A 57,671-nucleotide genomic window follows, 5' to 3' on the forward strand; every position below is an offset into this window, starting at 1 on the left:
CGTAGACATGGCAATTGCCCGTGCCCGTCTCAATGACGGGGACGCGTGCCTCTTCCACCACGGTGCGAATCAGTCCGGCACCACCACGCGGGATCAGTACATCAATTCCTCCGCGCGCATGCATCAAGGCGCGTGCACCGGCTCTGCCCCACTGGTCAACGCTCTGGACCGTATCTGGCGGCAGATCCACCGACGTCAACGCATCACGCATGACCTCGATAATGACCTTGTTCGACGCCTCAGCCGCGCTGCCACCGCGCAGCACAATCGCGTTGCCTGATTTGAGCGCCAGGCTGGCGGCGTCAATCGTGACATTTGGGCGAGCTTCATAGATCATGCCGACCACGCCCATCGGGACTCGTACCTGGCGGATCCGCAACCCTGTCTCCGTCATTGCGCCGCGCACAATCGTTCCCACCGGGTCAGCCAGTGATGCCACCTCGCGCACCGCGTCCGCAATGCCGGCCAGACGCTGCGCATTCAATGCAAGACGGTCGACCAACCCCTCATCCATGCCTTCGGCCTGAGCTCTGGCGACGTCCTCAGCGTTAGCCTGGAGGATCTCATCACTGCGATCCTCGATTGCTGCAGCCACCGCTCCCAGGGCGCGATTCTTCTGCTGCGTCGTCACGGTGGACAAGATGCGCGAGGCGCTCCTGGCTGCTTCCAGTACCTGCGAAATGTCAGCTAAACGTTCAGTCATACTCTTATCGTGACATACTTGCCGCTGATGCAAGCGACAGGATCGCCAAATCGTCGCGGTGAATCACTGGGCGAGGGTTATCCCACCCCTGACGACGCAGGTCATCCGCATTCTCGCCACTCATCTGCGCAATTGTGTCAGCATCGTAGGCTGCGATGCCGCGCGCAATCAGCCCGGTCGGTCCCGCCACATCGACAACGTCGCCGCTGCGGAAATTGCCCATCACCGCTGTGATACCTGCAGCCAGCAGCGACTTCTTGCGGTCAGTCAGTGCGCGGACGGCACCCTCGTCAATGACGAGTTCTCCGCACGAGGGGGCGGCGTGCGCAATCCACAGGCGCCTCGAGGCGGGGCGTGACGTCGTCGGCTCGAACCATGTGCCGACCTTACGCCCGGCGAACACCTGATCGAGCTTATCCGCGTTTGTCAGCAACACACCGATACCGGATGCAGCAGCCATCGTTGCGGCCTGCACTTTGGTGACCATGCCGCCCGTGCCCACCGACGATCCCGAACCGCCCACCAGCACCGCCCGCAAATCATCCGTGCGCGTCACGGTCTCCACCAGTTCGGCAGCAGGGTCCGAGGGCGGCGCTGTGTACAGGCCATCCACATCCGTCAGGAGGACCAGCGCATCAGCGGCCACGATCTGGGCCACGTAGGAGGCCAGCCGGTCATTGTCACCGAAACGCACCTCGCGTGTGGCGACGGTGTCATTCTCGTTGATGATCGGGACAACTCCCAGGGACAGGAGGCGCTCCATCGCATCGCGCGCATTCGTGTAGTGCTCACGGTGCATGACATCGTCGGTCGTGAGCAGGATCTGTGCGACGTGACGATGGTGGGACTGAAAAGCGGCCGACCACTGTGCAACCAGGAGACCCTGCCCCATTGCCGCGCACGCCTGGACAGTGGCTAAGTCATGGAGACGCCCGGTAATCCCCAGCGGCGTGCGCCCTGCGGCCACGGCACCGGAGGAAACGATGAGGATTTCATGGTTGTCCCGGCACCACTGCGCGGCCATACCCGCAACCTGGTCAATCCGGTTCAGGTCAAGCCCCCCATCGGGGCGCGTCAACGATGAGGAACCGATCTTCACGACGATGCGTCGCGCACGCGTAACTCCGTTCACGCCCGATCGTCCTCGGTGCTCGGATCCGTCCACACACCCGATTCGCGTTCGGTCCACAGCTCGTCACGGGCCGCAGCTTTCGCGTCCATCGCGGCGCGATACTCCTCACGGCGTTCCCGGTTCGTGCGCCGCTTCAACGCATCGACACGGTTGTCCGTGCCGCGCGATCCAAGCAGTTCTGGCCCAGTCGTCAAGGAGGGCTCCCAGTCGAAAATCACGCCGCCTTCAAGGGGGCCGATCACAACCGTGTCACCGGCGTTGGCACCGGCCTGTGCGAGCTGATCTTCCACACCGATGGTGGCAAGGCGGTCGGCCAGGTAGCCGATCGCTTCATCGTTGGTGAAGTCGGTTTGCTTGACCCAGCGTTCTGGCTTGTCGCCGCGCACCTGGTAAACGGTGCGTCCTTCAAACTGACACGGCTCAACACTCACCTGGTTTACCTCACCCACAGGGCGTGGACGAATGACCGGTCGGGGTGCCTCGTCGGCTGCGTCCCGAGCTGCCCGGCGCTGTTCTTCAACCAGGGGTGCCAGTGCGAAAGCAAGTTCGCGCAGACCGCGGTGGGTCACGGCAGACACTTCCAGCACCGGCCAGCCAAACTCATCAAGGTCAGGGCGGGCAAATTCGGCCAGGTCCTGCCCATCGGGAATGTCAACCTTGTTGAGCACGATGACGCGCGGGCGTTCCATCAGCGGCACGTACCCGTGAGGCGTCCCCAGGTCGCTCTGGTATTGCGCCAGTTCATTTTCGATCGTCTTGAGGTCGCTGACAGGGTCGCGGTCGTATTCGACTGCGGCTGTGTCGAGGACGTGGACAATCACTGCACAGCGCTCAATGTGGCGCAAGAACTCCAGGCCCAGGCCCTTGCCCTGCGAAGCGCCGGGGATCAGGCCTGGAACGTCCGCCATTGTGAAACGCATACCGCCGGCTTCGACCACTCCCAGATTCGGGATCAGCGTGGTGAACGGGTAGTCAGCGATCTTCGGACGTGCCGCCGACATGGCGGCAATGATCGAGGATTTACCGGCCGACGGGTAGCCCACCAGGGCGACATCGGCAACGGATTTGAGTTCAAGGATGATGTCGCGCGTCTCGCCGGGCTCCCCCAGTAAGGCGAATCCGGGCGCTTTACGGGCTTTCGATGCCAGTGCGGCATTGCCCAGGCCGCCGCGGCCTCCCTCGGCAGCGATGAACTGAGAGCCTTCGCCTGTCAGGTCAGCCAGCAGTTCGCCGTCCGCGCTCTTAACGGTCGTGCCGTCTGGGACAGGCAGGATGATGTCGGCTCCGTTTTTCCCCTGCCGGAAGTCTCCCATGCCGGGTGTGCCGTTTTCGGCGCACTGGTGTGGGCTGCGGTGGTAGGCCAGCAGCGTGGTGGTTTGCGGGTCGACCTGCAGAATCACCGAGCCGCCGTTGCCTCCGTCTCCCCCGTCGGGACCTCCCAGCGGCTTGAATTTTTCGCGTTTGACTGACGCGACGCCGTTGCCTCCGTTGCCTCCGGCACAATGAATCAGAACGTGGTCAACAAAATCCGCCATGGTGGTCCTTTAGGTGTAACTGACTGACACAAACAATGATACGCAACAGGAAAAGGGCGTCCGGCTCACGGCCGAACGCCCTTGACGCTGAATGAATCAGGCAGACACGGACTCCACGACGTCGACGACGCGGCGGTCGCGACGCTTTCCGAAGGAAACCGAACCGGGCTTGAGGGCGAAGATGGTGTCATCTTTGCCAATGCCGGTGTTACGTCCGGGATGGAAGTGTGTGCCGCGCTGACGGACAATGATCTCGCCAGCATTGACGAATTCGCCACCGAAACGCTTCACGCCCAGGCGCTGAGCGTTCGAATCGCGACCGTTGCGGGAAGAACCGAGGCCCTTTTTATGTGCCATGTTAGTGGTGCTTTCTCTCTTCGAACGACTAGAAACTCAATCGATCAGTGGGATCGTTCAGGCGATCTCGGTGATCTTGATGACCGACTGCTTCTGCCGGTGACCTTGACGCTTACGGTAGCCAGTCTTGTTCTTGAATTTGACGATGGAGATCTTCGGACCTTTGGTCGCGTCGATGACCTCAGCCTTAACGGAGACCTTTGATAGTCCATCTTTATCAGTGGTGACGGCGTCGCCGTCGACCAGCATCAGTGGCTGGAGTTCAATGCTGGATCCGATTTCATCGGCCAGCTTATCGACGACTACGACGTCTCCGACGGACACCTTTTCTTGTCGGCCGCCGGCCTTGACGATCGCGTAGACCACGTTGGAGCTCATCTCTTTACTCGTACGGAACGAATCAATTGCCTGTGATACTGAGGCGTATCGTCTGGCAATCACTCGCTGGCGCCTTGGTGCGCCGAGGATCAAATTTACCCGAAAACAGGACCCGTGGGCAAGCCGTCAGAGCCGAAATCCAGCTCTCACGGCTGTGCAATTCCACACGGTTAGGACGCTGAAGGCTCAATGACGCCACGCGATGCCACCCGGCGGCGACGTCGTGTAGGTGTGGAGCGTTTCGCGGCATCTGGCAACTGAATATCATCCAGCGAAGTCACCGCGTGATGACGTTCGGGCTGCTCATCGGCCGGTTCGGGCTCCAAAATAGGCTCCGGTGTCGGCTCCGGGGTGGGAGTCACCGGTTCCGGCTCGACCGTCTTTCCGGTCGACACACGCCGACGTCTCCTCGGCTGAGCGGGCTTGTCCTGTTCACTGGCAGCCTTGGTCTGTTCGGTTTCGGCGGACGCCGCAGGCTGATCGTTTGGACCGCCCTGACCATCCTGACCGCCCTGACCGCCCTGACTGCCCTGGCTGTCCTGGCTGTCCTGGCTATCTTCCTGATCTTTTTCGTGTGCGTGGCTCGCTGCCGCCGCGATGGCATTCAGCGCTTCACGCGCACGCTTGGAGCCGGGGCCATCCTCGTTATTCTTCGTCTCTCGCCTGGAGCGGCCCTTCTGCTTGTTGTTGCTGTGCGAGGCAGGATCCGCGCCAGGCGTTTCCACGGGGTGAGTGTGCACGATGAAGCCCTTGCCTTCGCAGGCCTCACACGGTGTGGAGAATGCTTCAACAAGGCCCTCCCCCACGCGCTTTCGCGTCATCTGCACCAGACCCAGCGAGGTGATCTCAGTGACCTGGTGGCGAGTGCGGTCACGTCCCAGGCACTCAACCAGGCGGCGCAGGACGAGGTCACGGTTGGATTCAAGCACCATATCGACAAAGTCGATGATGATGATGCCGCCGATGTCACGCAGACGCAGCTGACGCACGATCTCTTCAGCGGCCTCCAGGTTGTTGCGCGTGACGGTTTCTTCCAGCGTGCCGCCGGCACCAATGTACTTGCCGGTGTTGACGTCGATCACCGTCATCGCTTCGGTGCGGTCAATAATCAGCGTGCCGCCGCTGGGCAGCCACACCTTGCGGTCCATGCCCTTGGCCAGCTGTTCATCGACGCGGAACTCAGCGAAGACGTCATTCGTGCCGACCCACTGTTCGACGCGGTCAGACAGTTCAGGCGACAGCTCTTCGACGTATGTGCTGACTGTGTGATACGTGTCCTTGCCCTGAATAATCAGCTGAGCGAAATCTTCGTTGAAGATGTCACGCACGACGCGGACAGCCAGTTCGGGCTCGCCGCGCACCAGCGTCGGGGCCGACTTCGTGTTCTTCTCACGCTTGGTGATGTCGTCCCACTGCTTCGACAGGCGCTCAACATCGGCAACGAGCTGTTCTTCGGACGCACCTTCGGCCGCGGTGCGAACAATAACACCGGCTCCGGCCGGCATGACCTTCTTGAGGACTTTCTTCAGGCGTCCTCGTTCAGATTCTGGCAGCTTGCGGGAAATACCCATCATGGAGCCGTGCGGAATGAAGACGAGGTAGCGTCCGGCCAGCGTGATCTGGCTGGTCAGGCGGGCACCCTTGTGGCCGATCGGGTCTTTGGTGACCTGCACCAGCACCGCGTCACCGGACTTGAGTGCCGATTCAATTCGACGAGGGCGACCTTCCAGGCCCACGGCATCCCAGTTGACCTCACCGGCATACAGTACGGCATTTCGGCCTCGGCCAATATCAATGAACGCAGCTTCCATCGACGGCAAGACGTTCTGGACGCGACCCAGGTAGATGTTGCCGACCATTGTCTGGTGGGTGCGTCGAGCCACGTAATGCTCGACCAGCAGGTCATCTTCGATCACTGCGATCTGATCAAGGCCGTTATGCTGGCGAATGATCATCTTGCGGGTGACTGACTCGCGCCGCGCCAGGAACTCCGATTCGGTGATCGTGTGACGTCGGCGACCATCGCGGCGACCCTCACGGCGACGCTGTTTCTTCGCCTCCAGGCGAGTTGATCCCTTCAGCGCGGTGACCTGATCGTTGCTGTCAGAGGAATCACCGGACTGCGAGCGTGAACGCCGGCGGCGACGACGGCGTGAAGATCCCTCGGACGATTCTGACTCGGAGGGAGCAGAATCACCGTCCTGCGCGGACGAATCCTGAGAATCTGCGGAATCTGACGTCAAATCTGGCTCTGCCGACTTGCGGGAAGACTTCCTTGAGCGCTGTGATTTCCCGGAGTCCTGCTTGCGGTCCTTCTTACCGGAGTTGCTCTCACCCGAATTGTCGGCATTGTCGTCGGAGCTGCCCTGCGTGCCAGACTTTCCAGACGATGACTTGGAAGAGGAGGACTTGCCTTTTCTGTTCTTACCTTTGCCGTCGTCCTGGGACTGCGAGGAGTCCTTGTCCTTGCCCTTATTCTTTTGACGCGAGCGTGAGCGTCGGGGTGATTCCTCGGACGAGTCCTGCGATGATGTCGAATCGTCCGAGCGGGATGGTGCGGGAGCCGGCTCGGTAAAAGTCGGCGCTTGAAATAGCAGGGAGGCGGCAGGCACGTGTGCTGCCGATCCCTCGTGTTCGGTCGTTGTCACTTTTCTCCAATTTTGGAGGGGATCCACACGCACCATGGATCCACCCGTCGTCGCCCACGTGGGCGGAAGCGTTCAGGCTCGCGCAAAGCACGATAGCGTACACAGCGGAGCAACCGACTTAAGCAGTCGCGGTCGACGCAGTACGCCCGTTACGAGGGTGCTCTCGCAACGGCCTTGGTTACCCCTATTGTGACACAGGCGAAGTGCCAACGGAATAAGAAGCGCTGAGGCGGGTGGCACATCTACCGGTTCAATGCCTGAGCGACGCGGCACATGTGAGTGCCGACTCCACGTCACACGAAATAGGCAACACTCTTGTTTCCTATTCCGTTGCCACCTGGAAGTTTCACCACACCTTGAAAGTGAAGATGAAACAGCGAATCAGCGCAATTTCGGCGATTCTGCCATTAACCACCTGGTCAATGAGTTATCTTCTTGACATGGCGTCATGTCAATCGCGTGGCGCCGTATATCCGTATTTCTATCGACAACAACGATTCCGTCACCGGAAAGGCGAGCATCATGACCCTGCTTCCGGCAGCGTTTGACACGCTGACGCTGGGACGATGGCAGTTCGGTATCACCACGGTGTACCACTTCCTTCAGGTCCCTCTCACAATCGGGCTGTCGCTCCTCGTCGCAATCATGCAGACGAAGTGGCACAGGTCCGGAAACGAAACATGGCTCAAAGCCACACGTTTCTTTGGCAAACTCTTCCTAATCAACTTCGCGCTCGGTGTCGCGACAGGTATCGTCCAGGAATTCCAATTCGGAATGAACTGGTCAGAATATTCCCGCTACGTGGGCGACATCTTCGGTGCACCTCTGGCAGTTGAAGCACTTCTCGCATTCTTCATGGAGTCCACCTTCCTGGGCCTATGGATCTTCGGTTGGGGTCGACTGTCCAAGGGCATGCACCTGGCCAGCATCTGGCTCGTCGCAGCAGGCACCACGATTTCAGCACTGTGGATTCTGGGTGCGAACTCGTGGATGCAGCACCCCACCGGCGCAGTGTTCAACCCTGAAGTGGGCCGCGCTGAACTCGATGGTGCAGGCGGCTTCCTCAAGGTTGTGACCAACCCGGTCCTCCTGTGGGAATTCACCCACGTCCTCACCTCCTCCTGGCTGATTGCCGGCACCCTCGTTGCAGGACTTGGCCTATGGTGGATGACACGCGCAGCCCGCGAAGGCGGTGCTGAAGGCGAAAAGCAGGCTCGCGATATCTGGCGTCCGATTGCACGCTTTGGTCTGGTCGTCGTCATCGTCGGCGGTCTGGGCACCGTCGTGACCGGTCACTTCCAGGGCCAGGAAATGGTCAAGCTGCAGCCCATGAAGATGGCAGTTGCCGAAGGCGTCTGTGTTGACACAGAATCTGCCGCTTTCACCGTGGCGCAGTTCGGTTCCTGCCCTCTCAACGGCGAATCACAGCCCACCAAATTTATCCAGGTCCCCGGTGTCACATCCTTCATGTCGCACAACTCCTTCAGCGCTGAGGTTGAAGGTGTGGCCGACATCCAGGCTCGCCTGGTGGAAACCCTCAATGCCAACGAGCACTTCGTTGCACAGTACGGTGACGCCTCACAGTACGATTTCCGTCCGCCTCAGATGGTGACCTTCTGGACCTTCAGGCTGATGATTGGCTTCGGTATCTTCGCCGCAATCATGGCCGTATGGGGCCTGTGGGCAACGCGCAAGGATCAAATCTCCACCAGCGCCGCGCTGGGCAAGTTCGCCTTGTGGACCATCCCGACGCCGTTCATTGCGGCGTCCCTGGGCTGGATCTTCACTGAAATGGGCCGCCAACCGTGGATCGTGCATCCGAACCTACCAGGCCTGGCCAACGCCGATCCGGTCGGCAACGTCATGCAAATGACATCAGTTGCCGTTTCCACAACGATCCCCCCGATCCAGGTGTTCCTCACCATGGTGATCTTCACGCTGCTGTACGGGGTTCTCGGCGTGGTGTGGTTCCTTCTGCTCAAGCGCTACGCACTTGAAGGCATCTCATCGGCTTCTGAAAAGACAGCTCACGATGACGATGCTGACAACGAAGCAGTCGGCGCACTGTCGTTCGGATACTGAGGAGGTAGACACTGATGCTAAGTATTCTCTGGTTCATCCTCATCGCCGTTCTATGGATCGGCTACTTGGTTCTCGAGGGATTCGACCTCGGTGTTGCAATGCTCCTTCCGTTCGTCTCCAAGAACGACAAGGAACGCACCACAGCACTGAAGACCATCGGACCCCACTGGGATGGCAACGAAGTGTGGCTGCTCACCGCTGGTGGCGCCATGTTCGCCGCATTCCCCGAGTGGTACGCCACAATGTTCTCCGGCATGTACCTCGCACTGTTCGTTGTGCTCGTCCTGCTGATCCTGCGTATCGCCGCTCTTGAGTGGCGCTCGAAGATCGCAACCGAAAAGTGGCGTGCAATGTGGGATCGCTTCCACGTTGTCGCCGGCTACGGTGTTCCGATCCTCATGGGCTGCGCATTCGCCAACCTGGTGCACGGCATGAAGATCGAGGTCGTCACCCGCGCCGGCGAAGTTGTGCCCCCCGAGCAGGTCACGCCTGAAGTTCTGGCGAACGCATCGCACCAGCTGACCGGCGGCTTCTTCTCACTGCTCATGCCGTTCAACCTACTGGGCGGCATCGCAGTGGCAGCAATCTGCTTCTCGCACGCAGCACAGTTCCTGTCCCTCAAGACAGACGGCATCCTGCGTGAGCGTGCCAACGCAATCTCAGGACCCGCCTCCATTGCCGCGACGGCTCTGGCAGCTGTGTGGGTCCTGTGGGGTCAGTTCGCCTACGCAACATCGGCAACATCCGTGTTCGCGTGGATTCCGCTGGTCATCGCCGCCCTGGCGTTGATAGCGGCCGCAGCCTTCTCACAAAAGCAACTGCGTCGCGAAGGCTGGGCATTCATTTGCTCCACCGTCGCCATTGCCGCCGCTGTGGCGTGGATCTTCACGATCATGGCTCCGAACGTCATGAAGTCCTCGATTGCACCGGAATACTCCCTGACAATCGAGCAGGCATCATCGACGACCGGCACACTGACGGTGATGACAATCGTCGCGGTTTGCCTGGTTCCCGTTGTCCTGGCCTACACGGCATGGAGCTACTACACGTTCCGTCGTCGTATCTCGACAAAGGACGTTCACGAAAATGCGGGACTGCTGCCTCAGAAGATTCGCCTGGGCGAAAACTTCCTGGCTGGATAGTTTCGCGCTCGAACGCTGACAAGGGTCACGGTCCCCGGCTCCAACGGAGCCGGGGACCTTCCCTATTGCGCGCCCTTTTGGGACTTCGTACCCACAACTGGCACAATAGAACGTGTGAAACCTCTTGATCCGCGACTACTGAAATACGCACGTTCAGCACGGGTCCACATCGTCTTCACCGCATTTCTGGGTCTGCTCACAGCAGCTCTCGTCATCGTGCAGGCCCTCCTGATCTCCCGGACCGCCTCCCCCGTCATCGAGGGAACAGCGGATTTGCGTGACGTCATGCCGACGATTGGCCTGTTGATCGGTGTGCTGGCTGTGCGGGCGGCGACGATCGGCCTGCGTGAAACGCTGAGTCAGCGCGCCGCAGAAAAAGCAGTGCGAGAGATGCGCGGCGCAGTCCTCGACCATGTTGAAAAACTTGGACCACGTTGGCGTGCTCGTCACGGAGCGGACGTAGCCACCCTGGCCACACGCGGTCTGGCGGATCTGGAGCCCTACTTCATCAAATACCTCCCTCAGCTCATCCTCGCAATGACGGTCACCCCCCTCGCGCTGCTGACGATGCTCCTGCTTGATTTCTGGTCAGCCCTGATCGCAGCGATCGTCATCCCGCTGATTCCGGTTTTCATGATCCTCATCGGTCGATTCACGCAGGAATCATCACGGCGCAAACTTGCCTCCATGGAACGGCTCGGCTCACAATTGCTTGACCTGATGGCGGGCCTGCCCACGCTCCGAGGCCTGGGGCGCGAAAAAGGCCCGATGGCGCATATGAAGCGCCTGGGGGCAGAAAATACGCGCACCACGATGGCGACGCTGTCGGTCGCCTTCCTGTCTGGAGGCGTCCTCGAATTTCTCACTACTCTGTCCGTGGCGCTGGTTGCGGTTGAGGTAGGCATGCGACTGGTGGGCGGAACCGTATCACTCACCGTCGGCCTGACCGTCATCATGCTGGCCCCTGAAGTATTCGAACCGCTGCGCCAAGTCGGCGCACAGTTCCACGCATCAGCAAACGGAATTGCCGCCGCGGAAGCCGCCTTCGACATTCTGGAAACGCCCGTAACCGAACAAGGCGCGCACCAGTCACCCGACATGAGTTCGCGCGACATCATCATCGAGGACCTGTCTGTTGCCGCCCGGCAAGTGTGGGCACCTCATAGTCTGAACGCCACGATCCAATCGGGCACGATCAACACCCTCGTCGGCCCATCCGGAGTCGGAAAAACAACGACGGTTATGGCTCTTCTGGCACTGGAACCACCTACCCGAGGGCGGATCCTCATCGCACAGCCGGATACCGGCACAGATGAACCTGTAGACCTGGCCGACATCGATCCACACTCATGGTGGACCCAGGTCACGTGGGTTCCACAATCCCCCACGTTCGTTCCCGGCACCATCCGAGACGTCATAACGCACGATGTCACTGATCAGCAGCGTGATGCCGCCAGCAAGGCAACCGGGTTCGACGCGGTGCTCGACAAACTACCCGACGGATGGGACACGCAGATCGGATACCGCGGTGTCGGCCTGTCAGTGGGTCAGCGTCAACGCCTTGCCCTCACGAATGCGCTGCTCGATCCGGCCCCTATCGTCATCCTTGATGAGCCGACGGCGCACCTGGATGCAGTCAGTGAACACGTCGTGGTACGCACCCTAGAGCAGATGAAAGCGCAGGGGCGAACAGTCATCGTCATTGCGCACCGCCAGGCCGTCGTTGCGGCAGCAGACCACGTCATCACCGTCTCGGCGCAGGCAGCAACTGCTCAGGATGCCGAGGAGTACCCCATCCTCACGCAGATTGAGCAACTGGAAGACCTGAGCGTGACGCTGCCCGGATTCCTCGACGAATCGGAGGCGGTGAAATGATCCTGTTTCTGACGCAAAAAGAACGGCGCGCTGTGCGCCGCGTCATCGACCTTCTGGATGTCGATAAGAAGAACTTTATCCTGTCGGTCCTGTTAGGCGTACTCGGCTTAGGCGCTGCAATCGCCCTGTCCGCCACCTCTGCCTGGCTGATCGCGCGCGCCTCCCAACACCCGCCGGTCCTGTACTTGACGGTCGCGGCCGTCGCGGTGCGCCTGTTCGGCATTTCTCGCGCGCTGATGCGGTATCTGCAGCGCCTGGCCAGCCATCAAGTCGCCTTAACGGGAATGGACGCGCTACGGCAGAACGTCTACCGCATCCTGTCCACTACCCGCGTCGACACCGTTGCCAAGCTTCAGCGCGGCGACCTGCTGGCACGCACCGGTTCGGACGTAGATGAAGTAGGCAACCTGGTCGTCAAGTCACTGCTCCCCTCCATTGTCACCACCATCGTGGGAGTCGGGACCGTCATTGGAATCAGCCTGCTGAGCCCTGCCGCCGGGCTGATCCTGCTCCTGTGCCTGCTGGTCTCCGGCGTTATCGCGCCCGCATTGAACATGTATGCAGCCAGAGAAGCCGAGATGTCGTCGCGTCACGCGCGCACGCAGCTGTCTGAATCTGTTGTCACCGTCATGGATGGTGCCAGTGAACTGCAGATCCAGGGCCGCCTGGCTCATGTGCGCGAACGGATCGAACGCATTGAGGATTCCCTCGTCGCATCCACACGACAGGCAGCGTGGCCGGCCGGTTGGGCTGCTGCGCTGGATCGACTGGCCATGGGTGCTGCCGTCGTGGGAGCACTGCTGGTCGGCATCCCGCAGACACGCTCGGGCGCGCTTGCCGCGGTGGCACTGGCGGTGATCGTACTTACACCACTGGCCGCATTTGAAGGCACCGCGGAACTTCCAAGCGCAGCCGTTCAACTTCTGCGTTCTGCCGACGCTGCAACGCGCATTGTGGATCTGCTGGGCGAGGGGGACGCGCCTCAAACTCATCCCATTGCGCACACCGGCGCCACTCCTCGAGTGGTTGCGGAAAACCTTGCGATTGGGTGGCCTGACGGACCGACCATTGCGCGTGGAATCTCGCTGGACATCACCGTGGGGTCCCATATCGCCATTGTGGGACCGTCCGGCATCGGCAAGTCGACGCTCCTGTTTACGCTCGCCGGTATGCTTCCGCCCAAGGAAGGGCGTGTCACGATTGACGGCGTGGACGCGTGGCAGGCTGATCGCGACGACGTGACCCGCCGCATCACGATGACCGCCGAAGATGCACACATTTTTGCCACGACCGTCTATGAGAACATCCGTGTTGCCAGGTCGGACGTGACCCGTGAAGAAGCCCGGCAGCTGCTGGATACGGCTGGATTGGGACAGTGGTGTGATGCCTTGCCGGCAGGGTTGGACACGCTGATCGGCTCTGGAGGCACCACAGTTTCCGGTGGTGAGCGCCGCCGACTTCTGCTGGCCCGCGCGCTGGCTGCTCCTGCCCCGCTTGTTCTGCTGGACGAGCCTGCCGAGCATCTGGACGCGACAACCGCTGACGCCTTGATGGATACACTGCTCAGCCCGACTGACCAGGGACGCGGCATCGTGGTCGTCACGCACCGCCTGTCGGGCCTTGCCAAGGCTGACCAGGTGATCGTTCTGGAACAGGATAAGGACGGCATCGCGCATGTCGTGGAATCGGGCACTCACGACCAGCTCATCGCTCACGCTGGAAACTATCGGTGGGCACTGCAGCAGGAGGAACAGTGACACCACCAACGCACACGAATGACACCTATGCGGACCCGTCGATCCTGCAGGCTGTACTGGACCTGACGGCTTCACTGGAACTGGATCCGATTCTGACAACTTTCGTCGATCAGTCGTGCCTGCTCACTGGCGCCAGGTGGGGCGGCGTGGCCGTGCTGGACACGTGGGGACGCACCGCGCGGCTGGTCGGTCACGGAGCCAGAGCCCAGGAACTTCACACGCAGCCCCTGATCGAAACGCTCACGGCGCATATCCCGCCCCATGAGCCGTTGGTCATACCTGACCTGCTCAACCCGAACGTCGATTTCGAACTTCCCGCCCAACCAGCCGACGCTGGGTCCTCCTCACCGATTGACAACTTCCTGGGAATCTCCCTCAACGTGCACGAACAGGTGTTCGGGCGCCTGTTCCTGACAGGGCGCGTCGGCGGTTTTACCGACGAGGACGTCGCAACGGTGAGCGCGCTGGCACGCGCAGCCGGACTGGCAATCGAAAACGCTGAACGATTCGAACACTCACGTAACCGCGAACGCTGGATCTCAGCCTCACAACGCCTGACAACAGCAATGCTGGAAGGAACCGACGAGGAAGAAGCCCTCGAACTCATTGCGCACACCGTGCGCGACGTGTCCCACGCGGATACCGCGATCATTGTGCTGCCCTCCGTGGGCGACACGTATGCGGCGGAGATCACCGACGGCTACGACGCGGATCGATTGCTGGGACTGACCTTCCCGAAAGAAGGCCGCACCATGTCCGTGCTGAGGGAAGGCACCGGCATGATGGTTGATTCAATGGAGCACGCACAGATCATGCGCGTCCCGGAATTCACGAAATTCGGCCCCGCGCTGTACGCGCCCCTGAAGGCTCGTGGCGAAACGTCTGGTGTCTTGATCCTGCTGCGCAAACCCGGACGCCAGGAATTCGCCCAGTCAGACCTGCCACTGGCTGAATCTCTCGCATCCCAGGCCACCCTGGCATTGGAGCTGGCATCGGCGCGCCACATTCAAGACGTGGAAACCCTGCTCGATGAACGCTCACGTATCAGCCGGGACCTGCACGATTTCGCGATCCAGCAGCTGTTCGCGGCGGGGATGAGCCTGGACGCGGCCCGCTCAAAAGTCAGGGAAGAAGAGGCATCGACCGACGAGGTGTCGTCGATTCTGGATCAAGCACTGGCCTCGGTGGATGACGCCGTACGCCAGATCCGTGCCATCGTCCACGGCCTGCGCGAGCCCGACCAGAATGTCGGTCTGGTCGAGCGCGTCCGTCAGGAATCTTCCCTGTCACGCTCGTTCCTCGGATTCGCGCCCTCCCTCGTCATTTCACTGGACGGCACGGCGATTAACGAGGACGAAGAAGCAGAAGACGCGATGGTGAGCGCCATCGAAAACATGCTGTCCGATGATGTGGGTGATGATGTGGTGGCTGTCGTGCGTGAAGGACTGTCCAATATTGCGCGGCATGCGCACGCAACGGCGGGGCGCGTCATTTTGGAAGTGACGTCCCCATCCGATGACACTGCTGGAGAAGTGTGCGTGCGTGTGGCTGACGACGGACGCGGAATCGACCCGCACCGCACACGCAATTCCGGCCTGTCCAATATGCGTGAGCGCGCCCGACGTCACGCCGGCAGTTTCGTGTTCGGCGCAGGTATCGACGGCGCAGGTGCAGAAATTATCTGGCGCGCGGAAATCGACCCGGAATAGGTCAGTTACGCCAGGCCGCCGCTCGCTGGCCCGCCACCCAGGCTGCCACCTGCGTGCGACGCTGCAGACCCATCTTCGACAGCAACGACGTAATGTGGTTCTTCACCGTCTTTTCAGCCACACCGAGCTTCTCCCCGATCTCACGGTTCGACAGGCCATCGCCGATCAGCTCGAGCACATTGCGCTCAGAAGGTGTCAGGTCAGCTGTAGGGTCATCGTGATCAGCGCGGCGACGCGTCACAGTGCGCTCATCGAGCAGGACACGCCCTTCTGAAACGGCGCGGATCACGTCAGTGATTTCAGCTCCACGCACTGTCTTCAACACGTAGGCGCGAGCCCCTTTTTCAAGGGACTCAGCCAGTGCCTCGTCATCATCGAACGAGGTCAGCACGATCGGGCGGATTTCAGGATGGTCAGTGCCCAGACGGTCCATAATGTCGATGCCGGTGCCATCCGGCAGCTGCAAGTCCACCAGGATAACATCCGGGCGAACCAGATCGGCGCGGCGCAACGCGTCGGCCACGGTGCCCGCTTCTGCAACCACTTCCAGGCCATCGGCCCGGTCGACGATTTCAGCAATTCCTCGACGCACAATCTCATGATCATCGACGATCATGACGCGAACATCTGGACGTTCAGGATTTTCGTTACTCATCACATGTCCCATCATAGTGTGCCTGGCGGCGCGATCATTCCATGGGGTAATCCGGGTCAAGCCGCGCGATCGCAGCTCGAGCCGCCGCATTTTCAGCGTGCTTCTTCGACGTGCCTTCCGCTGTTGCCAGCGCCGATTTCTCATAGCCCACCTCACCGAAAGCAACGGTGGCGGTGAAGCTGCGCTCATGATCCGGGCCGGTGCTGGTGACCTGGTAGACGGGCAGCTCGTGACCGTGGTCGCGCGCATATTCGCTCAGCGTTGTCTTCCAGTCCTGCATCTGTCCGCGCACAACAGCGCGATCCAGCAGGTCAGCAAGCTGATGGAGCACGATCTGACGAGTCTTCTCAAACCCGTGTGTCAGAAACGTTGCCCCGATCAGCGCTTCGAGCGCGTCGGAGAGGATAGAGTCCTTGTCACGTCCACCGTGAATATCTTCGCCCCTGCCCAGGTACAGGAAATCACCCAGGTGGATGCGCCGCGCGACGTATGCCAGAGGCTCCTGCGATACGGTGGCCGCACGCATGCGCGACAGGTCTGCTTCGCTGTGGTCAGGGTGATCCTCGAACAGGCGGGCTGCCACCACGATGGACAGGACAGAATCGCCCAGAAATTCCAGGCGTTCATTATGCGCAATCCCGCCGGCCTCATAGGCGAAAGATCGGTGAATCAGCGCGCGATGCAGCAGCGAGGGGTCAACCTCAATCCCCCAGTTGCGTTCCAGCTCAGCCGTATCCACATTGACAGGTTCAGGAAGTTTCGAATGCTTAGCCACGATCCTGCCCGTCCTGTACGTTCAGATCATCCAGCAGCTGCGCAAGGGAAGCCATCCGAGGGTCAATAACCTCATGGTGATGATCCTCAGGCAGATCATCCAGACGCTCACCGCAATGCGGGCACAGCCCCTGACAGTCCGGACCGCACAGTGGCTGCGGATCAATCAGCGGCACGATTGCGTCACGCAGCATCGGTTCCAGATCCAGCATGTCGTGCGCACTGATGACAAGGGCGTCCTCGTCACCTTCCGGCTGCTGATCGTAATAGACGACGCTTTCGTCCACGTCCGCTTCCTGCACAATGTCATCCAGGCAGCGCACGCATTGACCCTCCAGGTCGCACTGGCAGCGTGCGCGCACCAGGACTCCCTCGTCGATCGACGTGATGTCCACGGTGACGGGGACGAGCGCGCCTTCTCGAATCGCCATCATCGGGGTGCCGATGCCTGCGGGCACGTGCCACTGCAGCTCATAACTGCGAGTCGTTCCAACGCGGCGCGGCACGTCGCGCAGTGACACGGTCAGTGAGGATGCCGCTACCGGTTCGCGTTTACTCATCGTCAAGGGAGATATCCGTCTTTTCCTGGCTGGCGCGCTCCAGAATGGTGCGCTGACCGGCCTGCGCACGTCGATGCAGATCCGACAGCACGTCGGACAGCTCGCCCAGGGACTTCACAACGTAGCGGTCGGCACCTTCGCGCAGTTTGCGCGCATCGTTCTTCGCTTCACCGACCAGTTGGCGTGCACGATCTTCCGCCATCTGGGAGATTCGGTCACTCGCGATGAGGCGTTCAGCCTGAGCGTTCGCATCACTGAGCGTGTTTTCAGCGTCGGAGCGGGCCTGATTGGCAACATGTTCAGCCTGTTCCTGCGCGTGGGCCACGGTGCGTTGTGCCTTGTCCTGCGCCTCAGCGATCATGTGCTCGGCCTGCTCACGCGCCTCGTCAGTGAGGGTTCGTGCCTGAGTGCGGGCCTCCGTCAGCGTCATTTCAGCGGCCGAGTCAGCCCGGCCCAGCACGGCGTCGGCGTCAGCGACGAGGGCGTCTGCTGCAACCAGGTCTTCAGGCAGCGCGGCTCGGGCCTGTTCAATCAGATCAAGGATCTCAGCGCGATTGACCATCACGGATGCTGAAAGTGGAACCGAACGAGCCTCTTCAACCAGTGCTTCGATCTGTTCGAGCGCCGCGATCACCGTCGATGGGCCATACACTTCCGAGCTGTCACTCGGCTCGTCAGAAGGGACGTTCTCGTCGTAAGCCATTGTGTCCTCCGCCTGTTGCCTCATGAGTGTCTATGAGTCTTATTGTCCGTCAACATCGGCACAATTGCCGGTGGAACATACCGAGAAGCGTCCATTTGCCACGCCAACAGTTCGCGTACGATGCTGGATGAAACGAGTGCCAGCTCCGGCGCGGTGGGGAGGAACAATGTTTCCACCTCACCGTGAGTGCGATTCACCCACGCCTGGACCTCTTCCCACTGCATGTCGGCAGCGTTTCGGATTCCCTTGACGATCACGCGTGCCTGGTGGGAGCGGCAAAAATCAATCGCCGTGCCGTCCATTTTCTCCACACTGATGCGGCCGGCGATGGCGGGGTCCAGATCGGCACACGCTGCCTGCGCCATGCGGATACGCGCCGCAGAATCGAACATCGTGGTTTTCGCTAAGTTGATCCCCACCGCTACGATGATGCGGTCCGCGAAACGTGCAGCGCGTTCGATGATGTCGACATGGCCGCAGGTGATGGGGTCGAAGGATCCCGGGATCACTGCGATGAGTGGCTGGCGTTGCGTCATGACTCCACCCTATCGGCACGGCCAATGAACCACGCGGCAGTCTCACCCCAGTGACGGTGATCTTCGCACACCAGGCCATCCGGCAGGTCTGGCGCCTGTGAGCGGGTTGATCGCTCCACAATGACGAGGGCGTCTGGCGACAGGTGCGCCGCGAGTCCGGCCAGCACGGCCGCGAGCGCATTTTGTGCCAAATCATAGGGAGGGTCCACGAACACCAGGTCAACCGGGCTGCTCACGCGGCCTGACTGCACAAACGCCAGCGCGTCGAGGGTGTGGATGCGCGTGCGATCTTCGTAGCCCATCATCGCTGCGTTCGTACTCATGGCGCGGGCAGCCTGACGTGAACTGTCCACCATGTCAGCCCGGGCTGCTCCGCGTGAGAGGGCCTCGAAGGCCAGCGCTCCCGACCCTGCGTACAGGTCCAGTACCGCTACCCCATCGCACATATTCATGGCATCCAGGCGTGAGAACAGTGCTTCGCGCACGCGTTCCGATGTGGGCCGCGTTCCGCGTGCAGGCACCTTCAGTACGCGCCCTTTTGCCTCTCCGGCCACAATCCGTGTCATGGGACCTACTCTACTGGTTCGCAGCGTGGACATACATCGCGGCCACTGGCCCTCGTGCCACCATAATTTCGGTGAGCATCGGACACGACGTGGCATATGCGGGGCGCCTGTGCGTGGCGGCCGCGATTGTTGTGCCCGGATCAATGCTGGTCATCGCCATGTCGGCCTATGTGCTGGTTCTGGTTGTCATGTTCGCCGCGAAGGAGAGGCGATGAATACGATGTATCTGATTGCGATCCTTGCGGTAGCCGGTATTGTCACCGTGTTGCTGCGCGCCGTGCCGTTCGCGTTGCTCGCCCCGATCCGCGAATCTCGCCTCATCAAATGGCTGGGCAGGCGCATGGCTGTGGGCATCATGGCCATCTTGAGCGTCTACACGATGATGGATGTTGCGTGGAGCGACCTGCAGGCAACAGTGCCGACACTGGTCGCCCTCGTCGTGACGGTCGGACTGCACCTGTGGAAACACAACCTCATGATTTCGATTCTCAGCGGAACAGTCGTGTGTATCGCACTGTCAGCAGTGGTCGGCTAGGAACGCTCCATCCACGCGACCTGTGAGGACAGTCGCGCTCTGATGACTCGTTCAAGTTCGCTGTGATCGGCCAGTGTGGGGTCTGCGCTGATGGTGCGTCGCGCAGCGTCACGCGCCTGCTCGATAATGTCGCCATCTCGTGAGACCGACAGGAAACGCAGTCCCGAGGTGCGCCCTGACTGTTGGGCGCCGACCACGTCGCCTTCTCGACGTAGCGTCAGATCCACGCGAGCCAGTTCGAATCCGTCTGTCGTGCGCGCGAAGGCCTCGAGCCGTTCGCGGGCTGGTGCCGACAGGTCGTGGCGGTGTACCGCCATGCACACGCTGTCTGAATCCGAGCGTCCGACGCGGCCGCGCAACTGGTGCAGCTGTGAGAGGCCAAATTGCTGGGCGTCAATGATGACCATCATGGTCGCTTCGGGCACATCCACTCCCACTTCGATCACTGTGGTGGACACGAGGACAGGGGCGCGACCCGCAATGAAGTCATCCATGATGCGGGTCTTGTCAGCACTGCCGATTCGTCCGTGCAGTTCCTCGATCCCGATACCCTGCAACGCTGTCTGGGTGCGCAGTGCGGCCGCCACCGCGTGGACGGATGCGAGCGGTGGACGGTGGTCAGCTGCATCGGTGTCTTCGACGTCGTCTCCCTCATCAATACGTGGACAGACGACGAAAATGCGGCCGCCCTGGTCGATCTCTTCGCGGGCGCGTTCCCATAGACGCTGCATCCACGCCGCGTTGGCCACATCGACTAAGAATGTGCTGACGGGGCGACGCCCCGGTGGAAGCTCATTGATGCACGTCTGGTCCAGGTCACCGAACACGGTCATCGCGACAGTTCGCGGAATGGGCGTGGCGGTCATGACCAGTTGGTGCGGGATCGTCAGCGTGGCAGCGGTGGCCGCGCCGCGCAGGTGGTCACGCTGGGCAACACCGAAACGATGCTGCTCGTCGATGACAACCAGGCCCAGGTGCGCGAATGTGACGCTATCTTGCAGCAAAGTGTGTGTACCGACCACGATCATGGGCTGGCCGTCAGCAAGGTCGCGTTCCAGAGTGCGGCGCTCGGCGCGCGGAGTGGAAGCTGTGAGCAGTTCGATGCGTGGCGCGTGGGTGGTCATCCGCGCGATCAGGGCATGCAGGGACTGGTAGTGCTGCTCAGCGAGGACCTCGGTGGGTACCAGCATCGCCGCCTGGAATCCTGAATCCATAACCTGGCACATGGCCAGTGCCGATACCACCGTCTTACCGGATCCCACGTCGCCTTGCAGGAGGCGCTGCATGGGGCGTTCGCGCATGAGGTCACGTGAAATGGCCTCCACCGCTGTTTCCTGGGAGCCCGTCAAGACGAAAGGCAGGGAGTCGCGTAAAGCCTGGACGGCACCGTCATCGCCTCGCGGACACACCGGCGCCTTTTCCATGTCACTACCGCGTCTGACGCAGGCCAGCCCAGCCTGCAGTGTGAATGCTTCACGCCACGCCATGTGCGCGCGGGCAGTTTTCCAGTCCTCGCGGCTGTCCGGCTCGTGCAGTGCGCGCAACGTGGTGACCAGATCAGGCAGACCAGCTTCACGGCGAATCGTTTCCGGGACGGGGTCAGCCAGGTCGCCCTCGTGCATGGACTGAAGCAGAAAAGACACAGCGCGCTCAATGGTCCACGAATTGAGCGAGGCAGTGGCCGGGTAAATGGGGATGAGTCGCTGACTGCGTTCAACGATCTCCGGAATCGTGGCATCCTGCGCGCCTTCAAACTGCGGATTTGTCAGCTGAACCTTCCCCTTGTAGGAACCGACCTTGCCGGCAAACAGCATGCGCGCACCAGGTTCGAGCAGTCGTTCGTGGGGCGCGAGGCGATAGCGCGTGGAAGCGAAGAACGTGGCGGTGATCGTCTCGGACCCATCGGTCAGTTCAACCACGAAGCGTACCCCTTTGCGCGTGCGGTTGGGCATCATCTGGGCACTGAGCACTTCAGCGAGGATCGTCACCGTGTCCCCTTCGCGCAGCGAACTGATCGGTGTAAGCGAGCCCCACTGGTCGAGCCTGCGTGGCCCGTACGTGAGCAGGTCAGCCACCGAGATCAGATCGTGTGCGGCAAGTTTTCGCGCCGTCGAGGCGGGCAGACGCAGCGCAAGGGGGACGTCGAGGGAGGTGGAAAACCCGTTCATACGGTCAGTCCCTGAATAATGCTGGGGCCTGCCTGTCCGCCGTCAATTACTTCGAGCTCATTGATGTCAGGTGCCAGCATCTGACGAACCGTTGCCGTCAGATTCGGACCGTCGGCAGCTCCGATCAGCAGACGCACGCGTCTGGGGGCGCGCGCCTTGACTTCCCGCACGGCAAGAGGAAGTTGCTCATCCGCATCATAGGTTATGGCCAGGGCGAAGCTGGCTGCAGCTGCGCGCGCTGCTGACTGAGTCAGCATGGTCTGCATGACAGGTGCGACGGTGGGTCCGCCTGGCTGTGGGACGAAGGCGCTGGCGCACGCTCGGGTGCATTCCAGCGCTGTCAGGTCGTCCTCGCACGGGGCGACAATGACTGTGTGGGGCGATACATCACGAATACGTTCGGCACGTGCGCGGCTGGCACTGTCGCAGGCGGCAATGAGCGACACTCCTGTTGACGAATGCGCGAGGGCGCAAGTGATGGCCTCAATGTCCTGGTCATTCGGGTCGAGCAGTGTCAGTGCTCCTGCCTGTGCGAGGTCTTCGACAAGGCCGGGTGCATGAGTCATCGCTATAACTGTGGCGCGTTCGATGCGCTGGTGGGTGCGGCGTTCGAGGAGCTGAGCGCCGCGATGCGTCACACCGTCACTGAGCGTGTCCACGCCGATGAGTTCGTCGGGTCGGCCGTCACGGACCATAAACCGGGTGACGGTACCGTGGGGTGGTCGAACTGCCAATGGCGCCGATGTGTCGATGCGGAAACGCCAGGTGCCATAGGCAAACAAATCGGTGGCTCCCACTGCCGCCCACCGAGCTTCCAGTGCATCAAGATAGTCGCCTGCATTCGTGGCATCGTCAGTACTGCCTGCCACAATCATGTCCACATTGAAGGCGTCGCGCGGGCGGGCAGCGGTCGAAACCAGGCGCGAATGTGAATGAGCCAGGTCGCTCATCATACGTGCCAGTGAGTCCAGGATGGCTGGATCGTCACGCATGGTGCAGTCCAGTGATGCGGCGATGACGATCAGGGCTGCTGCACCTGCGTCGATATAGTCATCAGTCGCGTTGATCAGCCCATACTGCAATTGGCTGGAATACAGGGAGACAAGGTCGCTCTGATCAGGAACCGTTGCTCCCAGAACCTCGAGTTCGCTGGTTGCCTCATCAAACATTGCAGCAAGGGCAGGTGCGACATTCACGTGGGCGTCGGGCGCATCCCAGGGGGCGGATGTGAGCATCCGTCGCACGATGATCGGATTGAGATCTGCGCCGGACTCTTGTCGCAGGGCGTGTGCCCAGGCACTCCATAGAGCGGTAATGAGCAATCCGACGTGTCCGTGCCCTGTGCGGATCCCCTCGCTGACCAACGTGTCGAGGTAATCAGCCAGAGGCATGTCCGGGTCAGTTGGGGCGAGGCGGCTCATGGATTCCACTGTCAGAAGCGCGTTGGTGCCCGTGTCGCAGTCGTGGGAGTTCCATCCATCGAGGTCATCCAGGAAGGGACGCAATTTGGCCAGCTCCGTGGCGGCTGTTGTCAGCGTGATTGCCAGCGTGTGTGCTGAGAGTTCACCGGTCACGGATAGGCCTTTCGCTATGAGTAGTCACGGGTGATCCTATCGTCTCACTTTTGGTCGCTCGCGCGCAGATGTGGTGGAACTGACACAGGCAATGTGGTTCAAAGAGTTGGAGAATAGGCCTGCCATCAGCTACCATTTTGTGGTTGCTCGTGGTGGATTCGCACCACATCGACTGTCTCATTTGGGACGATAACTGACTACTTAGAGGAGATCATCGTGGCTTCCGTATGCGACGTTTGCGGCAAGGGACCGGGCTTCGGTAAGAGTGTCTCGCACTCCCACAAGCGCACGAATCGCCGCTGGAACCCGAATATCCAGCGCGTTCGTACCTTGGTTGACGGCACACCCAAGCGACTGAATGTGTGCACGAAGTGCCTGAAGTCTGAACGGGTGGCGCGTCACACCCGCTGATACGCTGCTTTCTGATTCGCCGTCTACAGTGTAGGCGGCGAATTTTTTGCGCCTGCGGCAGGAACCGGGCGCATCTGAAAAGTGGAGATGGTCTCCGATCTGACCGAAGTCAGTTCGGAGACCATCTTCATTTCAGTGATCGATTCAGCGACTCACTTTCACTGTTGAGGTGAGGAGTCTTGCGGCGGATACGGCGGTTCTGCCTGGTTATCAGCTGATCCTGACGGGTCCTGAGCCGGAGGCTGGTACCCCTGATTCGGGTACTGCGAACCGAATTCCTGCTGGTAAGCTGCGGCTGCCCCTTGCGGGTACTGGTTGTACTGCGCCGAGTTTTGGGGGCCTTGAGGAGCGTTCATGCCCTGTTGAATCCCATTTCCGTACCCGTACTGCTGCTGAGGAGCAGCTTGAACCGGAGCTGGCTGCTGACGCCAGGCTTGCGCCGTCTTCTTTCCAGCGAGCAACGGCAGCAGTGGCGTGTCGACCAATGCTTCGGGAAGAATCTCGGCCAGCAGTGAGGCGAAGAAGAGTCCGAGGATGGCGACCGTGAACGGCGTCCACCATGACATGCCGAGAGAAGCACTCTCACCGAACATATGCATCGACACGTTGGAAAGCCACAGGCCAACAATGAGCCACGCCAGAAGACCGATGACTGGCATCTGCCAGATCCTGGCCCACTGAATCGAGCCGGTGCGCGTGCGTCGAGCCCCGATGTGGATCGCCATTGCGATGATGGCGACGATGGCGAGGATGAAACCGATGACGGCGGCGATGGGGTGGAAATTCCAGATCATGGCAGTGCCACTGCCACCGTAGGATCCACCCGAACCGAACATGTCCATCATTGAGCCACCCACCGAGAATCCACCGAAGAAGCACATGCCTGTAATCCAGATGATGATGTTGGCCAACAGCGGCAGAACCAGCGTGACGGACACGCCATCTGTCTTGGCAAAAAACACGATCCCAAGAATCAGAGCGAAGGGAGCGAAGATGGCGAAGAGCACCGCATGTGCCTGAACGAATTCGCGAGCACCAGTAAGCAGCTCCGCAACAAACTTGTTGTCTTTCCAGCTGGCAGGAAGAGATTTACGAGTAAAGAAAAGCGTGATCCCAACGAAGAACGTCACGTTCAGGAAGATGTGGAAGAAACCGGGTCCCATTGACAGGCTGCCGAGGTTGTCAAAGGACAGGTCACCGCCGTCGAGCGGTGCGACAAGCCGCAGCCTCCAAAAACCGAACAGGATCGAGGTAACGAGGCCAATAGCCAGAGCCTCCAGCACTGTGCGGACTAGGTGGGCAACCAGGTTGGTGTTATCGCGCTGGACTTTGAAGAATCGTTTGAGCACGACCCAGATCAGCGTGCAGATGACAGCCCAGGCGAGGATGAACAGCACTGAGAGTGTTCCTCCGGCTATTGTGAAGCCCATAGCCTGAGCACCTGCAAAGATGTAGCCTCCCAGCACAACACCGGCGAATACGAGGGGCGAGGGGCCCGACAGTATGGAGTCATCTGAGCCGGCCGCGCCGCCCATCGCCGATCCCAGAGGCATGAGGAACAGGCCAAAGATGAATGAGACGACGACGAGCACCCCCAGCACGGCGCCGAGGGCAGCGAGGCCGCGCCCATTGGCAAATCCGGCCTTGAGCTCGCCCATAAATGCTGGCGGGAGCACTGGTTTTGCTGGTTGCGCAGGCTGCTGCACGTAGGGCTGGCCCGGCTGCTGGTACTGCGGCTGTTGCATGGGCTGTGGAGCATAGGGCTGGCCCGGCTGCGCGTAAGGCTGTTGAGGAGCGGGCTGAGCATAAGGCTGCTGGTACTGCGGTTGCTGCGGCGGAACCGGTTGCTGGTACTGCGGCTGTTGCATGGGCTGTTGAGCATATTGCTGGCCCTGCTGCACCTGCGACTGGTCAGCAACTGGTTGCTGAAACTGCGGCTGCTGCGCAGGTTGCTCCGGCTGACTGAGTGGCTGTTCTTCGGCGGCTTCCGGCTCGGTCACAGGCTCACTTGGTTGTGATCCCTGGACTGGAGCGTCCTGGTTGCTATCATGAACGTTTTCGTTGCTCATGAAGTCCCCTCACTAGCGTATTGACAGGTTACACGTAGTCCTAGTGTATCGGTTTAACTATTGTCTTGACGGAAATGGTCGAAGCCACCACTCAGTCGCTGCCCATCAAGACGAATCCCAGGTTGATCTCCCGGGCTCACTGCTCCGATCACGCCAATTGCCCTGAACGGTGAGGGCAACACAACCTGAGGCGGGAACGTAGCCAACATCGGATGATCCTCACCGCCGAAAAGGACCCACTCCATAGCGTGATGTCCGCATGCCTGTGCAGCAGCATCCAGCGCCTCGACGTCATCGGCCAGCAGAGACGAATCAATTTCGAGCATCACCTCCGACGCGCGTGCCATCCTGCCTCCGTCACGCACCAGCCCGTCGGACACATCCATCATGGCGTGGGCATTGTGGCGAGCGGCAATCGGACCGGCTTCCAGCGGAGGCTCGGGCGCACGGTAGATCCTCACCGCTTCAGCGAAATCTCCCAGCAGGATATCGTCATGAACTGAGGGGTCAACGATGCGGCGTGACAGCAATTCCAGGCCTGCGCCGGAACGCCCCAATGTTCCGGCTATCGCTACGATGTCACCGGGTCGTGCACCTGAACGCAGGACGGGAGGCCCATCGACCCACCCGTGTGCGGTGACTGAAATGATCAGTTCCTCTCCCCCGGTCAGGTCGCCGCCGACCACGCCTGCGCCCGCTTCACGGGCACGCTGACCGAAGGCCTGCACCATGTCCACAAGCCAGTCAACGTCGTAGTCACCGCGCAGAACAAGGGAGACAACAAGCGCGCTCGTGCGCCCACCCATCGCAGCGATGTCTGCCAGATTCTGGGCCGCAGCCCGCGCACCTATTTCAGCGCCGGTGGACCAGGCTTTCAGAAAGTGACTCTCTCCGACCAATGTATCGGTGGTCACCAGGAATGAGGGTTCAGGGCAGGAGATCAGCGCGCAGTCATCACCTGAACCGACGATGGTGCGCTCACCTTGGGGAAGAACATTGACAAAACGGGCGATCAGGTCGCCTTCATCACAGTCTCGGACCTTCATGCTGTCAGTGTACGTGAGCGTGCTGACGCATACAGACACATTGCTGCCGCCGAGGCCACATTCAAAGATTCAGCTTTCCCTGCCATCGGGATGCACACCAGATGGTCGCACTGACGCATTTCATCGGGTGACAGGCCTCGCGCTTCATTGCCGAAAACCCATGCGTGTGTGCGGGAAAGGAGCGGCGAGTCGCCCTCGTCAATGTCGAGAAGGCTGACAGATCCGTGCCCTCCGGACGTCCCAAGGACGAGTGCACCCCAGGTGCGAGCGCGCTCGATCGCCGCATCGAAAGTCAGGCCTGACATGATCGGCAGGTGGAACACTGATCCCGCTGTTGAGCGGATCACTTTCGGGCTGCGAACGTCAGCGGTGCCCACCGTGGTCAGGACGCACTGCGCACCCATCGCATCGGCCGTGCGTATCAGCGTACCGACGTTGCCGGGGTCTTGGATGCGCGCAAGGATCACTGCCAGTCCGTCAACGCTCGGCATCTGCGTAACAATCGCGTCGTGTCGAGCGACCGCGATGATGCCCTGACAGTCAGGGGACATCGCGTGAGCAACCTCGTCGGTGACGCGGTGAACCCACCGTGTGGCCTGGCGGGCCTGCTCCACGATTTCTGGCTGGGATTCCTCGACTCGTTCGGTGACGTAGACGTCGGTGACGCACTCGGGGCGCCATGTCACCAGTTCGAGGACTGCTCCTGGGCCTTCAACCAGGAGGAGTCCGGTGCGTGATTGTGCTGAGCGCCCGCCGAGTGAACGGACTGTTCGCACGCGGTCGGCACGCGGGTTGTCCATCACAGGCGGGCGCTCAGGATGAAAATTGTGAGTCAATCAGGATGCCTTGGGAGCGTTGACGTCTTCGGGCAGCGCTTCACGGGCAGTCTTCACAATTGCTGCGAAGGCGTTTGCGTCGTTGACTGCCAGGTCGGCCAGCATGCGGCGATCGATTTCGATGCCGGCAAGGTTCAGACCCTGAATGAGGCGGTTGTACGTCATGCCGTTTGCGCGTGCGGCAGCGTTGATGCGCTGGATCCACAGGCGACGGAAGTCACCCTTGCGGCGCTTACGGTCACGGTAGCTGTATACGAAAGAGTGAGTGACCTGCTCTTTTGCCTTACGGTACAGGCGTGAGCGCTGCCCACGGTATCCGGATGCGCGATCAAGTGTGGTGCGACGCTTCTTGCGGGCGTTGACAGACCTTTTCACACGTGCCATGTTGTTATCTCCTTACCTACAAGTCTTCGCTATCACTTACCCAGCAGGGTACGAACTCGCTTCGCATCTGCAGGTGCCAGCACCTGGTCACGGGAGAGGCGGCGAGTACGGCGTGAAGACTTGTGCTCGAGCAGGTGACGCTTACCAGCACGTTCACGCATGATTTTGCCGGAACCGGTCACGCGGAAGCGCTTCTTGGTTCCTGAGTGCGTCTTGTTCTTTCCTTTTGACATAGTGTCGTTTCCTAACCTTCAACACCTCTTGGCACTGGTGCCAAGAAAGTAGCTACTGTTCCGCGCTTTCAGCGTTCCTGGCGCTGCGAGCTTGCTCCTTGCTGGAACGTTCTGCCTGCTTGTCACGGCGGGCTTCGCGCTCAGCCTTGCGGCGGCGGCGTTGTTCGCTCATTGCTTCTGACTTGCGTCGCGTTGGGGCGAGCACCATCGTCATGTTGCGGCCATCCTGACGTGGGACGGATTCGACCGTCGCCATGTCACCGACCTCTTCTGCCAGACGCTCCAGCAAACGAACTCCCGCTTCGGGGCGAGACTGCTCGCGTCCGCGGAACATGATCATGACCTTGACTTTGTCTCCCTGGTTCAGGAAACGCTCCACGTGGTTCTTCTTCACGTTGAAGTCGTGGTCATCAATCTTCAGGCGGAAACGGATCTCTTTGAGCTGGGTGTTTGCCTGGTTGCGTCGCGCGTCGCGCGCTTTCTGTGCGGCTTCGTACTTGTACTTGCCGTAGTCCATCAATTTGGCTACTGGAGGTTTCGCGTTGGGTGCCACTTCAACGAGGTCGAGGCCTGCTTCGTCTGCCAGACGCAATGCGTCTTCGACGCGCACGACTCCGACTTGTTCTCCCGATGGGCCGACAAGACGTACTTCGTTTACTTTGATGCGCTCATTGATCCGAGGCTCGCTGATGGGTGGCTCCTTCCATGGTGGTGCATCACGAAAAAATCTCCGTGCGCAACGCAACGGAGACTGACACCACGTGGCCACAGCGATGCTGCACGCAGCATCGGCTCAAGCCAGGAACCCGATCCCCTGAGGCGGGAATCAAGGTGGGAGTATCTCCGCTTACGTCCCGGGTACGGTACCCGGACAATCGACAGCTACTGTATCACTGCCGTCGAAGGCAAATCCAGCGAGATTAGGCAGGATCGTCATGGGGTGCCTCACACTGCCAGATGTGGAAGGCCCCGCGTGCAACATCTGGTCACACACAGGGCCTTCGTCACTGAGATGCGGCGGTATGCGAATCACTCGCGGTTTACCACCATGATCCTGACGACCTCAGTTCAGTGATTTCAGGTTCAGTGCTTCCCTCGGGGAATGTCACCTGGCCTGACACACGGAATTCAACGTTGTCCGGTGAGGGGTTCTTGTTGAATTCGGTCGGATTTGTCTGGGTCTTGATCGTGGCCTTATCCGTGACGAACTCAAATGCGGTGAAGTCTTCAAGGGTGGTGGGCAGTTTGGTCACTTCCAGAACAGCGAGTTTGGTGCTCTGCACGCCGCTGGGGCATGCTTCATTCAGATTTCCACCGTCGATGGAGGCACAGCTTTCCACGAATTCCTTGGCCCGATCAAGCATCAGTGTCTGCAGTTTTTCGGTCGGTTCGGGTGCGTCCCACCAGAGCGTCGAGGATGACTCCGGGCCCCCCACGATCAGGCTCTTGTCGGGATAGTTCACATACTCATTGGATCCGTAGGATGCCTGCGCTGGGTAGATTCCGGGGTACAGGTAGAACGTCTGATACTCCTGGGAGTTCTGATCATCGTTCGTGATCGGAACGCTTTGAGAGCCGATGGTGACCGAGTCAAAAGTGCCTGGCTGGAGGGTGATCTCTGTGGCCAGTGTGTCGTCAATCTTCCAGTTCTTGAGAACGAGGAAGGTGGGCTGGGCAGGGGTGACCTGAAGTGTCGTATCGACGACTTGCCCATCAAGGTAGTATTCGACATCCAGCATTACTCCACGCGGCTTGTCGGAGCTGAGTGAATAGTCATCACTGCCGGAATCAGTTCGCGTCACCGAGAAATTTTCGATTCGCGCGGTCGCGCCGGCCATTGCTTCGTTTGTCAGAAACGCTCGTTGATTATTGGGTTTGCCGGGGTCCACCATCTGCGATGCAGCATTCGCGTCACCCGCTGCAAGATATCCCAGGTATTCTTCAGCAGCTTTTTCAGGGGTCCGCGTGCTGTTGAGGATGTAGAAAGCGATTGTCCCGATCAACGCGAGTGCCATCAGTACGCCGATGACCACCAACACGATGCGGACAGTCTTGCCGGACGAGGACTTAGTCGTGGTCGCTGCGTAGGAAGACCCGGCGCCAGAAGCCATCGCAGCAAACTGCGGCTGTGGTTGCGGCGAGTACTGTTGCGGGTTGGGCTGCTGATAGTACTGCTGCTGGGCATATTGCTGCGGTTGCTGCGTCGCTTGCGCGTATTGCTGTGCCTGCCCCTGCTGCGGTTCTGGCGAATCGGTGGGTGGTGGCGGAGGAGGCATGTACGAGTCAGCACTCCCCTGAGTCTCCGAGTGTGAGCTCAGGTCGTTACCATTCGCATTTTCGGACATAGTGCCATACCCCCGGTAAATAGATTTAACGCATGAAAGCGCTTCAATCCTAGTCTACTTTCACCGTGAAGTGGCCGATCGCGCCCGCTTTCAGAACTGGAAGGGGAAGTCGAACGAGCATGCAGGGGCTCCACTGTCATCAAAAGTAACGGCTCCGACCATCTCGAGCTCATCCTCGTGAGGGGAATCAGCCCCATCGCTATGGAAGAGCATAACCAGCGGGTCGAATGCGACGTCGAGCTTCGCTTGATACGGGTTAAAGGCGTAGTCCTGTACGGAAATTCCTTCTTTCAGCTCTGCCAACTTCGCCCCAAAATGTTGTGCGGCGACAGACATATACCCGCATTGATCAGCCTTCACATCGGCTGCGCACTGGTCGACGAACTTCTGTGCTTCGTCAACAATGCTCTGGCGGAACGTGTCCGTTACTTTGGACTCGAACACTGCAGAGTTGAAGCTCTGAGCTGTGTGAGCATCCTTTTCTCTATCGGCCCGCGATCTTGATTGATGCTACAAACTCTATTATTCCAAACTATCGCTTAACGCAGCATTTTGACAACATTATCCCGCTTCAATCCTCAGGAGTCACGATCTTCATATGGAAAACAGGATCTGATCTCTTCGACAATTCGACCGTGCCCTGGACGGCGAGTTTCTGCTCCTTGTCCGGTATATTGAGCCCGTCATCCCTGAAATGGAGCGTCGCCCTCGTCACATCTGTTCGCATGTCCGGAATCCCCGTGGAGTGCACCATCGACACAAGCTGGTTGCCAGCGGGGCCGGCAGTGGTCAGTTCTCCATTGAGGGTGGCTGATTCTGATTGCTCATCTGTGTAGAAAGCGTAAATGAATCCGCACTGTTCATCAGGATCGTCGCGGTTTTCCCGGCATTCATGCAGGAAAGGGTTCGCGCAGTCAACAAATGCCGCAGTGAATGTGTCTGTCAGTTCCGGCTCCCATTCAACAACCGACTCCGGAGAGTATTGATCACTGTCGTCAGGTGCCACAGTCAGATCCTGATCGGCGAATCCGGAAGGAAATACGACAGTCGTAGCCAGCGGTCTGGTGATCTGCCAGGTATCTTCACCAACGGGCCGGCTCACCTCGATTTCCACTTCATATTCCTGTCCGCCCAGCAGGTAAGTGACGCCGAACAGACACCTCAGGGCTGTCGGATTGTGACGGGCGGGCCATCATCACCATCACGATGGCAGCCACGGCCACCACAGCGGCCACTGCACATACGATGCCAATAATCAGACCGGTTTTTCCTGGGTAGCGTGGACTGCACATTGGTCGGCCGGGATGGAGTGGGTTGCGGAGCAGGTTGCGTCATCGGCTGGTCTCCTTACCTGCGTCGTGACAAGTTATGATCATCGTAAGAGACCACGTTCAGGATTAACAGCTATACCGCATGAACCCACGTTGGCGCGATCATGATCTGGTCAGCCGCAGCTTTGAGACGATCACTGCCATAAATGCAGTTGATTGCGCGGGACAATTCGCGTCGGACCGCTCGCTCATCACCACCGGCGGCCGCGCACAGCTCGACGATGACGCGACTGCCGCCTCCATGATGGATACGCACATCGACCACGCATCGGACACCCTCGTCCATGATGATGCGCAGCAGACCGGCGGCAAGTTCGCGATCTTTCCACGCGGGCAGCCACCTGTCCCCCACTGACAGCGAATTGCACGCGGGGCGCGGGATCACGATATTCGCACCGCGCGGATCGGCCACTATCAGCCCTCGGGTTTCGACGAGGGCGCTCAACGCGGCAAGGCGCGTTGAGACAGGCAATGGGCGTGCCTGTGGGTCAAACGCTGCAAGCTCATCCGTTGACGTGAACACGGCCAATGCCGGGCCTTCAGGTATTTCCGCCCTGGTGAACTCCACGTGGTTGTCAGAGTTTCCGCCATTGAGGACAACTGGAATAATGACGCGCTCACTGCTCAGTGCGTGAACAAGCTGTTCGAGGCGCTCGCCCTGCTCGCTGCGGGTACCGGCTGGCAGTCCGAGTGCGTGACGCGTCAACGGCAACGTCTGGCCACAATCCGATGAGTCGGTGTGCAGTGTCAGGCGCTGCGCAATCTTGTCGCGTTGCTCATCGCTCAGTTCCATCATGACTGCTGAGGGCCGGCCGCTTCCAGCGCCTCTTCCAACGTGAACGCCCCGGCGTACAGGGCTTTACCAATGATTGCGCCTTCCAGGCCGATCGACGTCAGTTCACGCAGGGCTCGAATATCGTCAATGCTGGACACGCCGCCCGAGGCGACAACCGGCGCATCGGTACGTTCACATACGGCGCGGAGCAGATCAATATTCGGCCCCTGCATCATGCCGTCACGCGCCACATCGGTGACCACGTATCGGGCACAGCCAGCCTCGTTCAGACGCTCCAGGACCTTCCAGACATTTCCACCTGGTTTCGTCCAGCCTCGTGCTGCCAGAGTCTCACCGCGCACATCCAAGCCCACGGCAACCTGATCGCCGTAACGCTGGATAATCGATTCGGTCCATTCGGGGTCTTCCAGCGCTGCCGTGCCGATATTGATGCGGCGTGCACCGGTGGCCAGGGCGCGCTGAAGTGAGGCGTCATCACGGATGCCGCCCGACAGTTCAACGTGCAGCGGGATCTGGCGTACGACATCAGCCAGCAGGTCGATATTGGATCCGCGTCCAAAAGCGGCATCCAGGTCAACCAGGTGCAGCCACGCGGCGCCTGCGTGGGTGAACGCCTGTGCAGCTTCCAGGGGTGCGCCGTACTGTGTTTCCGTTCCTGCCTCACCCTGGCGCAAGCGCACTGCCTGCCCCTCAACCACGTCAACGGCAGGCAGAAGAATCAACGGAGTATCCATCAGTCACCTTTTCTAGTCAGATAGAGCGGTTTTAGTCAGACACGGTGGTCGCCAACCAATTCTGCAGCAGCTTCAAGCCGGCGGCACCAGATTTTTCGGGGTGGAACTGTGTGGCGCTCAGCGCTCCGTCTTCCACGGCTGCGACAAAGCGCTGACCGTAGGTTGCCCAGCTCGTCTGCGGAGCAGCTGCCGTGCGAGGGCGAGATGTCCGAGCCGGATCATCCATCACGGCGTAGGAATGCACGAAGTAGAAGTACTCCTCATCCAGTCCGTCGAACAGTGTCGTATCGGATGCGGCTTCAACCTGTGTCCACCCCATGTGCGGAATGATGGGCGCGTCCAGACGGTCCACGGTTCCGTCCCACTGCCCCAGGCCCTCGGTCGTGCCCTTTTCAGTGGAGCGGTCGAACATGATCTGCAGCCCGACGCAGATTCCCAGCACGGGCCTTGCACCTGCGATCCGGCGTTCAATCATCCTCAGGCCTTGCACTGCGCGCAGCTGGTCCATCACCGTGATGAATGCTCCCACACCTGGCACCACCAGGCCGTCAGCTTCGCTGACTTCCTGCGGATCGGCGCTCAGTGAGACGTCGGCACCGGCTCGTTCCAGCGCACTGCACGCTGAGCGCACGTTGCCTGACCCGAATTTCAAGACGACGATTCGAGAGCGTCGCTGCATCATGCTCATGGTTTTCTGAACCACCCTAATGGGCCGCGTGGCCGCTTCAGGCATGTGCCATCAGGTGCGACCGACCCGTTGTAGTCATCCGGGGTGGTTCTGCCCAGCAGCAGGTCTTCAAGGGCCACCGGCATTGATCCGATCAGCACGCCAGCTGGAATATCGTCTTCCGGCTCGCCCGACACGTATCGGCGTGCACTGATCTGTCCGGATACACCCGGCTCCACATCTTCCTCGTCACCTTCAACCAGCCACGACATGATTGCCACGGAGCCCAGCTTGGACAGGCGTGAGGTCAGTCGTGCCACCTGATCCACTTCGGGTGGCATGGAGCGGCACTTGCCCATCAGTGAGGCCAGCTCGTCTTCCTCGGTCATCGGCTGATTGGAATCAACTTTCAGCCAAATCGCGGTCCACGGCTTAATCGGGACGACGTGGACGGAAAGCCCGGCCAGCTGCAGGAGTTTGTGCAGCGCCTCGGCTGACGGAATCGGTGTGAGCACCAATGCGACCGACAGGGATCCACCTTCCAGGTGCAAGGATTCATCAACCGGAGTGTCCAGGTCATGCCGTTCGGCAGGTGCGCTTGAGCGCTCGAAGTCCGCAACGATTCCCGCGAACTTAGCGTCAATGTCCTCATCGTCAGGACGCTGAGGAACATCCTGGACCATTACAGTGCTCCTTTGGTAGACGGAATGCCACTCACCCGTGGATCCGGTTCAACAGCGCCGCGCATCGCGCGGGCAAGTGCCTTGAACTGCGCTTCCACAATGTGGTGCGGGTCGCGACCGGCAAGCAGACGCACATGCAGACAGATTCCGGCGTTATAGGCCAGCGACTCAAACACGTGTCGTGTCATGGAGCCGGTGAAGTGCCCGCCAATGAGGTGGTATTCCTGGCCGGCCGGCTCGCCCTCGTGCACGAGGTACGGCCGCCCTGAAATGTCCACAACAGCATGAGCGAGGGCTTCATCCAGGGGCACCGTAGCATCTGCGAAACGGCGGATTCCTGCCTTGTCACCAAGCGCCAACTTGATGGCCTGGCCCAGGCAGATCGCGGTGTCTTCGACAGTGTGGTGCACGTCCACGTCCACATCCCCGCGCGCCTGAACAGTCAGGTCAATCAGGGAGTGACGCCCAAATGCGGTGAGCATATGGTCGTAGAACGGCACACCAGTCGAAATGTTGGTCACGCCGCTGCCGTCAAGATTCACTTCCAGATGAATTGTTGACTCTGATGTTTCGCGGTCAATTGTCGCAGTTCGCGCGTTCATGAGAGAACCTCCTCCAGTGCCGTCATGAATTGCTGGTTTTCCTCAGGTGTCCCTACGCTGACCCGCAGCCAGCCGTCAGGGCCGACGACGCGGATCAACACGCCCCGCTCCAGGAGCTTGTCAAAGATGTCCTGCCGGTTATCGAAACGTCCAAAGAAAATGAAGTTCGCGTCAGATTGAGCCACCTGCAGCCCTCGTGATTCCAGCCAGTGCGCGAGGGCGTCCCGACTGTCACGCAGGTCGGCCACCTGCTGCATGAGGCATTCACGGTGACGCAGCGCCGCCAGTGCCGCTGCCTGCGTGATGGCTGACAGATGGTAGGGCAAGCGCACCAGCATGATCGCGTCAATGACGTCCTGGCAGGCCACCATGTATCCCAGACGCAACCCCGCCATTCCAAATGCTTTCGACATAGTGCGGGAGACGACCACGTGCGGATTCTGCTCAACGAGTTCGAGTGCCGAGGATGTCCCCGCACGCCTGAATTCCGCGTACGCTTCATCGATGACCAGCAGGCTCGCTGTGGGCTGTCCGTCCGGCCCGACAGGCCCGCTGAATCGCGTGTCGTCAGCCAGGGAGCGGATGTCGTCAAGTGACAGTGCTGTTCCGGTGGGATTGTTCGGACTGGCCAGCAGAACGACTGCCGGGTGCTCAGTTTCGAGCAGGTCGCGCAGGGCATCCAGGTCGATGGAAAAATCCTCGTGCCGATCACACGTGACCCACCGTGAGCACGTGTCGCGCGCGTACTCGTGATACATCGAGTATGTCGGGGCACATGAAACGACGGTCCGTGACGTGCCGGCGAATGCCTGCAGAATCTGGGTCATGACTTCGTTGGAACCGTTGGCTGCCCATACATGTTCGGGCGGAACACTTACACCGCTTTCGTCAGCCAGATATCGTGCCAGTTCCCCACGCAGTTCCAGAAAATCGCGATCCGGGTAGCGGTTCAGCCCGCTGGCGGCGCGAGCCACTGAGCGCGCGATATCGTCAACCAGCTCGTCAGAAGGCGCCCACGGATTCTCATTGACGTTCAGGCGTACGGGCACATCCAATTGGGGCGCGCCATACGGGCTCAGCCCCGCAAGTTCAGGGCGCAGCGGCAAACGTAAATCAGTCATTGCGTCCGCCTTCCTCGCGCCGGATCAGCGCGGCTGCTCCGTGTGCCGGCAGGTCTTCGGCACATGCCAGCGTGTTGAGGTCATCGGTGAGCGCTTCGAGCGCATCGTGTGAATACTCAACGACCTGCTGGCTGCGCAGATACTGTCCCACGTTCAGTCCGGCAGCGTAGCGGGCGGTGCCTCCTGTGGGCAGGACGTGGTTGGAGCCTGCAACGTAGTCGCCCAGCGGTACCGGCGTGTACGGGCCGACAAAAATGGCACCTGCGTTGCGCACGCGCAGCGCTACTTCGGCAGCATTCTCTGTCTGTACTTCGAGGTGTTCGGGAGCATACGCATCCACAACGCGCAGCCCAGCATCCAGATCATCGACGAGGACGATGCCCGACTGCGGTCCGCTCAGCGCCGTCATAATGCGTTCGGTGTGCGCGGTCAGCGGTGCCAGCCGCTGAATCTCAGCTTCCACTGCATCCGCAAGCGGCTCACTGTCCGTGATCAGAACAGATGCGGCAGCAGGATCATGCTCCGCCTGGCTGATCAAGTCAGCGGCAACGAAAGCGGGGTGAGCATCACCATCGGCAAGGATCGCTATTTCAGTGGTTCCCGCTTCCGCATCGATCCCCACGTGAGCAGACACCACCCGCTTAGCTGCGGCCACATAAATGTTGCCCGGTCCTGCTACGACATCAACCGGTTCACACACGTCACCCTCGTCGTCAAATCCGTAGGCAAGGCCGGCGATTGCCTGCGCACCACCCATTGCCCACACGTCGTCCACGCCCAACAGTGCGCACGCTGCAAGGATTGTCGGGTGCGGCAGTCCGCCGAACTCGCGTTGCGGCGGTGAAGCCAGGGCGATTGAGCTGACGCCGGCGACCTGCGCGCACACCACGTTCATCACAACTGAGGAGGGGTAGACAGCCAGGCCACCTGGGACGTAGACACCGGCGCGCTGCACCGGTACCCACCGCTGGGTAATCGTGCCGCCGGGAATGATGGTGGCGTGTTGCGTGGTGGGCAGCTGGACAGTGTGGCCGGCGCGGTTATGCTCGATCGACACTTCCAGCGCGCCGCGCACCGCAGGGTCAAGTCCGTCGAGGGCGGCACGGATCTGGTCGGCCGGTACCTTCAGGCGATCAGGACGCACATGGTCGAAACGCTCGGCACAGTCCTTGATGGCGCTCGCACCCTCGTGGATGACGCTGTCGATAATCGGCGTGACAGCCTCGACGGCTGCGGTGATGTCGAATGCAGCTCGTGGCAGTTGACGGCGGATTGCATCTGTGGTGGCACTGGTGCCGCGAAGATCCATGCGTTTCATAACTCTTAGCCTAACTCAGGAGGTCATCACTCCGTCTGCTCCGACCACGGCCTTGACCTGGCTGAAAAATGCGCTGGATTTTTCGACGCGGTACTTCGGGTCAACTTCGACGATTGTGACGCGCCCGCCTTGGCGCAAGTGGATGCGCACAGGTGATTCGCCTGGGAAAGCTTCCAGCACGTCTTTGAGTTCGGTCAGCATTGAGCGAGTGCATCGGCCAGGAGTCATCTGCAGGTCCAGCGGGGAGTCCTGATCGTCACGCAGATCCAGCAACGTCATGGCCTGGCCGATCAGTTCGACGTTCTCATCGCGCTGGGTGACGCGCCCCTCGACCTGGACGATCGTGTCGGTAGCCAGGTAGGACTGAATTGTTTCGAACGAGCGAGGGAAGAAAAGCACTTCGATGGAAGCGCTGAGGTCTTCCACCGTTGCGATCGCCCACTGGTTGCCCTGCTTGGTGACCTTCATCTGAACCGACGACACCAGTCCTGCGACGCGCACCTTGCGGTCCGCCATGGCTTCTTCGGAGGAGACGATCGCGGCGATGTCGATGTCCTGGTATCGGCGCAGCGCCGCTTCCACACCGCGCAGTGGATGGTCGGAGACATACAGGCCAAGCATTTCGCGTTCATCGGCCAGTTTGTGCCGCTTGTCGAATTCGGGCAGGTCAGGGATTTCGACCGTGAGGGAGGACTGTTCAGGTGCTGCTGCTCCACCCATGGCGGCAAACAGGTCGAACTGGCCGATGGCCTCATTGCGTTTCAGGTCGGTGACCGCGTCGACGGCCTCGTCGCAGCGGGACAGCAGGGAGCGCCGGTTCTTCCCCAGAGAGTCGAAGGCGCCGGCCTTAATGAGTGACTGGATGGTGCGCTTATTGCACACGGTGGCAGGTACCTTGTCCAGGAGGTCCTGGAAGGAGATATACGCGCCTTTTTCCGAGCGCGCCTGCACGATACCGTCCACCACGTTCGCGCCGACGTTCTGGATCGCAGACAGGCCAAAACGGATGTTCGACCCATCTGGCGCGAACGTGCCCATCGAAGCGTTGACGTCGGGGGGCAAAACGGTGATATCCATGTGACGACATTCAGCCAGGTACAAGGCTCGCCGATCCTTGTTGTCTTTGGTCGAGGTCAGCAATGCGGCCATGTATTCAGTGGGAAAATTCGCCTTGAGGTAGGCAGTCCAGTACGACACCAATCCGTACGCCGCCGAGTGCGCCTTGTTGAACGCGTAGTTCGAGAACGGAACCAGAATGTCCCACAGTGTTTTCACCGCGTCATCGGAATAGCCATGTTCGCGCATCCCCTGCGAGAACGGTCCGAACTCCTGGTCCAGAATCTTTTTCTTCTTCTTACCCATCGCTCGTCGGAGCATATCTGCCTGACCCAGTGAGTATCCGGCCAGTTTCTGCGCGATCTGCATGACCTGTTCCTGGTAGACGATCAGACCGTACGTAGTGCCCAGAATGTCTTTGAGCGGCTCAGCAAGTTCAGGGTGAATGGGAGTGATTTCCTGACGCCCGTTCTTACGCAGAGCGTAGTTCGTGTGCGAGTCTGCGCCCATCGGGCCGGGCCGGTACAACGCGCCCACAGCTGAAATATCTTCAAAGTTGTCGGGGCGCATCAGTTTGAGAAGTTCTCGCATCCCGGAACCATCCAGCTGGAACACGCCGAGCGTGTCGCCGCGTGCCAACAGGTCGTAGGTTGCCGGGTCGTTGAGCGGCAACTGATCAAGGTCCGGGACATCCTTGTTGTTCAGCCTGATATTTTCGAGGGCGTCTGACAGGACCGTGAGGTTTCGCAGCCCCAGGAAGTCCATCTTCAGCAACCCCAGCGCTTCACACGTGGGATAGTCGAACTGCGTAATGATCGCGCCGTCAGCGAGGCGCTTCATGATCGGAATAATGTCGGTCAGCGTATGCGAGGACATGATCACCGCGCATGCGTGGACACCCCATTGTCGTGTCAGTCCTTCCAGTCCCATCGCCAGGTTGACGATGTCGTGAGTCTGCGGGTTTTCCTCGTAGTATTTACGGAACTCCGCTGCCTCGCCGTAGCGCTTGTCTTCCTTGTCGAAAATGCCGTGCACTGAAATGTTCTTGCCCATCACTGCCGGGGGCAGTGCCTTGGTGAGCTGCTCGCCTGTCTTGAAGTCGTAGCCGAGCAGTCGTGCTGAATCCTTCAGTGCCTGTTTCGTCATGATTCGTCCGAAGGTGACGACCTGACTGATCCGGTCTTCGCCGTATTTACGTTTCACGTATTCGATCACTTCGTCGCGGCGACGTTCGTCGAAGTCCACATCGAAGTCAGGCATGGAGACGCGCTCGGGGTTGAGGAAGCGTTCGAAAATCAGGCCGTGTTCCATTGGGTTCAGCTCGGTGATACGCATCGCGTAGGCCACCATGGAGCCAGCACCGGAACCTCGGCCAGGCCCCACGCGGATGCCCTGATGCTTGGCCCAGTTGATGTAGTCCGCCACCGTCAGGAAGTAGCCGGGGAACCCCATCGAGATAATGACGTCTTCTTCGTATTCAGCCTGTTTACGCACGTCATCAGGAACGCCGTCCGGGAAACGGTCGGCCAGCCCTCGTTCAACTTCCTTGATGAACCACGATGTTTTGTCTTCGCCCTCGGGCACGGGGAAATCGGGCATGTAGTTGGCGCCCTCTTTGGTGGTGGTGAAGTGCACGTCGCAGCGTTCAGCAATATCCAGGGTGGTGTCGCATGCTTCGGGCAGTTCAGCCCAGGTGCGACGCATGTCTTCGCTGGAGCGGATATAGTAGCCGTCGCCGTCGAATTTGAAGCGGTCCTGGTCAGCCAGCTTGGCACCCGAGTTGATGCACAATAACGCGTCCTGCACATCTCGGTCTTCTTTTTTCACGTAGTGCGCATCGTTGGTCGCTACCAGTGGAGCATTCATGAGCTTGGCCAATTTGAGCAGGTCATTGCGTGTGCGTCGTTCAAATTCGATGCCGTGATCCATGACTTCGACATAGAAGTTCTCCGGCCCGAAAATGTCGCGCAGCTCCCCTGCTTCACGCACTGCTTCATCCCACTGACCCAACCGCATATGGGTTTGGACGGCTCCCGACGGGCACCCTGAGAAAACGATCAACCCTTCGTGGTATTCCTGCAGCAGTTCCTTGTCGGCACGCGGCCACTTACCAAACTGTCCTTCCGTGGAGGCGCGTGAACCAAGGCGAAACAGATTCAGCATGCCTTCGGTCGTGTAGGCCAGCAGTGTCAGGTGATTGTATGCGCCATTGGCCGAAACGTCGTCACTGCGCTGCCACGGTTCTCCCCAGTGGACACGCTTCGTGTCAAATCTGGACGTGCCGGGAGTGACGTATGCTTCAAGGCCAATGATCGGTTTAATTCCGGCATCTTTGCACGCTGAATAGAATTCGAAGGCGCCGAACAGGTATCCGTGATCGGTCAGTCCGATTGCCGGTTGTTCGAGGCGGGCAGCTTCCTGAACCATCGGCGCGATTTTCGCTGCGCCGTCCAGCATGGAGTATTCGGAGTGGTTGTGAAGATGAACGAAACTGTCACGGGTGGCCATACGTGTCATCTTAATGGTTCTGCAGTGCCCTCGATGAGCTGAGCGAGGTGACGATGCTCAATTCCTGCATCCCAGAATGTATCGTCGCCGTGTGACGCATATCCGAGGCGTTCGTAGAATCCCTGTGCCTGCAGTTGCGCGTCGAGGTCGACCCGGGCGTGCCTGCCGGCAGGGGTTCGTCGTGTGACTTCTTCGTGCAGAGCATTGACGAGGGCGGCTCCGCATCCACTGCCGCGTGCCTCCTGTCTGACAGCAAGGCGCCCCAGGTGATAGCAATCATCACCATCCGGGATGAGGCGCACGGTTCCAACAGGGTGGCCAGCCTCGTCCTCGGCAATGAATTGGGTGACGGCGGGGTTGAAGTCGCGTGCATCAATTTCAAGGACCATAGGAACGTGCTGTTCAACAACGAACACATCCCACCTGATCGAGATAATGGCGAAGCGGTCGGAGTCGGTGGCGCGTCGGACGTGAAGAGTGGTCATCGTGGTTTTCTCAGGAGGGTGAGGGCAGCATCAAGGTCGTCCATGTACGGTGCGTCCACGGTGACGTGTTTGCCGGTGCGTGGGTGTGCGAAGCCGAGCTGGACGGCGTGCAACCATTGACGTTCCAAGCCGAGGCGTTCAGCCTGCGTGGGGTCAGCGCCGTAGAACACGTCGCCGACACACGGATGGTTGACCGCTGCCATGTGGACGCGGATCTGGTGTGTGCGGCCGGTTTCCAGGTGGATTGACAGCAGGGCTGCACCAGCCATGAGTTCAAGGGTGTCGTAATGTGTCACGGCACGCTTGCCACCTTCGATAACGGCCATGCGCCATTCGCGCGACGGATGGCGGCCAATGGGCGCGTCGATGGTGCCCGATGGCGGATCCAGGTGTCCGGCGACCACGGCATGGTAAATCTTCGTGACGGTGCGTTCCTTGAAGGCCCGTTTCATCACCGAATATGCCAGTTCGGATTTGGCGACCATCATGGCGCCAGATGTACCCACATCCAGGCGGTGCACGATTCCCTGGCGTTCGGGCGGGCCTGACAGTGCGATGCGGAAGCCTGCGGCTTCCAGGTTGCCGATCACTGTGGGACCGGTCCATCCCGGGCCCGTGTGTGCCGCAACGCCGACAGGTTTGTTGACCACGACGATGTCGTCATCATCGTAGAGGATGTCCATGCCGGTCACGGGTGCCGGCTGCACACGGTGCTGCGGTATGTCGACTTCAATGAGGTCCTGAAGGCTGAGCCGGTCCGACTTCCGACTGACGGCACCGTTGATGCGCACGTGTCCTGCGCTGGCAAGGTCACCGGCCTGAGAGCGTGACATGCCGAGCATGCGTGAGAGTGCCACGTCCACGCGGGTATCGACCAGCGCGTCCGGCACTGGCAGGTAGCGGTGCTCGAACTCGTCACTCATCGGTGCGCGCACCGGAATGGGAGTGTTCTGTTCGCAGGAAGATGATCACCATCGACACTGCTGCCACAACGATCCAGATATCGGCAACGTTGCCAACGAAGTAGTCGTTGTAGTTGATGAAGTCAACGACGTGTCCGCGCCCGAACGAGGGAGGCTGCACGAGGCGATCCACCAGGTTACCCGCCGCTCCCCCGGCAAGAAGACCCACCACGGCTGCCACACTCGTGGAGGTGATTTTCGGCAGGACCCAGATGATGACGCCGAGCACGACCACTGAGATGATCGTGAAAATCCACGTTGAGCCTGCCCCCATCGAGAAGGCGGCTCCGGAGTTCCTGACCAGCTGGAGACTCAGGAAGTCACCAATAAGTGGACGGCGCTGCCCCTCGGACAACGAGGACAAAGCCCAGAACTTCGTGACCTGGTCACTGATCAGTGCGACGAGTGCTACAACTATGGCGCTGACCAGTGGGCGCCGTGACACATTCGTTGCAGCTGGACTCGTTGACACATGTTCTCCTAACAGGTGGGGCATAAATGTGGCGGCAGCGTCTGGTACGCCGCCGCCACACAGTCATTGGCTTGAGAAACGTCAGTTTTCCGAGCTGTCCTCGTTCACTTCGGTCAGAAGTTTCTCGAGGTGAGTGCGGATGGACTGACGGTATTCCGTCTCGAATCCACGCAACTCGTTGATCTTGTTTTCCAGCAGTCCGCGCTCCTGGTCGAGCTGAGCAAGGATCGTTTCATGCTTGCTCTCTGCGTCGGCAACGATCTCATCGCCCTTGGTGCGAGCTTCAGCAATGATGCGTTCTGATTCTTCGCGGCCGTCGCGCACGTACTCGTCGTGGACGCGCTGCGCCAAAGCAAGCATCGAGGTTGCGGATTCGGGTTCGCTGGGCGTGGCAGGCTGAACCGGCTGCACAGGCTGAACGGGTTCTGGTTCTGGTTCTGGTTCGGGCTGCGCGACCTGCGGTTCTTCCTCGACAACAGGCTGAGCAGTTTCGGCAGGAGTGGAGAAGCCAGATGCGTCGGCCGAACCTTCCTGGAGTTCGGTGATGCGGCGTTCGGCTGCTTCAAGCTTTTCCTGGAGATTCTGCTTCTCCATGTTCAGGTAGTAGATCGTCGCAACGACTCGGTCGAGAAAATTGTCAACCTCGACGGGGTCGTAGCCTTCACGGAACTTCACTGCCTGGAAGTTCTTGTTCAGAACTTCGTCCGTTGTCAGCAGCTGAATCTGTTCCTGACCTGTGGGCTCGTCCATTTCCTCACCTCTCGGTATCTGCCCTGTCGAACGCCGATTGGTAACCGCCCGACGATCGTGGTGTCACCAGCATTCAACCTGATGACACTGATTGTAAGTGATACTTATTCTATCGGACACATGAATCACTGAGGCAACTTCAGTCACAGCGACATCACATTCCAATATGCGTTTCAATTAATCTACCGTTTGAACGCCTAACTAGCCAAATACCATCATCAATCGTGCAACGCGCTGAAGAAGCAGAATACCGATGAACAGCACCATGAAACCGACATCGAGTGCGATCCCGTTACCCAGTCTGAGCGGCGGAATGTAGCGACGCAGGAAACGCAGAGGTGGGTCAGTCAACGCGTAGAGCACATTACCGATCACAATGACGGCCGTTGCTCGCGGATGCCAGTCGCGGGCAAGAATACGGATCCAGTCAAAGATCATCCGTCCAAACAGCACCAGCAGGTACAAGCTGGCACAGAAGTGTACAGCGGCGCCGAGTATGTACACGGGCATTACTCTGCCTGGCTGAACAGCTCCGCACCGTGGGAGGGGGCCATTCCGGATGACACCTTGACAGATCGCGGCGACAGCAGGTAGACGCGTTGAGTCACGCGTTCAAAGTGTCCGCGCAGGCCGTACACCAGCCCGGCGGAGAAATCGATCACGCGGCGCGCTTCATTGTCAGGCAGGTCGGTCATGTTGACGATGACAGGGATATCGCTGCGGAAGGCGTCGCCGATGCTGCGCGCATCCGCATAGGAGGTGGCGTGAATGGTCTGAATTCGGGCCAGATCATTCGGCTCAGTTTGCTGCACTGTTTCAGTGCGGCGCACTGCAGGTGTGGGTTCATAGTCGGACAGTTCAGTGACGTCTGCCCACTGTCCGGGCTCTTCCTGTTCCATTTCGGGTTCATCGAACTCGTCGTCGGATGTGTCCCATCCCATGAATTTCTTCGCGCGCGTAGAAAATGATTCCGCCATCGTTTCTCCTCTGTCAGGCCGCTGATCTCACGCTAATCGAGAAGATAACGCACAGGCCTCAAGTTGCCTCGGCATGTCGCAACGATGGCGAAATGATCAATGCCTGGCGTCCGCAGGTGGGGTCGCGCCTGTAGGAGTGGAGGGCCGGCGTTTCCCGGGTGCACCGCAGGTCGTGTTCAATTGTGTCGACGCCTGCTTCGCGCAGTTCGCTGCATACCCCCTCGCGAAGATCAAGGCCGGGGGTGCCCCAACTGGTGTGGGTACACATATGTGGTCGAACGGCTGCTACGTCGTCCCACAGCGCGCGGTCCACCTCGTAGCATTGGCCGCATATGCAGGCACCGACAAAGGCGCTGATCGGCTCCGCGCTCATGCGGCGAATCCGGCGAACTGTCGCGCTGAGTATTCCACCGAGCAGCCCCGTGCGTCCGGCGTGGATCGCCGCCAGGATCGTCCCATGAGCTGCACTCAGGCACACAGGCACGCAGTCGGCAACCATCACGGCCAGTCCCGTGCGTGGCCCCTCGGCCAGATTGACGACGAGGGCGTCTGCGTCAATGTGGTCGCTGATCGCATCGACGACGTGGACACGCGTGGAGTGCGTCTGGTCCATCCAGGTCAGCGGGCTTCCGGTCAGCTTGCTCAGGTGATCGCGGCGCTTCGCCACTGCCTGAGCATCATCGCCAACGTGGTATCCCACGTTATTGCGAAGTGGGCAGGTGCCCGACCCCGCTTCCGTGTGCGTGATCAGGGCGCCTGCCCACTCGATCGGTGTGATCATGTTTCAGCGCAGAAAATCAGGAATGTCCAGGTCGTCAGCGGAGTCATCCTCGTCGAAGATGCGCGGCACTTCCAGCGAATCGGCATCTCGCGGAGCAGGCTGAGCACTGGGCACATCCGACGGTGTGGCGGACGGCGCCTGCGTGCGGGTAGGCACGCGAGGTTCTGCACGATGTGCGGGGCGAACCGGCGTCTGGGAAATGGTTCCCGCTGAGCGTTCACGCAAGGGTTCTTCCGCAGACTTCGGGGCCGGCGCGGCGACAGGTGCCGGCTGTTCCGGCTTCTTCGCTGTCGCATCGGTGTTACCTGACGTCACGGGCTGGTCGTCAAATCCGGCCGCAATGATGGTGACGCGGATCTCGTCGCCCAGCGAATCGTCAACGACGTTGCCGAAGATGATGTTGGCTTCAGGGTGAGCGGCTTCGCGCACCAGCAGTGCGGACTGGTAGATCTCCTGCAGGCCAACATCCGAGCCACCCTGGAAGAACATGAGGACGCCGTGAGCGCCGTCAATGCTGGCTTCAAGCAGCGGGGAGGAAATCGCGGTTTCCACGGCGCGCAGCGCGCGGTCATCACCTGTAGCAGCACCGATACCCATCAGCGCGGATCCGGCATCCTGCATCACGGACTTCACGTCGTTGAAGTCGACGTTGATCAGACCCGGGGTGGTGATGAGTTCAGTGATTCCCTGCACTCCCGAGAGCAGGACCTGGTCGGCTGCCTGGAATGCTTCAAGGATCGAGATATTGGGATCCGAGATGGACAGCAGGCGATCATTCGGGATGACGATCAGCGTGTCGACTTCTTTGCGCAGTGCCTCAACGCCCTGTTCACCCTGGGCGGCGCGACGCATGCCTTCAAAGGAAAAGGGGCGGGTGACGACGCCGACTGTCAGAGCGCCGGAGTCGCGGGCGGCTTTGGCAACGATGGGGGCTGCGCCCGTTCCCGTGCCGCCTCCTTCACCGGCGGTGACGAACACCATGTCGGCGCCTTCAAGGGCGGCCTTGATGTCATCGATGTGGTCTTCAGCTGCCTGACGGCCCACTGACGGGTCAGCTCCCGCTCCCAGGCCGTGGGTCAGGTCGCGACCGATATCAAGTTTGGTTTCAGCATCTGACATCAGCAGAGCCTGGGCGTCTGTGTTCACCGCAATGAATTCGACGCCTTTGAGTTCTGCTTCGATCATTCGGTTAACAGCATTGACGCCGCCGCCGCCGACTCCGACCACCTTGATCACTGCGAGGTGGTTTTGAGGTCCTGCCATTTTGTGCCCCTCCCACTCAACCCTCAACCTCAAGTTGAAGGTTGGTGTTTCTCCTGTATTCTGCCGGAAAGACGGTAGAAAACAACACCTCAAACTGCAAGGAAAGATGTGGGCGTGTCGCTAGGACGTGACCGGCCGGGTCGGAGAACTTACGTCATAGACCTGCGCAGGTCGTTGGTCGATCAGAACCTTCAGGACGCGTGACTTCAGATCCGAATCATCCTGGGTCCCCCACCGCACCACACGGTTATCCGCCAAGGTAATGGTCAGCTGCTGTCCGTCGGCACTGATCTTTCCTGTCATCTGACGCAGCTCAGAACTGAGCGCCGCCCACACCGTCTGGACCTGCTCAATTGCCTGCGCTCTGAGAGGGTCCTCAGATGGAAGCGCGACAACAGGCAGACCCTCGGGCGGATCCCCGGGTATCTCCACGCCGTCCTCGTCAATGACGCGGGCATTTTCACCGACCATTTCCACCATCACTGGCCTGCGAACGGTGATCGTAATGGTCAGCCCATCGGGCCACGAACGCTGCACCTGGCTGTCGCGTACCAGCGTCAGCGAATTCACAGCCTGCACAACTGATGACATCGACAGTCGCGTAATCGGGGTTCCGCTGAATTCGTCGACGCTGGCAATCACCTGCTCGGCCGGTACGACGTCATTCGCGCCCTCGACGGTGATGCGCGAGGTCGTGAGGGCGAAAAGTGGCGAAAAGAAGATGGCCCAGATCGCCGCTGCAGCAAGGAGGACAGTGACAATAATCGACATCAGAGTGCGAAGAGACAGCCGTCTACGTGCTTTGCGTCGTTCATCAAGACGGGTGACCTTCGAGTTTTTCTGGCCCCTCGCGCGCCGCTCGCCGAATGCGTCGACCGCACTGGACGAGGACAGCGGCGTGCGCATCTGGCGTGGCCCGCGGATACGTTCCACCGACGCGGATCGCGTGGCCGACGCAGATCGCTGAGTCGAGGCGGGCCGCCTGCTCGATTCGGAATGCTGCGTTGATGCGGATCGCCCACCGATTGCATGGCGATCATGCACGGTGGAGCGTTCAGGCTGTTCGGCAGGCTCGTGGGGAGGGCGAGGCCGGGGTGGTTGCCTCACTGCACGTCCCCGTTGCGCCATTCATCGAGAACGTCATCCGCGCATTGCGTGATTGAGCCGGCACCCATGGTCATCACTATGCCATGTTCTCCTGTCTGACGCGCTGCCAGGCGGGCAGCTTCATGCATGTCCGGGATCCATTGGGCTCCAGGCAGGTGCGCCACGATCAATCCAGAGTCGACTCCCTCGATCGGATCTTCACGCGCCGGGTAAATATCGGTGACGACCACATGATCCGCGTGCGCCAGAGCGTCAGCGAAACGCTGGGCAAAAGCACGTGTGCGACTAAGCAGATGCGGCTGGAAGACGACGGTTACCTCGCCGCCGTCAGCTACGATCCGGGCCTGCCTGAGAGCTGCTTCCACCTCGGTCGGGTGGTGCGCGTAGTCATCAATAACGCGTCTGGAGCCCACCTGGCCGCGAAGTTCGAATCGGCGACCTGTACTTGAAAAATGCGACAGACCGTTGGCAAGACGGCCGGCATCGACCCCCAGCGCGCATCCTGCCGCCCATGCACCCGCCGCGTTGAGCACGTTATGATCACCCACCACGGCGAGGCGAATCGTCGCCTCCAGCGTGTCAGGTCCGCACAGGTGGGCGCTCGAGCCATGATCAGTTGTCGCAACATCAGTTATCGTCACATCCGGCACCGCCTCACAGTGTTCAGGGCGGCCATAGGTCAGCGTGGTGATGCCATCGCGACGAGCTGCCTGCGCCAACGCCCGCGCACCTCGATCTTCCGCGCAGCACACCAGTGTTCCACCGGCAACGATGCGGTGCGCAAAGTCCACAAATGCCTGCTCGAACGCCTCCGTTGAGCCGTAGTGATCCAGGTGGTCCGGCTCAACATTGGTGACGAGGGCGACTGTCGGATGGTAGTTCAGGAATGAGCCATCGGATTCATCTGCCTCGGCCACAAAAATGTCTCCGCCGCCCAGGTGCGCACCAGTGCCAAATTGGGGCACGATACCGCCGACCGCGCACGAGGGATCCTCCCCTGCTTCAGCTAACGCAATAGTCAACATGGCAGATGTCGTAGTCTTGCCGTGCGCGCCGGCAACAGCGACAAAACGCATGCCCCTGGCGGCATAGGCAAGTGCCTGGGAGCGGTGAATAACACTCTGGCCACGCTCGGTGGCACGGACCAGTTCCGGATTCGTTGGACGCACTGCCGTCGAGACTACAACTGTGGCGTCGGCCGGGACCCGATCGGCGTCATGGCCGACATAGGCGTCAATTCCCGCTGCCTGAAGCCTGTCAATGACAGATGACGGATTCTGATCCGACCCGCTGACGGTACAACCACGAGCATGAAGCAGCTCTGCCACCACGCTCATACCGGCTCCGCCGACGCCAATGAGATGAACTGTGCTGATACCGGTTTGCGCGTTCATCTGCACATCTCCTCCACGAGGTCTGTCAGGCGCTCAGCGGCGTTGGCAGAGGATCCATGAGCTGACGCGCTGCGCATCCGGCTGAGGCGCTCCTGGTCAGTCAGTATGCCCATGACGTCGGTGCGTGCGCGTTCAACGGTGAAGTGCGCGTCGTTGATCAGCTCTGCACCGCCTGCTGCGACGTGGTCATGCGCATTCAGACGCTGCTCACCGTTGCCGATCGGGAGGGGGACATAGACGGCAGGCAGTCCGAGGGCGCTCAGCTCCGCGACGGTGCCGGCACCTGAGCGGCAGACCACCAGGTCGGCCACGGCCAGCGCATCATGCATGTCAGTTGTGTAGTCCACCACGTGCCATCGGTGAGCCACTCCCGCCTCGTCAATACTGGCACGCACGGCATCGTCCTTGCCTTTACCGGTCAGGTGCAGAACCTGACAGCCCTCAGGCAGCTCGGAGGCGATGGATGCCATGACTGTGTTGATGTGAAGCGCCCCCAGGGAGCCGCCCGTGATGACCAGCGTGGTCAGATCCGGGTCAAGTCCGAAGCGCTGCGCGCCTTCGACGCGGGCGGTGCGGGCACCCTCGTCGGTGGTTCGCAGATGCGCCAGGCGCGCGATCTGCGGGCGGAGGGGCAATCCGACGACCTCGGTGCGTCCCTGTCGTGCTGCAAGCGGCGTGGAAGCGAACGTGAGTGCGACGAGGGCGGCCCATCTGGCTCCCAGTCGGTTCGCCAGGCCGGGGCGCGCATTTTGTTCATGAATGGCGATCGGGATGTGCTCTGAACGTGCGGCAAAGTAGGCGGGGGTGGAGACGTATCCACCAAAACCCAACAACCCGTCAGCTCCTGTGATCACGTTGCGGGACTGCGCGATTGCGTGGCGCAGTCGCTGCGGAACTGTCAGCAATGCCGGGGTGGGTCGGCGTGGCAGGGGCACACGTTCAATTTCGTGAAACTCAAATCCTGCTGCCGGGACCAGATCTGCTTCCAGGCCTTCGCGCGTGCCGAGGATTCGCACATCCCATCCGCGCTCACGCAGGCACGTGGCCGTTGCCAGCAACGGATTGACGTGACCGGCTGTGCCGCCGCCTGCCAGAACTATTGTGTGTGTCATCGCGCCTTCTGTGCCTGTCGTACTGGTCGTGTGCGCGCGGGACGCTTGTGAATGCGTCGGCGTGGATCGCGTCCTGCGGAAGCCTCGTCGGGAGAGCCGAACATTCGCATGCGAGCATTCGCGCGCGCACATGACGCTACCACCCCAACAGCGCTAGCGGTAAATACGAACGCCGAACCGCCAGAGGACACCAGCGGCAACGGCACGCCGATCACCGGGCCGATGCCGGTTACCGACATGACGTTGATGACGGTCTGAACAGCGATCCACGATGCGATGCCGCCGCACATAACAGCGGCAAAAAGCGATGTGGTTTCCCTGCTGACGCGCACCATTCCCCACACCATCAGCATCATGAGAACCAGGACCGAGCATGTGCCCAGCAGGCCGAACTCCTCGCCCACGATGGCAAGGATGAAGTCGGTGTGCGCGGCCTGGAGGTATTCCCACTTTTCACGCGATGCGCCCGGTCCCAGCCCCATCAGCCCTCCAGAGCCGAATGCCCACAGCGCGTGGTCGATCTGTTCGGGAGCTGAGGTGGAGCGCTCCGGCCCCATGCCGGGAATAATGGCGATGATGCGCCTCAGTCGCGTGGGGTTCTGCACGACGAGGAATGCCAGAATCGGGATTGCTGCCAGGATCGCATAGCCGAACCACTTCCTGGGCAGTCCTGCCACCCACAGCGCGCCAAAGGCACACGTGGCGACGACGAGGGCTGTCCCCATGTCGTGTCCGAGCATGACCAGGCCAAGCGCAACGGCGGTCGCACCACCACAGCGGATCGCCATTTGCTTGAAGTCATCACGGCGCGAATCCCTGCGGGCGACGAGCTGGGCCAAAGCGATGATGAGCGCCAGTTTAAGCAGTTCGGATGGCTGGATCAGGAACGGCAGACCGGGAATATGGATCCAGTTCGTGTTGCCGCCCTCGGCACGGCCAAACAGCGGCACCATGACCAGGGCCTGGAGGAGGCAGGCGAGTGCGAACAGCACAAGGGCTCCGGCGTAGTAGACCTTCTCGGGCACCATCTGTGCCACGAACATCATGATGAGCCCGATTGTCGTCAGCGCCAGCGGCTTCAGGAAAGCGATATAGGGGTTTTCACCCTGGGCAATGTTGGTGACGGCGGAGGCAGAAAACCCCATGAGCAGTCCGATCAGTGCCAGCAGCACTGCGGGGATGATGACGAGGTAGTAGGACGTGACAGGCGAGGATTCACGCGCGGCAGATGACTGGCCTTCCCGCCCGAAGCGGATCGCCGGTATGCGATGCCACAGGCGCGCCAGCCGTTCGCGCGGACTGCGGGTCACCTGGTCCGCCACAATCTGCCTCCCCTACTTGTTGGTGTTCCACATGTCTTCCAGGCGCTGCACCGCCTGGGCAAAAACATCGCCTCGCTGGCCGTAGTTGTCGAACTGATCCCACGATGCGGTTGCCGGAGCCAGCAACACGGTGTCGCCCGGTCGCGACAGGCCAACCGCCTCGTTCACCACCGAGAACATCCAGTCATCATGACCATCGACTTCCACGACAGGCACCGACGGAGCGTGCGCCGCCAGTGAGTTCCTCAAAAGCGCCCGGTCGACGCCAATGAGCACCACGCCGCGCAACAACGGGGCGACGCGGGTGACAAGGTCGTCGAAGTTCTGCCCCTTTGCGTCTCCCCCAGCAATCCAGATGGCAGTTCCCGGCGTGACACCAGCCAGGGAAGCAGCGGCGGCATGCGCATTGGTGGCTTTTGAATCATCAATCCACGTCATGTCCGCTGCGTGCGAGATAATGGCTCGCCGGTGGGCGGGTTGCGTGAAAGTGCGCAGACCCTCTGCAACAGCTTCGGGCGTCACTCCGTGTGCGCGTGCAAGAGCGGCGGCCGCCAGCGCATCCATCAGGAGTGCGGGCGAGGGCTGTGCACCGGAGACATGAACGAGGTCATCGAATTCAGCCAGATGCAATGCGTGCGTGCGTCGTTCATCCAGAAAGGCCCGATCGACGAGGGTGTCCTCGACAATGCCGACCTGTGAGACAGCAGGGGTGCCCAGTGTAAATCCGATGGCGCGCGCCCCTTCAATGACGTCCGCGTTCTCCACCATTTTTTCGATGCGACGGTCAGCTGACGGATAAACGCATGCGATGCGTGTGTTTTCGTAGATGCGTGCCTTTGCCTGCGCGTAGGCCTCGACACTGCCGTGCCAGTTCAGATGGTCGGCATCGACGTTGAGGACAACGGACGCTTCCGGGGATACGGTGCGGGTCGAATACAGTTGGAATGAGGATGCCTCCACTGCAAACACGTCAGCATCATCGTCAATGAGCTGCGTGATGGGGACGCCGATATTGCCTACTTCGAGGGCATTCTCTCCGCCTGCGCGCAGCATGGCCGCCAGCATCGAAACCGTTGTGGTCTTGCCGTTCGTACCGGTGACCATCAGCCAGGGGCGGCCTGCATGCAGGCCGGATTCCTGCAGGAGCCACGCCAGTTCCATCTCGCCGACGATTGGGATATCCGCAGACAATGCCGATTGCCATACTGGCTCGTGGGGTGCGATTCCCGGAGACATGACGATCAGGTCGGGCGCGGTCTGCACGACGCGTGTGGCCAGTTCATCGGCGTCAGCGATAACCTCGACACGGTCGTTGTTTTCGGCAACGTCGTGCTGGTCGAAGCCCGTGACGTCCCAGCCTCGTGAACTCAGGGCGCGGCCTGCGGCCCGACCGGACATTCCCCATCCGATGATTGCTGCACGACCGGGTTGGGGCAGTTGTTCCATTACAGCCATGACACCCACTCCGCGTAGAACAGGCCGACGCCGATCACTGCCAGGAGTGCGGCGATCAGCCAGAAACGGATCACGATGGTGATTTCTTTCCAACCCTTCAGTTCGAAGTGGTGGTGAAGCGGCGCCATGCGGAAGACACGTTTGCGCGTCATTTTGAACACACTGATCTGGATAACGTCAGACATCGTGATGATGACGAAGAGTCCGCCGATGATAACGGCCAGGAACTCCGTGTTCGTGAAAATCGACATGCCGGCGACTGCGCCGCCCAGGGCGAGAGATCCGGTGTCCCCCATGAAGATCTGTGCGGGTGAGGCGTTGAACCAGAGGAAACCGGCCAGCGCTCCCACCAGGCCGGCGCAGAAAATTGCCAGTGACAAGGGGTCACGGGTCGTGTAGCAGGCTGCCGTGTTGATCGTCGTTCCCCAGCACGACTGTGTCACCTGAAAAACTGAGATCAGCGCGTACGCTCCGAAGACGAAGATTGATGCGCCGGTCGCCAGACCATCCAGGCCGTCTGTCAGGTTCACGGCGTTGGACCATGCGGCAACCAGAAAGTTGACCCACAGGACGAACAGGATGCCGCCCACGATGATGCCCGCGAACGCCAGATCGATACCGGTGGGACGTGCCACGGATATCGCCGTCGATCCAGGTGTGATGCCGCGTTCGTTGGGTCGCATCAGTGCCAAAATGGCGAAGATGGAGCCGATCGCCACCTGCATGATGATCTTCGCACCTGCGTGCAGGCCAAGGGATCGTTGTTTGCGTATTTTGATGCCGTCGTCGAGCAGGCCGACGATTCCCAAGCCGACAAAGAGGAATGCGAGCAGGAGTGATGAATAGGCGGGCAGCGTGCGGTTTACGGCGTTGCCAGCAAGCCACGCGATGATGGTGGCGCCAATGAAGACAACGCCACCCATTGTCGGTGTGCCACGTTTGGTCAGGTGTTGGGTGGGGCCGTCCTGGCGGATGAACTGTCCGTATTGGTGACGGACAAGGAATCGGATAAACAGGGGTGTCAGGCCCAGTGAGAGCACCAGGCCGACCGCGAATGACGCAATAACCCCGATCATCGACTGCACCCGCTTTCCATCAGTGTTGCGGCAATCTGCCACGCATGAGATCCGTATGAGCCTTTGACTAACACAATGTCGCCGTCACGAACGGCGCTGGTGAGTTCGCCCAGTGTCTCATTCCAGTCTTCACTGTATGTCACTTCGGTGCCTGAATCTGTTTTCGCCTGCGCGTGGGAGGCAAGTGGCTGCGCATCAGCTGACCACGTGAAGATATGGGACACGCCTGCATCAAGTGCCATTTGGGCAACGTCTCGGTGCAGGGCCTCGGACTGCTCCCCCAGCTCCAGCATGGCGCCCAGCACTGCCACGGTTCGCGCATTGCGTTGAGCACCCAGATGCTTCAGAGCGGTCAGTGCTGCGCGCATGGAATCCGGGTTGGCGTTGTAGGCGTCATCGATCAGGATGATGGTGCGTCCCTCGTCCAGCGTGACTGTCTCGATGTCCATCCTGTGTGGTGATGATGGCCCCGAAGCGGTCAGGACTTGCGCAATGGTCTGCGTGTCGACGCCGCACGCGTATGCTCCGGCTGCGGCTGCCAGCGCGTTGTGCACATGATGCGCACCCACCAGTGTCAGGTGCACGTGAGCACGTCCTTCGGGTGTGATTAGGTCGAATGCGGCGCGTTCGTCAGCGTCGATCGTAATGTTTTCCGCGCGGATCCACGTGTCGGTGAACTGCGGGTACTGAGTGCGCGTGGTGAATCCGATGATGCGTCCTGGCGCACGCTGAGCCATCGCCGCCACGTAGTCATCATCAGCGTTCAGTACAGCTGTCCCGTCAGGTTTCATGCCCTTAATCAGTTCGGCTTTTGCGGAGGCGGTGGCTTCGCGCGATCCAAAGCCTCCCAGATGCGCTGTGCCCACCATCAGTTCAATCGCCACATCCGGAGCGGCAATGCCGGTGAGCATGCGCAGATGTCCGGGCCCCGATGCACCCATTTCCAGCACCAGGTGACGTGTGTGTTCGTCGGCCTTGAGGACGGTCAGTGGCAGGCCAACCTCGTTATTGAAGGACAGTTTGGGCGCAACGGTCGGCCCGTCGGTCGCCATGAGCGCAGCAAGCAGATCCTTGGTGGTGGTTTTTCCGGCGGACCCTGTCACAGCGATGACATCGAGGGGGCCTGCCTGTCGCAGGTCCTCCAGATGTGCATGGGCGAGGACGCCGAGCGCCTCGGTCGATTCGGGGGTGACGATCTGGGTCAGTCCGGCCTGTGGTATTTCACGTTCGACCAGGGCGGCCACCGCTCCGTTGTCTCGCGCACTGGCGATGAAGTCGTGCCCGTCGGCGTTCTCGCCGCGACGGGCGACGTAGAGCGATCCTGCGGTTGCTTCACGCGAATCGGTGACCACTGGTCCCGTGACCGTCACATCGGGGCCGATCATCTGCCCGCCCACTGCTCGGGCTACCCATTCTGCTTGCCTGTTCATCGTCCTTCTTTCAGCAGGTTGTCCCTGTCCTCTATCATGAGCCCGGTCTAAGCGGGAATAGGTCTGCCTGTTCCTGTGATGCGGGAATTGCGAGATTTCGCACCGCCTGTGAGGCGACCTCCGCGAAGAGGGGCGCCGCCGAATCGGATGAGATCACTCCGACTTTCGGATTGTAGAGCACAACTGACACTGCGATCTGAGGCGCTTCGGCGGGGAGGACACCTGCCACAGTGGATACGGTTGCGGGCACGCCGTCCACGAAGATGTCAGCAGTACCCGTTTTGAGGGCCAGCCGGTATCCGTCGATCTTGGCTGTCTGTCCCGTGCCGACGTCCGTCGCCACGGTTGATTCCATCATCTTCAGCAGGTCGGATGCACTCTGTGCGCTCATCGCCTGGACTGGTTGGACTGGGTCGGGGGTATGGACAGTACCGTCGGCCAATTGCCACGAGTCGATGATGCGTGGCGGCATGCGCACGCCGCCGTTGCCGATTGTGGCCATCATCGTGGCTTCCTGGACGGCTGTCATGGAGTAGGACTGTCCGAACATGGACACCCATTTGTCTCGTCCGATCCACTGGTCGGGTGTGCGAACCACGCCGGATGATTCGCCGGCCAGTTCAATGCCGCTAGGGGCACCGAGACCCAGTTTCAGCATCATGTCATACCGGTCGGCATCGTCAACGGTCTGGCCAATCAGGATCGTGCCTGTGTTCGATGATTCTGCCAGGATTCCTGTTGCCGTCATTCGTTCTGTGGGATGCTCGTGGAAGTCACTAATCGGGCCGTCAGCTCCCGGCAGGCCGTCCAGAGAGTAGGGCACGGTAAATTCACTGGTCGGGGTGATTGTGCCTTTATTCAGGGCTGTGGCCGCAGTGACAACCTTGCCGACCGATCCGGGTTCAAATGCGTATTGGACGGCGGAAACCGGCTGAGGTGTGGCACTGTTGGGCGCGGTGGAATTGGAATCAGCCAGGGCGAGGATTCGTCCGGTCTTCACGTCGGTGATGACGACGGCACCCCAGTCGGCGCTGTGTGCTTTCACGCGCGCATCGAGGGCTTCCTGGACACCATGCTGAAGGTCGGCGCGAAGTGTTGTGCGCACCGATCCGCCTGAGACCGGTTCAACCACTGTGTGCTTTCCGCCCGGCATAATGGCGCCGTTCGGAGCAATTTCGAAGGCTTCACGTCCGGCGCTGCCCTGCAGAATCTGATCCATCGTGGCTTCAAGACCGGAGGCGCCGACCCCCTCGGCATTGATGGTGCCAATGACGGGACCTGCGGTCGAGCCATTGGGGTAGGTGCGCTCAAAAGCTGATTCCCACTCAATGCCGTAGATGTCCATGGCACGAATCTTGCGATAGGTCACCGCATCCACGTTCTTCTTGACGTAGGCATACGTCGAATCACCGACCATCAGTCCGCCCAGTTCGACCGGGTCCATCTTGAGCAGTGGGGCAAGCTGCGAGGCTGCTGCTGCCGGCCCGATCTGACCGTCATGTTCGTAGGTGCGGATATTGATCTGGTTGACGGCAATGTGGTAAGTCTGCACGGAT

General features: G+C 60.4%; 55 protein-coding genes (2 of these 55 running past the window's edge). 8 read left to right on the forward strand and 47 right to left on the reverse strand.

Translation table 11 applies throughout. The features are described 5' to 3' along the window. The 6 genes from AC1EJZ_RS04050 to AC1EJZ_RS04075 form a co-directional block, all read right to left on the reverse strand. Nucleotides 1-703: the 5' portion of a glutamate-5-semialdehyde dehydrogenase gene (locus tag AC1EJZ_RS04050; RefSeq protein ID WP_092648481.1), read on the reverse strand. Its footprint begins 578 nt before the window's first position; the window shows 703 of its 1,281 coding nt (coding positions 1-703); it begins with the start codon at nt 701-703; its stop codon lies off the left edge, out of view. A 4-nt stretch (nt 704-707) separates the two neighbouring features. Then, complete coding sequence (gene proB, locus AC1EJZ_RS04055; protein ID WP_058236505.1) at nt 708-1,835, reverse strand: glutamate 5-kinase; 1,128 nt, start codon at nt 1,833-1,835, stop codon at nt 708-710. After that, a complete protein-coding gene (obgE, locus tag AC1EJZ_RS04060) occupies nt 1,832-3,370 on the reverse strand; it encodes a GTPase ObgE (RefSeq protein ID WP_058236504.1) in 1,539 nt (512 codons plus the stop codon). Before obgE ends, proB begins: the two co-directional genes overlap by 4 nt. Nucleotides 3,371-3,466: 96 nt before the next feature. Continuing rightward, the gene (rpmA, locus tag AC1EJZ_RS04065) at nt 3,467-3,727 is read right to left on the reverse strand and encodes a 50S ribosomal protein L27 (RefSeq protein ID WP_058236503.1); all 261 of its coding nucleotides are present in this window, start codon (nt 3,725-3,727) and stop codon (nt 3,467-3,469) included. Between the two features lie 57 nt (nt 3,728-3,784). Next, the gene (gene rplU, locus AC1EJZ_RS04070) at nt 3,785-4,105 is read right to left on the reverse strand and encodes a 50S ribosomal protein L21 (RefSeq protein WP_058236873.1); all 321 of its coding nucleotides are present in this window, start codon (nt 4,103-4,105) and stop codon (nt 3,785-3,787) included. Between the two features lie 170 nt (nt 4,106-4,275). Further along, a complete protein-coding gene (locus AC1EJZ_RS04075; protein ID WP_092648480.1) occupies nt 4,276-6,789 on the reverse strand; it encodes an Rne/Rng family ribonuclease in 2,514 nt (837 codons plus the stop codon). Nucleotides 6,790-7,275: 486 nt separating this feature from the next. On the opposite strand from AC1EJZ_RS04075, the gene AC1EJZ_RS04080 reads away from it, so the two are divergent. The 5 genes from AC1EJZ_RS04080 to AC1EJZ_RS04100 all read left to right on the forward strand — a co-directional run bounded on the left by AC1EJZ_RS04080 (nt 7,276) and on the right by AC1EJZ_RS04100 (nt 15,318). Further along, nucleotides 7,276-8,835 (forward strand): cytochrome ubiquinol oxidase subunit I, encoded by a 1,560-nt coding sequence (locus AC1EJZ_RS04080; protein ID WP_058236872.1) that lies wholly within the window; start codon nt 7,276-7,278, stop codon nt 8,833-8,835. 11 nt (nt 8,836-8,846) lie between these two features. After that, the gene (gene cydB, locus AC1EJZ_RS04085) at nt 8,847-9,977 is read left to right on the forward strand and encodes a cytochrome d ubiquinol oxidase subunit II (protein WP_058236501.1); all 1,131 of its coding nucleotides are present in this window, start codon (nt 8,847-8,849) and stop codon (nt 9,975-9,977) included. Between the two features lie 114 nt (nt 9,978-10,091). Further along, the gene (gene cydD / locus AC1EJZ_RS04090) at nt 10,092-11,852 is read left to right on the forward strand and encodes a thiol reductant ABC exporter subunit CydD (RefSeq protein ID WP_070725857.1); all 1,761 of its coding nucleotides are present in this window, start codon (nt 10,092-10,094) and stop codon (nt 11,850-11,852) included. After that, nucleotides 11,849-13,609: a thiol reductant ABC exporter subunit CydC gene (cydC, locus tag AC1EJZ_RS04095; protein WP_480293996.1), complete on the forward strand. Its 1,761-nt coding sequence runs from the start codon at nt 11,849-11,851 to the stop codon at nt 13,607-13,609. Before cydD ends, cydC begins: the two co-directional genes overlap by 4 nt. Then, a complete protein-coding gene (locus tag AC1EJZ_RS04100) occupies nt 13,606-15,318 on the forward strand; it encodes a sensor histidine kinase (RefSeq protein ID WP_058236498.1) in 1,713 nt (570 codons plus the stop codon). The genes cydC and AC1EJZ_RS04100 overlap by 4 nt, the downstream gene beginning before the upstream one ends. A 1-nt stretch (nt 15,319) precedes the next feature. On the opposite strand, the gene AC1EJZ_RS04105 is transcribed toward AC1EJZ_RS04100, so the two are convergent. From AC1EJZ_RS04105 to rsmD, 6 genes are all read right to left on the reverse strand, one after another. Next, nucleotides 15,320-15,934, reverse strand: a complete 615-nt coding sequence (locus AC1EJZ_RS04105) for a response regulator (RefSeq protein WP_058236871.1) — start codon at nt 15,932-15,934, stop codon at nt 15,320-15,322. A 73-nt stretch (nt 15,935-16,007) separates the two neighbouring features. Further along, nucleotides 16,008-16,748 (reverse strand): ribonuclease III, encoded by a 741-nt coding sequence (rnc, locus tag AC1EJZ_RS04110; RefSeq protein WP_058236497.1) that lies wholly within the window; start codon nt 16,746-16,748, stop codon nt 16,008-16,010. After that, a complete protein-coding gene (locus AC1EJZ_RS04115) occupies nt 16,741-17,307 on the reverse strand; it encodes a YceD family protein (protein ID WP_058236496.1) in 567 nt (188 codons plus the stop codon). Before AC1EJZ_RS04115 ends, rnc begins: the two co-directional genes overlap by 8 nt. Next, nucleotides 17,300-18,010 (reverse strand): hypothetical protein, encoded by a 711-nt coding sequence (locus AC1EJZ_RS04120; protein WP_058236495.1) that lies wholly within the window; start codon nt 18,008-18,010, stop codon nt 17,300-17,302. Before AC1EJZ_RS04120 ends, AC1EJZ_RS04115 begins: the two co-directional genes overlap by 8 nt. A gap of 20 nt (nt 18,011-18,030) precedes the next feature. After that, complete coding sequence (gene coaD / locus AC1EJZ_RS04125) at nt 18,031-18,546, reverse strand: pantetheine-phosphate adenylyltransferase (RefSeq protein WP_058236494.1); 516 nt, start codon at nt 18,544-18,546, stop codon at nt 18,031-18,033. Next, entirely contained in the window at nt 18,543-19,112 is a 570-nt protein-coding gene (gene rsmD, locus AC1EJZ_RS04130; RefSeq protein ID WP_058236493.1) for a 16S rRNA (guanine(966)-N(2))-methyltransferase RsmD, read from the reverse strand. The genes coaD and rsmD overlap by 4 nt, the downstream gene beginning before the upstream one ends. A 71-nt stretch (nt 19,113-19,183) precedes the next feature. On the opposite strand from rsmD, the gene AC1EJZ_RS04135 reads away from it, so the two are divergent. Together AC1EJZ_RS04135 and AC1EJZ_RS04140 are read left to right on the forward strand one after the other, a co-directional pair. After that, the gene (locus tag AC1EJZ_RS04135) at nt 19,184-19,327 is read left to right on the forward strand and encodes a hypothetical protein (protein WP_157843501.1); all 144 of its coding nucleotides are present in this window, start codon (nt 19,184-19,186) and stop codon (nt 19,325-19,327) included. Next, a complete protein-coding gene (locus AC1EJZ_RS04140) occupies nt 19,324-19,647 on the forward strand; it encodes a branched-chain amino acid transporter permease (protein ID WP_058236491.1) in 324 nt (107 codons plus the stop codon). Before AC1EJZ_RS04135 ends, AC1EJZ_RS04140 begins: the two co-directional genes overlap by 4 nt. Here the strand turns inward: AC1EJZ_RS04140 and AC1EJZ_RS04145 are convergent. Both AC1EJZ_RS04145 and AC1EJZ_RS04150 read right to left on the reverse strand, forming a co-directional pair. After that, a complete protein-coding gene (locus AC1EJZ_RS04145) occupies nt 19,644-21,815 on the reverse strand; it encodes an ATP-dependent DNA helicase RecG (RefSeq protein ID WP_058236490.1) in 2,172 nt (723 codons plus the stop codon). The genes AC1EJZ_RS04140 and AC1EJZ_RS04145 overlap by 4 nt on opposite strands. Beyond that, nucleotides 21,812-23,389, reverse strand: coding sequence for a hypothetical protein (locus tag AC1EJZ_RS04150; RefSeq protein WP_058236489.1), 1,578 nt, complete (start codon nt 23,387-23,389; stop codon nt 21,812-21,814). Before AC1EJZ_RS04150 ends, AC1EJZ_RS04145 begins: the two co-directional genes overlap by 4 nt. 216 nt (nt 23,390-23,605) lie before the next feature. Between AC1EJZ_RS04150 and rpmB the strand changes: the two genes are divergently transcribed. Continuing rightward, nucleotides 23,606-23,800 (forward strand): 50S ribosomal protein L28, encoded by a 195-nt coding sequence (gene rpmB / locus AC1EJZ_RS04155; RefSeq protein ID WP_058236488.1) that lies wholly within the window; start codon nt 23,606-23,608, stop codon nt 23,798-23,800. 158 nt (nt 23,801-23,958) lie between these two features. On the opposite strand, the gene AC1EJZ_RS04160 is transcribed toward rpmB, so the two are convergent. From AC1EJZ_RS04160 to AC1EJZ_RS04320, 33 genes are all read right to left on the reverse strand, one after another. Continuing rightward, complete coding sequence (locus tag AC1EJZ_RS04160; protein ID WP_480293997.1) at nt 23,959-25,869, reverse strand: hypothetical protein; 1,911 nt, start codon at nt 25,867-25,869, stop codon at nt 23,959-23,961. Between the two features lie 53 nt (nt 25,870-25,922). Then, nucleotides 25,923-26,915 carry a thiamine-phosphate kinase gene (gene thiL / locus AC1EJZ_RS04165; RefSeq protein ID WP_070725863.1) on the reverse strand — a complete coding sequence of 331 codons (993 nt, stop codon included), beginning with the start codon at nt 26,913-26,915 and terminating at the stop codon, nt 25,923-25,925. Next, nucleotides 26,912-27,751, reverse strand: a complete 840-nt coding sequence (locus tag AC1EJZ_RS04170; RefSeq protein WP_227469197.1) for a TrmH family RNA methyltransferase — start codon at nt 27,749-27,751, stop codon at nt 26,912-26,914. The genes thiL and AC1EJZ_RS04170 overlap by 4 nt, the downstream gene beginning before the upstream one ends. Continuing rightward, nucleotides 27,752-28,135, reverse strand: a complete 384-nt coding sequence (gene rplT, locus AC1EJZ_RS04175; protein WP_058236484.1) for a 50S ribosomal protein L20 — start codon at nt 28,133-28,135, stop codon at nt 27,752-27,754. A 32-nt stretch (nt 28,136-28,167) separates the two neighbouring features. Then, nucleotides 28,168-28,368, reverse strand: a complete 201-nt coding sequence (rpmI, locus tag AC1EJZ_RS04180) for a 50S ribosomal protein L35 (protein WP_058236483.1) — start codon at nt 28,366-28,368, stop codon at nt 28,168-28,170. A gap of 52 nt (nt 28,369-28,420) precedes the next feature. Continuing rightward, nucleotides 28,421-29,137 (reverse strand): translation initiation factor IF-3, encoded by a 717-nt coding sequence (infC, locus tag AC1EJZ_RS04185; protein ID WP_227469198.1) that lies wholly within the window; start codon nt 29,135-29,137, stop codon nt 28,421-28,423. Between the two features lie 271 nt (nt 29,138-29,408). Continuing rightward, nucleotides 29,409-30,644, reverse strand: coding sequence for a hypothetical protein (locus AC1EJZ_RS04190; RefSeq protein WP_480293998.1), 1,236 nt, complete (start codon nt 30,642-30,644; stop codon nt 29,409-29,411). Between the two features lie 159 nt (nt 30,645-30,803). Further along, complete coding sequence (locus AC1EJZ_RS04195) at nt 30,804-31,157, reverse strand: hypothetical protein (RefSeq protein WP_070725866.1); 354 nt, start codon at nt 31,155-31,157, stop codon at nt 30,804-30,806. 127 nt (nt 31,158-31,284) lie between these two features. After that, nucleotides 31,285-31,827: a hypothetical protein gene (locus AC1EJZ_RS04200; RefSeq protein ID WP_070725868.1), complete on the reverse strand. Its 543-nt coding sequence runs from the start codon at nt 31,825-31,827 to the stop codon at nt 31,285-31,287. 290 nt (nt 31,828-32,117) lie between these two features. Next, the gene (locus tag AC1EJZ_RS04205; RefSeq protein ID WP_070725871.1) at nt 32,118-32,840 is read right to left on the reverse strand and encodes an SseB family protein; all 723 of its coding nucleotides are present in this window, start codon (nt 32,838-32,840) and stop codon (nt 32,118-32,120) included. Continuing rightward, nucleotides 32,837-33,574: a bifunctional 1-(5-phosphoribosyl)-5-((5-phosphoribosylamino)methylideneamino)imidazole-4-carboxamide isomerase/phosphoribosylanthranilate isomerase PriA gene (gene priA, locus AC1EJZ_RS04210; protein WP_070725872.1), complete on the reverse strand. Its 738-nt coding sequence runs from the start codon at nt 33,572-33,574 to the stop codon at nt 32,837-32,839. The genes AC1EJZ_RS04205 and priA overlap by 4 nt, the downstream gene beginning before the upstream one ends. Before the next feature lie 31 nt (nt 33,575-33,605). Next, nucleotides 33,606-34,262, reverse strand: coding sequence for an imidazole glycerol phosphate synthase subunit HisH (gene hisH / locus AC1EJZ_RS04215; protein ID WP_227469199.1), 657 nt, complete (start codon nt 34,260-34,262; stop codon nt 33,606-33,608). Then, nucleotides 34,259-34,924, reverse strand: a complete 666-nt coding sequence (locus AC1EJZ_RS04220; protein WP_058236478.1) for a hypothetical protein — start codon at nt 34,922-34,924, stop codon at nt 34,259-34,261. The genes hisH and AC1EJZ_RS04220 overlap by 4 nt, the downstream gene beginning before the upstream one ends. Further along, nucleotides 34,924-35,526, reverse strand: coding sequence for an imidazoleglycerol-phosphate dehydratase HisB (gene hisB, locus AC1EJZ_RS04225; protein ID WP_058236477.1), 603 nt, complete (start codon nt 35,524-35,526; stop codon nt 34,924-34,926). The genes AC1EJZ_RS04220 and hisB overlap by 1 nt, the downstream gene beginning before the upstream one ends. After that, nucleotides 35,523-36,647: a histidinol-phosphate transaminase gene (locus AC1EJZ_RS04230; RefSeq protein WP_070725874.1), complete on the reverse strand. Its 1,125-nt coding sequence runs from the start codon at nt 36,645-36,647 to the stop codon at nt 35,523-35,525. The genes hisB and AC1EJZ_RS04230 overlap by 4 nt, the downstream gene beginning before the upstream one ends. Next, complete coding sequence (gene hisD, locus AC1EJZ_RS04235; protein WP_070725875.1) at nt 36,640-37,965, reverse strand: histidinol dehydrogenase; 1,326 nt, start codon at nt 37,963-37,965, stop codon at nt 36,640-36,642. The genes AC1EJZ_RS04230 and hisD overlap by 8 nt, the downstream gene beginning before the upstream one ends. A gap of 15 nt (nt 37,966-37,980) precedes the next feature. Continuing rightward, entirely contained in the window at nt 37,981-41,529 is a 3,549-nt protein-coding gene (gene dnaE / locus AC1EJZ_RS04240; protein ID WP_070725969.1) for a DNA polymerase III subunit alpha, read from the reverse strand. A 5-nt stretch (nt 41,530-41,534) separates the two neighbouring features. Further along, nucleotides 41,535-42,014, reverse strand: coding sequence for a GNAT family N-acetyltransferase (locus AC1EJZ_RS04245; RefSeq protein WP_092648476.1), 480 nt, complete (start codon nt 42,012-42,014; stop codon nt 41,535-41,537). Next, the gene (locus AC1EJZ_RS04250) at nt 42,011-42,937 is read right to left on the reverse strand and encodes an RluA family pseudouridine synthase (protein WP_070725878.1); all 927 of its coding nucleotides are present in this window, start codon (nt 42,935-42,937) and stop codon (nt 42,011-42,013) included. Before AC1EJZ_RS04250 ends, AC1EJZ_RS04245 begins: the two co-directional genes overlap by 4 nt. Then, nucleotides 42,930-43,448: a signal peptidase II gene (gene lspA, locus AC1EJZ_RS04255; protein ID WP_227469200.1), complete on the reverse strand. Its 519-nt coding sequence runs from the start codon at nt 43,446-43,448 to the stop codon at nt 42,930-42,932. Before lspA ends, AC1EJZ_RS04250 begins: the two co-directional genes overlap by 8 nt. A gap of 81 nt (nt 43,449-43,529) precedes the next feature. Continuing rightward, nucleotides 43,530-44,171, reverse strand: a complete 642-nt coding sequence (locus AC1EJZ_RS04260; protein ID WP_058236864.1) for a DivIVA domain-containing protein — start codon at nt 44,169-44,171, stop codon at nt 43,530-43,532. A gap of 228 nt (nt 44,172-44,399) precedes the next feature. Then, nucleotides 44,400-44,708 (reverse strand): YggT family protein, encoded by a 309-nt coding sequence (locus AC1EJZ_RS04265; protein WP_058236473.1) that lies wholly within the window; start codon nt 44,706-44,708, stop codon nt 44,400-44,402. After that, a complete protein-coding gene (locus AC1EJZ_RS04270; RefSeq protein ID WP_058236472.1) occupies nt 44,708-45,175 on the reverse strand; it encodes a cell division protein SepF in 468 nt (155 codons plus the stop codon). Before AC1EJZ_RS04270 ends, AC1EJZ_RS04265 begins: the two co-directional genes overlap by 1 nt. A gap of 58 nt (nt 45,176-45,233) precedes the next feature. Next, nucleotides 45,234-45,956 (reverse strand): purine nucleoside phosphorylase YfiH/LACC1 family protein, encoded by a 723-nt coding sequence (locus AC1EJZ_RS04275; RefSeq protein ID WP_257590405.1) that lies wholly within the window; start codon nt 45,954-45,956, stop codon nt 45,234-45,236. A 3-nt stretch (nt 45,957-45,959) separates the two neighbouring features. After that, nucleotides 45,960-47,219, reverse strand: a complete 1,260-nt coding sequence (gene ftsZ / locus AC1EJZ_RS04280) for a cell division protein FtsZ (protein ID WP_092648475.1) — start codon at nt 47,217-47,219, stop codon at nt 45,960-45,962. A 120-nt stretch (nt 47,220-47,339) separates the two neighbouring features. After that, complete coding sequence (locus tag AC1EJZ_RS04285; RefSeq protein ID WP_162272392.1) at nt 47,340-48,326, reverse strand: cell division protein FtsQ/DivIB; 987 nt, start codon at nt 48,324-48,326, stop codon at nt 47,340-47,342. Next, nucleotides 48,323-49,720 (reverse strand): UDP-N-acetylmuramate--L-alanine ligase, encoded by a 1,398-nt coding sequence (gene murC, locus AC1EJZ_RS04290; protein ID WP_092648473.1) that lies wholly within the window; start codon nt 49,718-49,720, stop codon nt 48,323-48,325. The genes AC1EJZ_RS04285 and murC overlap by 4 nt, the downstream gene beginning before the upstream one ends. Further along, nucleotides 49,717-50,832, reverse strand: coding sequence for an undecaprenyldiphospho-muramoylpentapeptide beta-N-acetylglucosaminyltransferase (gene murG / locus AC1EJZ_RS04295; protein WP_070725884.1), 1,116 nt, complete (start codon nt 50,830-50,832; stop codon nt 49,717-49,719). Before murG ends, murC begins: the two co-directional genes overlap by 4 nt. After that, nucleotides 50,829-52,154, reverse strand: a complete 1,326-nt coding sequence (locus AC1EJZ_RS04300) for an FtsW/RodA/SpoVE family cell cycle protein (RefSeq protein WP_227469203.1) — start codon at nt 52,152-52,154, stop codon at nt 50,829-50,831. Before AC1EJZ_RS04300 ends, murG begins: the two co-directional genes overlap by 4 nt. Nucleotides 52,155-52,166: 12 nt before the next feature. Further along, entirely contained in the window at nt 52,167-53,600 is a 1,434-nt protein-coding gene (gene murD / locus AC1EJZ_RS04305) for a UDP-N-acetylmuramoyl-L-alanine--D-glutamate ligase (RefSeq protein WP_092648471.1), read from the reverse strand. Next, a complete protein-coding gene (gene mraY, locus AC1EJZ_RS04310) occupies nt 53,600-54,685 on the reverse strand; it encodes a phospho-N-acetylmuramoyl-pentapeptide-transferase (RefSeq protein ID WP_092649085.1) in 1,086 nt (361 codons plus the stop codon). Before mraY ends, murD begins: the two co-directional genes overlap by 1 nt. Then, nucleotides 54,682-56,115 (reverse strand): UDP-N-acetylmuramoyl-tripeptide--D-alanyl-D-alanine ligase, encoded by a 1,434-nt coding sequence (locus AC1EJZ_RS04315; protein ID WP_480293999.1) that lies wholly within the window; start codon nt 56,113-56,115, stop codon nt 54,682-54,684. The genes mraY and AC1EJZ_RS04315 overlap by 4 nt, the downstream gene beginning before the upstream one ends. A gap of 34 nt (nt 56,116-56,149) precedes the next feature. Further along, a protein-coding gene (locus AC1EJZ_RS04320) for a peptidoglycan D,D-transpeptidase FtsI family protein (RefSeq protein WP_092648469.1) crosses the window boundary here: on the reverse strand, nt 56,150-57,671 show its 3' portion. Its footprint extends 221 nt past the window's final position; the window shows 1,522 of its 1,743 coding nt (coding positions 222-1,743); its start codon lies beyond the right edge, outside the window; the stop codon is at nt 56,150-56,152.

The sequence above is a fragment of the Pauljensenia sp. C0170B5 genome (assembly GCF_056590195.1).

Bases quoted from the DNA above. Each gene is read 5' to 3' on its own strand.
- obgE (WP_058236504.1), bottom strand. From the start codon at position 3,370: ATGGCGGATTTTGTTGACCACGTTCTGATTCATTGTGCCGGAGGCAAC.
- rpmA (WP_058236503.1), bottom strand. From the start codon at position 3,727: ATGGCACATAAAAAGGGCCTCGGTTCTTCCCGCAACGGTCGCGATTCG.
- rplU (WP_058236873.1), bottom strand. From the start codon at position 4,105: ATGAGCTCCAACGTGGTCTACGCGATCGTCAAGGCCGGCGGCCGACAA.
- AC1EJZ_RS04075 (WP_092648480.1), bottom strand. From the start codon at position 6,789: ATGGTGCGTGTGGATCCCCTCCAAAATTGGAGAAAAGTGACAACGACC.
- AC1EJZ_RS04080 (WP_058236872.1), top strand. From the start codon at position 7,276: ATGACCCTGCTTCCGGCAGCGTTTGACACGCTGACGCTGGGACGATGG.
- cydC (WP_480293996.1), top strand. From the start codon at position 11,849: ATGATCCTGTTTCTGACGCAAAAAGAACGGCGCGCTGTGCGCCGCGTC.
- AC1EJZ_RS04105 (WP_058236871.1), bottom strand. From the start codon at position 15,934: ATGATCGTCGATGATCATGAGATTGTGCGTCGAGGAATTGCTGAAATC.
- AC1EJZ_RS04115 (WP_058236496.1), bottom strand. From the start codon at position 17,307: ATGAGTAAACGCGAACCGGTAGCGGCATCCTCACTGACCGTGTCACTG.
- AC1EJZ_RS04120 (WP_058236495.1), bottom strand. From the start codon at position 18,010: ATGGCTTACGACGAGAACGTCCCTTCTGACGAGCCGAGTGACAGCTCG.
- coaD (WP_058236494.1), bottom strand. From the start codon at position 18,546: ATGACGCAACGCCAGCCACTCATCGCAGTGATCCCGGGATCCTTCGAC.
- rsmD (WP_058236493.1), bottom strand. From the start codon at position 19,112: ATGACACGGATTGTGGCCGGAGAGGCAAAAGGGCGCGTACTGAAGGTG.
- AC1EJZ_RS04140 (WP_058236491.1), top strand. From the start codon at position 19,324: ATGAATACGATGTATCTGATTGCGATCCTTGCGGTAGCCGGTATTGTC.
- AC1EJZ_RS04145 (WP_058236490.1), bottom strand. From the start codon at position 21,815: ATGAACGGGTTTTCCACCTCCCTCGACGTCCCCCTTGCGCTGCGTCTG.
- AC1EJZ_RS04160 (WP_480293997.1), bottom strand. From the start codon at position 25,869: ATGAGCAACGAAAACGTTCATGATAGCAACCAGGACGCTCCAGTCCAG.
- thiL (WP_070725863.1), bottom strand. From the start codon at position 26,915: ATGAAGGTCCGAGACTGTGATGAAGGCGACCTGATCGCCCGTTTTGTC.
- rplT (WP_058236484.1), bottom strand. From the start codon at position 28,135: ATGGCACGTGTGAAAAGGTCTGTCAACGCCCGCAAGAAGCGTCGCACC.
- rpmI (WP_058236483.1), bottom strand. From the start codon at position 28,368: ATGTCAAAAGGAAAGAACAAGACGCACTCAGGAACCAAGAAGCGCTTC.
- AC1EJZ_RS04190 (WP_480293998.1), bottom strand. From the start codon at position 30,644: ATGCCTCCTCCGCCACCACCCACCGATTCGCCAGAACCGCAGCAGGGG.
- AC1EJZ_RS04205 (WP_070725871.1), bottom strand. From the start codon at position 32,840: ATGATGGAACTGAGCGATGAGCAACGCGACAAGATTGCGCAGCGCCTG.
- priA (WP_070725872.1), bottom strand. From the start codon at position 33,574: ATGGATACTCCGTTGATTCTTCTGCCTGCCGTTGACGTGGTTGAGGGG.
- hisH (WP_227469199.1), bottom strand. From the start codon at position 34,262: ATGAGCATGATGCAGCGACGCTCTCGAATCGTCGTCTTGAAATTCGGG.
- AC1EJZ_RS04220 (WP_058236478.1), bottom strand. From the start codon at position 34,924: ATGGTCCAGGATGTTCCTCAGCGTCCTGACGATGAGGACATTGACGCT.
- hisB (WP_058236477.1), bottom strand. From the start codon at position 35,526: ATGAACGCGCGAACTGCGACAATTGACCGCGAAACATCAGAGTCAACA.
- AC1EJZ_RS04230 (WP_070725874.1), bottom strand. From the start codon at position 36,647: ATGACTGATTTACGTTTGCCGCTGCGCCCTGAACTTGCGGGGCTGAGC.
- hisD (WP_070725875.1), bottom strand. From the start codon at position 37,965: ATGAAACGCATGGATCTTCGCGGCACCAGTGCCACCACAGATGCAATC.
- dnaE (WP_070725969.1), bottom strand. From the start codon at position 41,529: ATGGCCACCCGTGACAGTTTCGTTCATCTTCACAACCACTCCGAATAC.
- AC1EJZ_RS04245 (WP_092648476.1), bottom strand. From the start codon at position 42,014: ATGACCACTCTTCACGTCCGACGCGCCACCGACTCCGACCGCTTCGCC.
- AC1EJZ_RS04250 (WP_070725878.1), bottom strand. From the start codon at position 42,937: ATGAGTGACGAGTTCGAGCACCGCTACCTGCCAGTGCCGGACGCGCTG.
- AC1EJZ_RS04265 (WP_058236473.1), bottom strand. From the start codon at position 44,708: ATGCCCGTGTACATACTCGGCGCCGCTGTACACTTCTGTGCCAGCTTG.
- AC1EJZ_RS04270 (WP_058236472.1), bottom strand. From the start codon at position 45,175: ATGGCGGAATCATTTTCTACGCGCGCGAAGAAATTCATGGGATGGGAC.
- AC1EJZ_RS04275 (WP_257590405.1), bottom strand. From the start codon at position 45,956: ATGATCACACCGATCGAGTGGGCAGGCGCCCTGATCACGCACACGGAA.
- ftsZ (WP_092648475.1), bottom strand. From the start codon at position 47,219: ATGGCAGGACCTCAAAACCACCTCGCAGTGATCAAGGTGGTCGGAGTC.
- murC (WP_092648473.1), bottom strand. From the start codon at position 49,720: ATGAACGCGCAAACCGGTATCAGCACAGTTCATCTCATTGGCGTCGGC.
- murG (WP_070725884.1), bottom strand. From the start codon at position 50,832: ATGACACACACAATAGTTCTGGCAGGCGGCGGCACAGCCGGTCACGTC.
- murD (WP_092648471.1), bottom strand. From the start codon at position 53,600: ATGGAACAACTGCCCCAACCCGGTCGTGCAGCAATCATCGGATGGGGA.
- mraY (WP_092649085.1), bottom strand. From the start codon at position 54,685: ATGATCGGGGTTATTGCGTCATTCGCGGTCGGCCTGGTGCTCTCACTG.
- AC1EJZ_RS04315 (WP_480293999.1), bottom strand. From the start codon at position 56,115: ATGAACAGGCAAGCAGAATGGGTAGCCCGAGCAGTGGGCGGGCAGATG.